This is a genomic window from Clostridium sp. AM43-3BH (assembly GCF_003479985.1).
Taxonomy (GTDB): Bacteria; Bacillota; Clostridia; order Lachnospirales; family Lachnospiraceae; genus Otoolea; species Otoolea fessa.
The window spans coordinates 1-57671 of sequence record NZ_QUIH01000002.1; the positions used below are offsets into that span (position 1 = coordinate 1).

A 57671-nucleotide genomic window follows, 5' to 3' on the forward strand; every position below is an offset into this window, starting at 1 on the left:
AGAAAAGCGGTTCCAACAATAGCAAAACCCTGCAAAAGCAGGGCTTTGTCTACAGTCTGAGAATGTGCCTTGGCACATTCTTGCGCCTTGCGCGGTCGCTTGCGACAATCTACATCTTCGCGCAAGTGCGCATCTTTGGCACGTTAGTGCCTTTTTTATGTGACAGGGAATTCTTCGGAATTTCCTGTCACATAAAAAAACCAGACCTTCTCATCGGAAAGTCTGGTAGTATAATTAGAGTAGCATCTTGTCAAGGGAAATGCAACCGACTTTGTTTAAGACGCAGGTTTCCTGTTTAAGACGCAAGTTTTTTCCTGCGGTTTTATGTTATACTAATATTGGATTATTGTGCAAAGGAGATGGCACGATGCAGATTGCGATTGTGGATGACAGAGCAGAGGACAGAGCAAAACTGTCTGCCTGCCTGGAAAATTATATGAAAAAGCATCAGCTGGACTATACGCTGACAGAATTTGAGGACGGAGAGAATTTTCTGAAAGCTGCCGCCCAGGTCAATTTTCAGCTTGTCTTTATGGACATCTATATGGAGAACATGGATGGAATAGAGGCCGCCAGAAGGCTGCGCCAGAAAAACAGGCTTTGTAAGATCGTTTTTCTGACCATTACAGAAGATTATGCCCGGATGGGGTACAGCCTGTCCGCCAGCTATTATCTGCTGAAGCCGCTTTCGCTCCATCAGGCAGATTTTGAAGAAGCGATGGAGCTGTGCCAGCTAAAACCGCCCTATGAAGTGATGACACTTTCGGTTATGGCTGACCGTCAAAAGCTGGAACTTCCCACAGAAAAGATTCTATACATAGATTATCAAAACCGTATGACACGGATTCATACGGCGGAACGCGTGATACCGGTAAGCGGAGGCTTTCAGGAGGTTACTGCCGCATTGCAGAAGGACAAGCGTTTTTTGCCCTGCTACCGGGGCATTTTAATCAACATGGATTACATCAGCCAGGTTGACAGTCAGACCTTCCGTTTGATAAACGGGGAGGAACTTCCGATTGCCCTCCGCAATGGAAAACAGCTGCGGGAAACCTACCGTCAATATGTTTTCTCTGGAATGGGGGGTATCATATGAGAATGAAGCAAATGCACAGGCGTATTCTGGAGGGCTGTCTGGCCTGTCTCCTCTGCTTCACCTGCAGTATCCCAGCATTTGCCGCCGAAACTGCAACCCCATCCAATGCCGATGAAAGAAGGGAGATTTTGCCGGATTTAGAAAGCGAAGCTCCGGGGACACTGGAGAGCAAAACCCCGGAAGCATCGGAAGAAGTATCCCTCGTCCTTGTCACAGAAATACAAAAGGAAGACGAACTGCTCTCCCTGCCAGATTTCACCCTGCCCCTTAGAACCACACCGTCTGATGATGACCTGGAGGAAATTTATCAGCTGGCCCTTCGGTATCAAACCGTCTGCGCCACTGTAACAGCAGGTGAAGAAATCCGGCAGGAAACATTTTCTGTCGCATGGGATTTTTCGGCCATTGACCAGACCACTCCAGGCGAATATACCGCAGCAGGCCGGATTGAACTGCCAGAGGGGTATGCCTTTGGTGAAGCTGTCTTGCAGGAGCTTCAGATTTCCGTCCGGGTGGAAGAAATGCCGCCTGCTGTCATTACCTCCATAGAGCAATGGTATCCTTATACGGACGCGTTTGCGGTTCAACAGGACAGCGAAACCGAAACGCTGGAAAATTTGTTTGCCTTTTCCCCTTACTATCTGGAATGCTATGCGGAAAATGGAACCAGCTACACCGCTGTGGTGGAATGGGATTTTTCTGGTATTGATCTGAATACTGTGGGACTGTACCATGCCATTGGAAAGCTGACCGCACCAGCAAATACTGCGTTTGCAAAGGGAATTGCTTTCCCTGAAATCTCAATTCCTGTTTCTGTACAGGCTCCAGGCAGACCGGACATTAACTGCTTTCTGTCCGCCAGAGGAAACCTTCATTTTCCCTGGGTCACACCGCCGGGGGAACTGGATGAGATCAGCGTATGGCTGTCCGAAAACAACGGTTCATGGAACCGCCTGGAAAGTGGCGTTTATGTGGGTCAGGAAATGCTCTCGATTGCTACCCGTCTGCTGATGCCGGGCAGCAGTTACCGCCTTCAGGTGGATTATGACGGCGGACAGACCGGCATCCTGTCCTTTACCTACGCAGATGGAATTGTCCTTGAAGGGTATCATGAAGGCGACCGGGATGGAGGGGATGCAGGCGGAAATCCTCCCGATACCATCATTCAACCGCCTCCTGAAGATACCGACGATCAGGATGACGGTTTCGCAGACAGGCCCTCCACAAAGCCTCCAAAACCGCCTGCAACAAATGGCGGCAGAGTGGATTCCAACGATTCTGAAAAAACACCACCTGTCAGTGAAGAAAATGATCCTGCGGATCATGAACCATCCCACAAGTCTTCCGAGCCATCCTGGGAGGGAAAGGATGATTCCATAGATATAGATAAAGACGATTTCCCATCGGAACAGGCAAACGGTGATACAGAGGAAGATGCGGATTCCAAAAGCCCTGATTTTTCAGAGTTCTTCGATGAAACCACCGACCGGATTTCCGGCACGCGCTTTTTGATGATGCTGCAAACAGGGGAGCAAAGAGCCGTCTTTTCCAAACAGGGAATCACTATCAACATACCAAAAGACGCCTTGCCGGAGGGCATCCAAAACGAAGATCAGATTGAAGTCATCATCCAAAAGGATACGGACGGCGGTTTTTCTTTTTCGTTTTCCATCAATGGAACTGCGCTCAGCTCCCTGCCGGATGTTTCTGTCATGCTGCCCTGTCCAAATGACCCGGCAGCCGGCACATGGTTCCTCTGTGATGAAAGCGGCGTGGAAATTCCCATAACCGGTTATGACGATGCGGCAAAAGCCGTCTCCTTTCAGATCAGCCATACAGGGGCATACACCATTGTGGGAAAGGAAGATGCCGTTTCCCTGGCACAGGCCGCCGACACAGAGCATAGCCGGTCGCCCATACTCCTTTTGATTCCGACCTGTCTGCTTCTTCTGTCTGCCGGTGTGTTTTTCCTAAGGAGGAGGCGAAAATAAGATGGTATCTTCTGCGGTAAAAAAATATGCTGCCTTATGTATGGTCTGCCTGTGCTCATCCCTGTTTTTTCTTGGCCTGTATCAGTTCAATAATAAATATAGCCAGAACACAATCCAGGCGGCAAATGGGATTCTGGCGCTTTCTGAGGAAGAACTTCAAAAGTCACCGGTGCGCTTTCTGGTATCCGGCTGGGCATTTTATCCTGACGCGCTTTTGACCCCGGAAGAAATACGGGATGAAAGCCATTATATGCGCTACCTTTCCATCGGAGAGCAGACCAATTTCTCCAGCCCTGCAAAACCTTCTCCCTATGGCTGCGGGACTTATCAGATGACATTCTTTCTGCCGGAACGGAAGGAAACATATGCGCTGGAAATCCCAGAAGTGTTTTCTGCTTACAACCTTTATCTGGATCATGACCTGATCCTGCAAATGGGGGAACCGGCACAGGGGACACCATTGGTTCAAAACCGCATGGTCACTTTTCATGGCGGAAAACCGGTCACACTCACCATAGCGGTCAGCAACTATGACCACTTTTACGGAGGAATTGTCTATCCGCCTGCTTTCGGAACGATGCTGGCGGTCAATACAACCAGAGGAATCCGGTTTGCATTCTGCCTGTTCAGCTGTACAGTTACCTTTGTCTGTGCGCTGCTGTCCTTTTATTTCAGCCGCCGGATGAAACAGAAAAATACATTCCTGTTCGGACTGATCTGCCTTGCCATGTGCGGCCTGTCATCCTATCCTGTGCTTCATATGCTGGCTGCGGTTCCCGTATTCCCCTGGTACACGATTGAACTGTTCTGTATCTATCTGGTTACCTGGCTGATCGTAGTTCTGCAAAACCGGATATGCAGACCGGGCTTCCTGCCTGCGGCCATCAGTAATGGGGTGGGCGCTGCTTTTCTGGTATATGCGTTTGTGTATGGCATGATGGCTTCCCATCTCTCCCTTGGAGCCATTCGCTTTTTCTCTGCATCGGTCTTTTGTTATAAGGCGGCATCTGCGCTCTATCTGCTTATCATCGCTGTGCTTGCCATTCACAGAGGAGAAAAACGGAGCAGGCCGATCTTCTATGCTGCGGCAGCCGCAACCTGCGCCTTTATATGGGATCGCCTTCTGCCGGTTTATGAGCCGGTTATCGGCGGTTGGTTTTTGGAATGGGGCAGCTTTTTCATAGCAGCAGCCATCGGTTATTCCCTCTGGCGCGATGTGATAGAAGGATATGGAAACAGCCTGATTTTCCAGGAAGAACGCAAGCAGGTCATCCGTCAGCTTTCTATGCAGACCGAATACAGCCGTCAGGTTTCTGAAGCAGCGGCAGAAAACAGAAGGCTGATCCACGACATCAAACACCATCTGCGCACCATAGACCGCATGGCCTCTGAACGTGGGCAGACGGAGATCTGCTCCTTCCTGTTACAGGTAGAGGAACAGGTTGCTGCATCATCGGGTCACTCCCCTGCCCAGTTCTGCAAAAATCCCGTCGTAAATGCACTGATTGAATACTACTACGGCATGGCGCAGACACAAGGGACAGAATTTCAGGTGCGGCTCGATCTTCCCGATCAGATGCCGCTTACCGATGTGGAACTGTGTACGGTGCTGGGCAATCTTTTGGACAATGCCGTTGAGGCGTGCAGCCGCCAAAAGCAAGGGGTGCGCCGCGTTTTCATTGCAGGCGAAACCAGAGGCAATATGTACTTTTTGAAGATTGAAAACACTTACGACGGTCTGACCTTGCAAGAGGGAAAAACATTCCTCTCCCGAAAGGGTACATCTGCTGATCATGGAATCGGGCTTTCCTCTGTCCGAAAAATCATTGAAAGCCATGGCGGTGATCTTGATCTTGTTCCCGGTGAGGAATCCTTTCTTGTTGGAATTACAGTGGGTTTATAAACATTGCTCATACAAAAGGACACCATTACTTACATTTGCATAAGCAATGGTGTCCTCTCTATTTTCCAAGTTCTTCTTCCATAATATTCCTAATCGCTTTAATATCCGTAAAAGTCAATTTTATTCCACGATTATACATAGCCAGTACTTCATTCAGATTTTCAACAAGTACCTTATCCAACTTTTTATGTATCGTTACAGGCTGTTCCTGAATCGTATGAACATGGTCAAAATATTTTTCAATAACAGGAAATGTATTCTGTATCAAAAAAGCATTTTCTTTCCCTGCAAATAATCCAATCACTATCGTATTGCATTTACCATATCGTTTCTTTTTCTTTTCAACGATTTCCTTGTATTTCTCAGCTTGTGAGCTAATTGGTATCATCCAATACAATTTTGGATTTTTTCTATCCTGAATTGCATAGTAATGAGGACGATAGTTCCCCTGTTCCTTATTACTCATCAAATATTTATCCTGAACCAAGTCAAAAAATTCATCCTTGATATGATACGAATATCCCTGTTGTATCTCCATAAATAACCTTTCCTATGTGATAAAATTCCCCATCAGCATTCACTGATGGGGAACATTTACAAACTATACTATTTTTATCCCACCTGTATAGCAAGTGGCTTCATTTACGAACTGAATTATTTATACCCCGCACCATCAGCAAGCGGCAAACATTTACTTCTATCTTTAGTATATACAGTTTCTCTGAATTTAGCAACCTGTTTTTTAAGTTTAGAAATATTTTTTACTATATCATGGCTCATCATTTGTCGTAACTCTGTCGTAAAATACAAATTTAAGCCTCTTAAATTGCTTGAAAACGCCCTGTTTTCGGCATTTTATTTCTCCAAACTCTTCATCGTCGGGAATTTTTTTAATTTTTCTTCATTACCCTTCGTGATGCTTCGCTGTGCTATTTCTATTAAATTGTCTTCTCTTCATTACCATTCATGATGAATCATTGTAAAATCATATCTGTTGTCAATTTGATCTCATTTGGTTATTTCTGTTGTCAGATGAAAGGGTTCATAAGCCCTTCTTAAAATACATCCATTGTTGCAGCCAAATGTTCAAATGTTTCCTGTTTTTTCTTCTCTGTCGCTTCTGCATAGATATCCACAGTGGTCTGAATATCCTTATGCCCCATGATCGACTGGATTATTTTCAGGTTCGTTTCTCTTTCACAAAGCCTTGTGCAAAATGTGTGTCTCAAGCTGTGCGCTGAAAAATCCGGCAAGAGCACCGGCTCCCGGTGCTCTTTTTTGCCTCTATTTCTTCTGTTGCGTTATAAGCAGATGAGATTCTCTTGATTGCCCGATTAACTGACTGGGCATTCATTATATTTCCATAACGGTTACAGAAAACAAAGCCTGTCATCCCATCAATCTCTGCATCTGTCCAGCCATTTTCTTTCTGCTCTTCCCAGATCATTTCAAAAGCATCTTTCACTGTATCCAACATGGGAATCGTACGCATTCCGGCTTCTGTTTTCGGCGTTGAAATGTGATTTTCCGATGCCCGGTCTTCTCCTACCGGATAATACGTTAGATTATATATCCAGACCGTCCATCTGATCTTTCATGAGCTGTGCTTCTTTTTCCCGAAGCGTTACAAGGTCTTGTGCATAAACATATTTACGTCTTCCGAGAGGATCCGTATAAGTATATACATATCTTCCGTCTGAACGTCTCTGTGATTCACCTTTTTGCATGAAAAAAGCAGCTAACCTATTTTTCATAGACTAACTGCTCGTATTTTAGTTCCATATTCAGTTTTATTCTACAAATCCGACAGTGAACTTCGGTCGTATGCGCCATTTTTCTTATCTTCCGGATGTGGTTCCAGTCCGATAATTGTAATATCTTTCTGGTCTGGTCCATAAACCCAGTACATTCTCATTGCGCCACTGGTTTTATTTTCCAGATATGATTGCCACACTTTCATTCCATAACGTCTGGATAATGGCTCTATTTCATGGGTTTGAAGACTCGGATAACCCGGATCAGCCGACAACAGCTTTAAAGCCTTTCCCCATTTTTTATACAACTGTTCTTCCTTCTTTTTTATATTACCGGAACGATATTTCTCCTGCAGATCTAACCAAAGTTCCTGCATTTCAGGAATTCCCATTCATATATTAAAATTCATCTCTTATTCCTTTTAAAAATCTGACAGGTCAATAGCCGGGGAAACATCGCCTCTCTTAAAGTTACTTACTGCACGATCCATATCTGCCAGAGTTCTGGCTGAAATGCTCTCTGGCACTGCCAGTTCCCGAGGTTCCAGAATAATGCAGCCATTTCCGTATTCTTTTACATTGTAATACTGATAAGCAGCTCCTCTGAGCGTAATTCTTTTTTTGTTATCCAGATGGGCAACATAATCTTTCATCGCTTCCATTACCAACACCTCCTACGCAAGCATTTGTGTGGGAAATCCCACCTCTTATTATTATAATACGCTTTTCTATATTATCTGTCAATCTACTTTTACTTACTCCTGATACTTGAAAGTATTCATGCACCGGCAGACGGCAGGTGGCAGATGAGTCCGACATAACTAAGCTCTTTAATAGCAAAATTAAACTTAAAATCAAATTTTTTGTACTGATTTCCTGTTTTATTAGATGTATATAGTTTCTGTTCAAATTCAGCAATATGCTCATCTAACTCACTAATTCTGTCTCTAATTTCAGAACGCTCTAACTGTCCACCTGCTTCCTGAAGGACTTCACTCATTTGGACAAAGGGGTATGAAATGCACACCCAAAATCGCTGCTTTTCAAAAAATTTTTCAAAAAATTTTTCGAAATAAAAAAAGCCGCCTGCTCCGGTTAGGAAACAGACGACAAAACACGTTCTAAATGTATTCAATTTTCAATTTCTTTTTCTTTGCTTCAAGCACCTTACATAGAACATCATCTACTGCATCGGTGTATCGTCCCTGAGCTGCTAAATTGTTCTTCAGTGCAATGAGTGATTGTATCACTGGGCTTCGTTCTTCTTCATTTAAGTATCAGGTGTAAGCGGTAAGTTCTTCTCCGACCACTCCGAAACAAGCTCCGGGTGTACTTCTGCTAAACTGTTGTTCATAGCCAAACCTCAACCTCCTTGTGCTTAGAGTATATGAAGTTTTGGCTTTATCTTGTAGTTTGCGAATATCTGTATAAATAGAAAAAGCCCTTTGAGAAAAGGATTTCTCCTCTCTCAAAGGGCAAGTTGGCAAACTGGAATTTGGTGTGTGCTTTATAAATTTTTTCCGATCCACTCAAGTTCGTTCATGGAATCCTTATTTTTTTCAAGTTCATCTCTGGCTGTTGCGTAATATGATTTTTTGAAAAGCATATCCCATGAAAGATATTTTGCCATACAGTCAAACTGCTTATCAATCAGCTCATACTGGATACTGCCTACGGGAGAACCACCTACAACAATTGTGCCAACTTTTTTGTTTTTTAACTGCAATCCACGGCAGTAGCACTTATCAATGATAAGTTTCAATTGTGCTGACATTCCCCACCAATAAACTGGTGTAGCAAAAAGAATCATATCTGCGGCAGCAATTTTATCAATTGTAGAATTTGTATCATCCTTGTCGACGCATCCCTTAGAGCATTGACAGACACCACATCCCTTGCATGGTGCAATGTTGAGTTTGTCGGGTTCAATGATTTCAATTTTATTCTTTTCTGACGCTCCTTTTATAAATGCATTGATTGCTGCCAGCGTATTTCCTTTTCTGGCACTTCCATTAATGATTACAATTTTCATGCGTGTATCCTCCAACTTCCGATTTGTATTTCTGTTTGTTTTAAAAATGGGCAACTCCGATTGGAATTGCCCACTCATTGCACTAATTATGCGATTTTTTCTTGCTTGCACCGATTTCTGCATCAATTGATGTAAGTTTGATGTAAATCGCTGTTTTTTTAGTTTTTTATCAAATGAAGTACGTCCCGTCTATTCGGTAAAACGGTACATCTTTACATCACATCGACTGGCGTCTCCATGCGTTTTTCGCCTTATGTCGGTGTTCGCAAGCGCACACCGCCGCAAGGCTCAGTTTCTCATCTTAATAGAGCTTTGCACCTGCCGGAATATGGTTATCAACCATCAGAAGATGAAGTTTTTCTTCGCCCTCTTCCTCATGGATTGCACTAAGTAACATTCCACAAGAATCAATTCCCATCATGGCTCTTGGTGGCAGATTTGTGATTGCAATCAGTGTCTTTCCAACTAACTCTTCTGGCTCATAATAAGCGTGAATACCGCTTAAAATGGTTCTGTCTGTGCCTGTTCCGTCATCAAGAGTAAACTGTAACAGCTTCTTTGACTTCGGTACTGCAACGCACTCTTTAACCTTTACTGCACGGAAATCTGACTTGCTGAATGTATCAAAATCAACCATTTCTTCAAACAATGGCTCGACTTTTACCTTAGAAAAATCAATCTTTTCAACCGGTTTTTCAGCCTCTGCCGGAGCTGCTTCGGAAGTCTTGGAAGCTTTCTTATCAGCGTCCAGTGACTTCATCGTCGGGAACAGCAGTACGTCACGGATTGCCTGGGAATCGGTCAGCAGCATAACCAGACGGTCGATACCGTATCCGATACCACCTGTCGGCGGCATACCGATCTCCAGTGCATTCAGGAAGTCTTCATCCGTATGATTTGCTTCCTCATCGCCAGCAGCAAAAGCCTCTTCCTGTGCTTTGAAACGTTCTCTCTGATCGATCGGATCATTTAACTCAGAGTATGCGTTACACATCTCGCGGCCGTAGATATACATCTCGAAGCGCTCAACCAGCTCCGGATTGGACGGTTTTCTTTTGGTCAGCGGAGATACCTCAACCGGGTGATCCATAACGAAGGTCGGCTGAATCATCTTCTCCTCGCAGAACTCCTCGAAGAACAGGTTGATGATATCACCCTTCTTATGGCGCTCCTCAAATACAACATTGTGCTCTCTTGCGATTGCCTTTGCTTCCTCGTCAGTTTTAACAGTGTTGAAGTCAACGCCGGAGTATTTCTTAACTGCATCGATCATGGTGATGCGCTCGAACGGCTTGGACATATCAATCACAGTGCCGTTATAGCTGATGACAGAACTTCCGCAGACTTTCTCAGCCAGATAGCGGAACATGCTCTCGGTCAGCTCCATCATGCCCTCATAATCGGTATATGCCTGATACAGCTCCATCAGGGTAAATTCCGGGTTGTGACGGGTATCTACACCCTCATTACGGAATACACGGCCGATCTCGTAAACACGCTCTAAGCCGCCTACGATCAGTCTCTTTAAGTAGAGTTCCAGAGAAATACGGAGTTTTACATCCTCATCCAGTGCATTGTAATGGGTCTCAAACGGACGTGCAGCCGCACCGCCGGCATTAGCTACCAACATCGGGGTCTCCACTTCCATAAATCCGCGTCCATCCAGGAAATTGCGGATCTCCTTGAGGATCTGAGAACGTTTTACAAAAGTGTCTTTTACTTCCGGATTCATGATGAGATCCACATATCTCTGACGATAACGGATATCCGTGTTGGTCAGTCCGTGAAATTTCTCCGGCAGAATCTGCAGACTCTTGGACAGCAGTACGATGGACTCTGCGTGAACGGAGATCTCTCCCATCTTGGTGCGGAATACGGTACCTTTGATTCCGACAATATCACCGATATCCATCTTCTTGAAATCTTTATAAGCCTCTTCGCCTACGCTGTCTCTGGCAACATAAGACTGGATATTGCCCTTTAAATCCTGCACATTGCAGAAAGATGCCTTACCCATCACACGTTTGGACATCATACGTCCTGCGATCGTAACCTCTTTGCCATCCATCTGCTCAAAGTTATCCTTGATCTCGCTGCTGTGTGCAGTTACATCAAATTTTGTAATCTGGAACGGATCCTTTCCGTTGTCCTGAAGGTCTTTCAGTTTCTCGCGGCGCACCTTTAATAACTGATTTAAGTCCTTCTCTTCGTTCTTATTCTGCTGATTCTGCTCTGCCACTTTCTCTTTCACTCCTTCGTCTCTTTATGATACTCGCTGGATGTCCAGGATCTTGTACTGGATAACGCCCGCCTGTGTCTCTACGTCTACGGTCTCGCCAGCTTTCTTGCCAAGCAGGGCACGACCAACCGGAGACTCGTTGGAGATCTTACCATCTAAGCTGTTTGCCTCGGTGGAACCTACGATCTTAAATTCCATCTCTTCATCCTCTTCGACATCCAGTACCTTTACCTGGCATCCGATGCTGATCTTATCCAGATCGATCTCATCCTCAACAACAACCTCTGCGTTTTTCAACAGTTTCTCAAGGTCTACGATTCTTGCCTCGATGTCTCTCTGTTCATCTTTTGCTGCATCATACTCAGCGTTCTCAGACAGGTCGCCCTGCTCTCTCGCCTCTTTGATCTTCTGTGCGATCTCCTGGCGTTTATTTACTTTCAGATCATGAAGTTCATCTTCATACTTTTTCAATCCTGTGTAAGTTAAAATGTTCTTCTTTTCTGCCATGACAGCTATCCTTCCTTCTATCGATTCATCATTGAATCCCCTAATAATTGCATCGCACTATTATACATGATTCTTGGTGTAATGTCAAGAATCACAAAGTGCCATAATGGCTTTAAAAACAAGGGAAAATCCTACATTTTCGTGCTTTTTCTGTGCCTTCCGATTTCGTCCACCCATGTAACACAACCATCGTTTTGATTCCACACATTCATCCTTCTCTTAAATTCTCTCATCCACCAGCCGTTCCAGCTCCTCCAGCGTCTCCACCTGGTTTATATCATTGCGAAGCGCCGACGAATGTGGAAATCCTGCCGTATACCATGCCACGTGCTTACGCATCTCCCGCATTGCGATCTCCTCGCCGCGAAATTCCGTCTGAAGCGTCCCATGGCGGACAATCATCCTCTTTACTTCCTCCGCAGTCGGCGGCGGCAGAAGTTCTCCGGTTTCCAGATAGTGGAGAATCCGTTTAAACAACCATGGATTTCCTTTCGCGCCGCGCGCCACCATGATGCCGTCGCAGCCGGTTTCTTCCTTCATTCTCTTGGCATCTTCCGGTGTAAATACATCACCGTTTCCCAAGACCGGGATTGAAACCGCCTCTTTGACCTGACGGATAATGTCCCAGTCCGCCTTTCCGGAATAATACTGCTCTCTCGTCCGTCCATGCACGGCTACCGCCGCCACGCCGCAGCTCTCTGCCATCTTCGCAAACTCAACCGCATTGATATTCGAATCATTAAATCCCTTGCGGAATTTGACCGTAACCGGTTTATGAAGTTTCTTTACCATCGCCGTCAAAATCTGCTCTGCCAGCTTCGGATCCTTCATCAGTGCCGAACCTTCGCCGTTATTGACAATCTTTGGCACTGGACAACCCATGTTGACGTCGATGATGGCATACGGTCCTTCCTCCAGCTGCAGCGCCATCTCGCTCATAATCTCCGGATCTGAGCCAAACAGCTGCACCGCAACCGGCTCTTCTTCCGGCCGCGTCTCTAATAACGGCTTTGTATTGCGGTTCTTATAAAGAAGCGCCTTCGCGCTGACCATCTCCGTGTACATCAAACCACATCCCTGCTCCTTACAGAGCAGACGAAACGGCAGATCCGTCACACCTGCCATCGGCGCAAGGGCGATTGCATTTTTTAATTCTACGTTTCCAATCTTCATTTTATTTCTAATCTTCCTGATACCGTTCCATCTGCTCGTCGTCTAACAGTTCGTCCGCCGGGATTCCCAGCACCTTCACCTTATAATACAGCTCCAGCGATTCCAGCAGCTCACGCTTCTCCGCCTGATACTGCTTGATTTTAAGCGCGCTTCCGATCTCGTCAAAGAGGTAATCATTCTCCTCCGCCTCAACCTTAAACTGCAGTCTGCCATCCGGCATAAACTCCAGCAAAATAATACCGCCGATGTCCTCTGTGTACATAACACACATGATCTGTAATTCCTGCTTAATTGACTCCGGCAGCCCCGAAAACTGCTCATTCAGATAATATTTTTCCACATACGAATTCGCACCGCAGAGTACGGTGGAGTCCCCATCTGTATTGGGATTCTGCATTTCTGCCATTTTCTTGCACCTCCATCTGTTTCATTTTCCATTGCCCACAAACAGGGCTGACGCACGAACGGAGAGCAGGCTCTCCCTTTATCCCTGAGAAGCCTGTTCTCCGTTCATATGCCAGCCCATCTCACAAGCAGCCATCAAATTCCTTAACGAATCAGCAGCTTACTAATCTCATACTGATCTTCCGGAATATCCTTCTTCATATTCAGCGCCTCCTGAATATCAAAATCCAGAAACTCGCCGTGCTTATACGCTACCACGCGGTTGGTCTTTCCTTTTTCCAGCAGCTCCACCGCCTTGGCGCCCATGATGGACGCATAGACGCGGTCTTTACAGGTCGGCGCGCCGCCTCGCTGCATATAACCAAGGATCGTCGCACGTGTCTCGATGCCGGTTGCCGCCTCGATTCGCTTCGCCATCGACGCGGAATGTCCGATGCCCTCGGCATTAATGATAATATGATGTCTCTTGCCGCGTTTCCGGTTATCAATGATGCGGTTGATCAGCATCTGTTCATTGCCATCGTACCGCTCCGGAAGCAGAATATCCTCGGCGCCATTAGCGATACCGCACCACAGGGCGATATATCCCGCGTGGCGTCCCATAACCTCGATGATACTGCAGCGCTCATGGGAGGTGGAAGTATCTCTTACCTTATCGATCGCCTCCATCGCCGTGTTGATCGCGGTATCAAACCCGATCGTATAATCGGTGCAGGCAATATCCAGATCGATCGTGCCCGGAAGACCTACCGTATTGATTCCCAGCGCGGATAACTTTCCGGCGCCGCGGTAGGAACCATCGCCGCCGATGACGACCAGACCGTCAATGTTGTGCTTGCGGCAGATTTCTGCGCCGCGCTTCTGACCTTCCTCGGTCATAAATTCCGGACAGCGGGCTGTGTATAAGATCGTACCGCCACGGCCAATCGTATCTGCCACGCTGGTTCCGTCCATGTCCACAATCTCTTCCTGCAAAAGTCCAGCGTAACCACGCATGATACCTTTTACCTTCATGCCCTTGTTGATCGCAGTCCGGACCACCGCACGGATCGCTGCATTCATACCCGGCGCATCGCCGCCGCTTGTCAGTACACCAATCGTTTTAACCTCTTTTGCCATCGCTTATTCCTCCGTCCTAAGGCTTTCCGCTTCACATCCCCAACCGTGAACCAGCCGTTTTATTTTCGAATCTTTTGACCTTTCTGATACCAAATTGTTCTGCACTGCGTGCTACCACAATTTTCAAACAATTTTATTGTAATTCATTTTATAGGTCATTTCAAGATTTTTTATGATATTTTTTTAACATGTCGCCAAAGCGTGTTACTGTTCACACATACGTGCCCAGTTACCAAAGCTTCCAATGTCCAATGCAACTTTTAACACTTATGAAGAAATCTTCCCCAGCGGCTTCTCCACCACCTTGACGTTCTTCTCGCCCAGCATCTCGCTGAGCGTCGTCACCAGCGCCTCGCCTGCCCGCACATTCCAGTTGCGCGGCAGAACCTTTTTCGCGCGCTCACGTCCCAGGTAAATGATCACGGTGTCATTTCCATCACTTGTTTTCAGGAGGTCGAGAAGTTCTTTCTCTCCCGCCAGATACGCTTCCTTGTCCGCATACTGAATCCACAGCTCGCGCGGCACCTGCGAAAATGGGATAATCTGCTCGCAGATCAGTTTTCCGACCGGCTCATCGCCGACCGATGCGCGCCCGCGGATAAAGACTTTTTCATCCTTTATCAGCATATCGCGCCGTTTTTCATAATCCTTCGGGAATACCAGCACTTCCACACTTCCCGCCAGATCTTCCACCGTCAGGAACGCCATCATCTTGTTATTCCGGGTCGTCTTAACCGTTTTCTCGGTGATCATTCCGCCGATCGTCACATACGCGCCGTCGTGAATCACCGCCGAACCGGTCTCCTCATCCACAACAAAATCGGAGCTCTTCGCCGTCACATTTTTCTCCCAGGTGCCGATATATTCCTCCAGCGGATGCCCGCTGACGTAGACGCCCAGCATTTCTTTCTCGTATGCCAGATATTCTTCCCTCGAATACTCTCCGACATTCGGAAATGTGATCTGAAAACTCTTCTTGTCCTCTTCCGCTGCAAAATCAAAGAGTGACATCTGCCCTTCCATCGTATTTTTCTTCTCTTTATTCTTCTGATCGACCATCGAACCGCAGACCATACTTTTCTGCTTGCGGGTTCCCGGCAGCCCGTCCATCGCACCGGATTTGATAAAGCTTTCCAATGTGCGTTTGTTGACTTCCCTGCCCGACATCCGGTCAATAAAATCTTCCAGCGAGCGGAATTTTCCATGTTCGGTCCGCTCCCGCACAATCTCATCCACCACCGACTGACCGATACTCTTGATCGCCGATAAACCATAGCGGATCGCGCCGTCCGAAACAGAGAAGCCGCCCTCGCCCTCATTGATATCCGGCGGCATGATCTTCATACCCATCTGACGGCAGCTCATGATATATTCCGATACCTTCGTAACATTATCCTTGACCGAGGTCATCAGCGCCGCCATGAATTCGACCGGATGGTAATATTTCAGATATGCTGTCTGGTAGGAGACAACCGCATACGCCGCCGCGTGCGACTTGTTGAAGGCGTATTTCGCAAAATCGATCATCTCATCGTAAATATGGTTCGCCGTCTTCTCGTCGATCCCATTCGCAATACAGCCCTTTACGCCCTCTTGTGCATTGCCGTAGACGAAATTCTGGCGTTCTTTCTCCATGACTGCCGCTTTTTTCTTTGCCATCGCACGGCGCACCAGGTCGCTTCGTCCCCAGGTATAGCCAGCCAGATCGCGCACGATCTGCATAACCTGCTCCTGATAGACGATACAGCCATAGGTCGGCGCCAGAATCGGTTCTAACTGCGGGCACTCATAGACAATCGAAACCTTGTCATTTTTGCCTTTCAGATAACGTGGAATGAAATCCATCGGACCCGGACGATACAGGGAAATACCGGCGATCAGATCCTCCAGATTTTCCGGCTTTAGCTCTTTCATGAATCCTTTCATGCCGGAACTCTCCAGCTGGAACACACCGTCATTTTTGCCGGTTCCAATCGAATCCAGCACCTTTTTATCGTTGTAATCGATCTTATCTATATCAAGCGGTTTTCCGGTCGTTTTCTCCACCAGGCGAACCGCATTCTGGATAACCGTCAGGGTTCTAAGACCCAGAAAATCCATTTTCAGAAGTCCCAGCTCTTCCAGCGTCGTCATCGTAAACTGGGTCGTGATCGAACCGTCAGATGCCCTGGACAACGGCACATACTCATCGACCGCCGCACGGCTGATGACAACCCCCGCCGCATGCATGGAGGTATGTCTCGGCAGCCCCTCCAGACGTTTACTCATGTCGATCAGATATTTGACCGAATCATCCGACTCATACGCCTCACGCAGATCCGGACTGGCTTTGAGCGCCTTGTCTAGCGTCATGCCGAGATCACCCGGAATCATTTTTGCGATCGCATCACACTGTGCATACGGCATATCGAGCGCGCGCCCCACGTCGCGGACGACACCCTTTGCCGCCAGCGTACCGAAGGTAACAATCTGCACGACGCGGTCTTTTCCGTATTTCCGCACGACATAGTCGATCACCTCCTGACGCCGTTCGAAACAGAAATCGACGTCGATATCAGGCATGGAAACTCGTTCCGGATTCAGGAAACGCTCGAAAATCAGCTGATAGCGGATCGGGTCGATGTCTGTGATCTCCAGACTGTACGCGACGATACTGCCCGCTGCCGAACCACGTCCCGGACCAACCATGATACCGTTTGATTTTGCAAAATGGATAAAATCCCACACAATCAGGAAATAATCGACATATCCCATCGAATGGATAACGTCCAGCTCATACCTCAGGCGCTCCCGCAGCGTCCCATCGTCGTTCGGGTAGCGCTTGTGAAAGCCCTCCCCGCAGAGCTTCTGCAGATATTCCCAGGACGTATATCCGTCCGGGACATCATACTGTGGCAGCTTCGTCACGCCAAACTCGATCTCGACATTGCACCTCTCGGCGATCTTGTGCGTGTTGTCAAGTGCTTCCTGTGCATACGGAAACAGCGCACGCATCTCCTCCTCGGATTTGACATAGAACTGCCCGCCCTCATAGCGCATCCGGTTCTCGTCCGTGACTTTTTTGCCCGTCTGGATACAGAGCAAAATATCGTGCGATTCCACATCTTCTTTATAAATATAGTGGCAGTCGTTCGTCGCCACCAGCGGAATCTGCAGTTCCTGGCTCATCCGCATCAAGCCCTGGTTGACCGTCCGCTGCGCCGGGATGCCGTGATCCTGCAATTCCAGAAAGAAATTGTCCGGTCCAAAGATATCGCGGTATTTCTGCGCCGACTTGCACGCTTCCTCATACATGCCTCTCGACAAATACCTCGGGATCTCGCCCGCCAGACACGCGCTGAGTGCAATAATGCCTTCATGGTAGGTTCTCAGCACCTCGTCATCTACACGCGGTTTATAATAAAAGCCCTCGACAAAGCCCTTGGAGACGATCTTCATCAGATTCTGATAGCCGGTATTATTTTCCGCCAGCAGAATCATATGATAATAGCGATCCTCGCCGCTTCCCGCCTCCCGGTCAAAACGCGATCCGGGCGCCACATAGATCTCACAGCCGATGATCGGCTTGATCCCATTTTCTCTGGCTGCCCGGTAAAAATCGATCACGCCGTACATGACGCCGTGGTCGGTAATCGCCAGACTGTCCATCCCCAGCTCCTTCGCCCGGGCGGTCAGTTCTTTTATTTTACTCGATGCGTCAAGCAGACTGTACTCTGTATGCACATGCAGATGTGTAAATGCCACCTTTTTCCTCCCATTCAGATCTTTTAAGGGACTGCCGTTTCCCGCGAAACGACACCCCCTCATCTATCAAAGCTCTTGTTTTGTGTAACTGTTACGTTCCCTGTCTCTTTCCGAAAACCGGTCAGAAATCTGGATTTCTACTGATTGCTCAGATATTTCTCAATTCCCTCGATCGCACTCTCCTCGTCGCTGCCATCAGCCGTTACCTTTACGTGCGCGCCCTCTGCCAGTCCCAGCGTCATCATGCCCATGATGCTCTTTGCATTGACGCGTTTTTCTTCACTTTCCACATAGATGCTGCTCTCATACTGGCTTGCCACCTGCACCAGCATCGCCGCCGGACGTGCCTCCAGACCTGAACTCAAACCAATTCTGATTTCCTTACTTGTCATAATATCCTCCTCATCGAGCCCCGCTCGAAAAAAACGGCAAAATCCGCTGCCACTACTGTATCGCACGGAATTTTCCATCCGGGAAATTCCTGCCTGTGAACAATAACCTAACTTTACTCGCCCCGCTCTTCGCGGAGACTTTCAGCTACTACACTTATCTTTCTGAGCCTGTGATTGACTCCCGATTTTCCAACTGGATGGCTCAGATTCTCCCCCAATTCCTTCAAGGTTGCATCCGGCATCTCCAGACGGACCTGTGCTACCTCTGAAAGAAGCTCCGGCAAGTAATCCAGCCCGACCGTATCACGGATGTATGTGATATCCGCAAGCTGCTTGACTGCCGCCGAAACAGTCTTATTGATATTGGCAGTCTCGCAGTTGACCTGACGGTTGACGCTGTTTCGCATTTCTTTCAGGATCCGGATATTTTCCAGCTCCATCAATGCCACATGCGCTTCCATCAGCCCCAGAAGTTCCACAATCTGACTGCCTTCTTTTATATATACCACATAATACTTCTTTCTGACAACTATTTTCGCATCGATGTCGAATGTCAGAATCACATTCTGAAGCTGCACCGCCTTTTCAAGCGACGCGCATACGATCTCAAAATGATAAAATTTCTCCGGATCGCTTAAGGATCCGGCTGCCAGAAAAGCGCCCCGGATAAATGCCTTCTTGCAGCACGCATTCTGAATCACCAGATTCCGCACCACCGAAAGGTTTTCCCCGACATTTCCCTGCGCATCCACCATCTTGACCGCCTCCAGCACCCGGAGTGCATTTTCGTGATCGCGCACCAGAAGCGTATAAGAACGGCTCTTTTTTAAAAATGCATTGCGCCGGATCGAAATGTCCGCCTTAATATTAAATGTATTTTTCAATAATGTAAAGTATTTTCGTGCAACCGCTACGTTTTCCGTGTGGATCCGTATGCTGAAATGATCCTCTTCATCGATATGAATCTTGCCGCAAAGGCTCAAAATCGCCGCCAGCTCTGCAATCTGGCAGTGCCTCGCCTTGCTCAGCTGATGCGATAGCTCTTCCTTTACCCGGGCTGAAAATGACAAAGTTCTCTACCTCCGTTTACCCTTTTGTCCGGTTATCCATCTCTATGTCCCGATGTTCCAGTTTAAGCCCTATTTCCGAGTGCTCCTTGAGGCGCTCATAGAGCCGGTTCGCCACCGTAACTGAACGGTGCTTTCCACCGGTACATCCGACTGCTATGACAAGCTGATTCTTTCCTTCTTTTACATAGTACGGAAACAGGAAGTCAATCATGTCATAGAGTTTATCCAAAAATACGTCTGCCGTCCCGCCGCGGCGCACAAAGTCCTGCACCGCCTTCTCATTGCCGGTATGGCTTCTTAAATTCTCATCATAATAAGGATTCGGCAGAAAACGGACGTCAAACACGAGATCCGCGTCCGACGGAATCCCATATTTAAAGCCAAAGCTTAAGATCGTCACAAAGAGGCTGGAAAAGCGCTCGCGCCCCATGAAAATCCGTTCCAGTTCCGCCTTGAGCTCCCGCGTCAGAAGCGTGCTGGTATCCAGAATATAGTCCGCCCGCTTTTTCAGGAAATCGAGTTTCAGGCGCTCTTTCGCAATACCGCGGTCCAGCCGCTCTTTTCCTGCCAGCGGATGGGAACGGCGCGTTTCCTTATATCGCTTGATCAGCACCTCATCGCTGGCATCCAGAAACAGGATCTCATACGGAAACTGGATGTTATTCCAATCATTCAGTGTTCCCTCCAGCTGTGCCAGCTCGTCGCCGCTGCGGACATCGATTCCCAACGCTGCACAGCTTACCTCCCCGCTGCTGCTCTGCACCAGCTCCGCAAATTTTCCCACCAGCGGGATCGGGAGATTGTCAACACAGTAAAATCCCATGTCCTCCAGCATTTTCAGTGCCGCCGTCTTTCCGGCTCCCGACATACCGGTTACGATCACAAGCCGCATATTGTTCCTCCCTTTTCCATACTCTATATATCTTAATATCTTAAAAGCCCAGCATCTTTACTTCCGTCTCCAGTTTCACCCCAAACTGCTCATACACGCGCTTCTGCACCGTCCCACACAGCCCCGCGATGTCCGAAGCCGTCGCATGGTCGCGGTTGATAACGAAACCACAGTGTTTCTCCGACACCTGTGCGCCGCCCTCCTGATAGCCGCGAAGTCCGGCATCTTCGATCAATTTTCCGGCGAAATAGCCCTCAGGGCGCTTAAAGGTGCTTCCGGCACTCGGATATTCCAGCGGCTGTTTTTCCCGCCGTTTGGCTGCCAGTTCATCCATCCGCACCCGGATCGCTTCCGGATCACCTTTCTCCAGACGGATCCGCGCCGATAAAACGATATATCCGCGCTCCGGGATGCAGCTGTGGCGGTAACCCAGATCCAGTTCTTCCGTTTTAAGCTCTTTTACCTCGCCGTCCGGCGTCATCACGCGCACAGATTCCAGCACATCCTTTAATTCTCCGCCGTAAGCGCCCGCATTCATGACCGCCGCGCCGCCCACGGTTCCAGGAATCCCGGCTGCAAACTCAAATCCGGTCATTCCATCCTTCTGCGCCTCCCTGGCGGCACGCGAAAGCAGCACACCGGCGCCCAGCTCATAGACGCCCGGTTCGCCCTCCGGACAGACCACCTCTGTAAACTGGCTTCCCAGAAGGATCATCACGCCCGGATAGCCCGCATCACTGACAAGCAGATTGCTTCCATTTCCTAATATGTAATACGCTTTCTCTGCCTCCCGGCACGCCGCCAGCACTGCCGCCAGCTCTTTTTCGCCCTCCGGGGTCACAAAATAGCGGGCTGGTCCACCAGCCCGAAAGGTCGTATGTGCGCTCATCGGCTCCTGCTCCCGCACGGAAGCAGCGCCGATGGCATCACAAAGTTTCTGATAAAAATTAGACATATCTATTTTCCTTTATTCATTTCATAACGGCTCCATCCCTTGCAAGTCAGGATTTCCGCACTAAATCACACGAATCAGACTGCGTGAAGCGTTCCATCAATCTCTTCTTGCCAGGTTCGCCTGTACCCGCTTGTACAGTTCTTTCGCCGCATTATATCCCATCTTCTTGGTACGATAGTTGACTGCCGCCGACTCTACGATGATTGCCAGGTTACGTCCCGGACGGATCGGGATTGAATGGCATACAATCTTGTTGCCAAGGAACTCGGTATACTGATCTTCCATGCCAAGGCGGTCATACTCCTTGTCCTTATCCCACTCCTCCAGCTTGATTACCATGTCAATCGACTGTGTATCCTTTACGCTCTCTACACCGAACAGCGTCTTGACATCGATAATGCCAATACCGCGAAGCTCGATGAAATGACGGGTAATATCCGGTGCCGAACCGATCAGGGTTTCATCGCTGACGCGGCGGATCTCGACCACATCATCGCTGACGAGACGGTGACCGCGCTTAATCAGTTCCAGCGCTGCCTCACTCTTGCCGATACCGCTCTCGCCCATAATCAGGACACCCTCGCCAAATACATCGACCAGTACGCCGTGAATGCTGATCATCGGCGCCATCTTGACGTTCAGCCAGCGGATGATCTCCGCCATCAGATCCGAAGTCGTCTTCTCCGATACCATGCACGGAACCCCATAATGGTTACACAGCTCCAGCACTTCCTCCTCCGGTGCCATGCCGCGGCTATATACCAGACATGGTATACCCGAAGACAGCAGTTTGTCAAACATTTCCCGGCGGCGCTGAGGAGTCAGGGTCGAGATGTACGCATTTTCCACATAACCGATGATCTGCACACGGTCCTTGTCAAAATGGTCGAAAAATCCAGTCAGCTGCAATGCCGGACGGTTCACATCCGCATGCACCAGCATAACATTGTCCGTCTCCAGCTCCGGCGTCATATTGCGAAGCCCCATCTTATCGATCAGTTCTGTTATCGTCACTCCACCCATACTTTTGTCTCCTTTTATTTTTACTATTGTCTACATCCTATCACATCTTCCCCTGCTTGTCATCACGGAAAAATATATAGACTGCCTCGGCAGCTGCCCGGTTCATCTGTGGCGCAGCTTCCAGCTCCTCCACGCTCGCCTCCCGGACTGCTTCGATCGTCTTGAACGTCCGCATCAGAGACTTACGGCGCGCTGGTCCGATGCCCTTGATATCATCCAGCACGGAGCGCACCTGCTCCTTGCCCCGGAGACTCCGGTGGTACTCGATCGCGAACCGGTGCGCCTCGTCCTGAATCCGGGTGATCAGCTGAAATCCTTCCGAATGGCGATCGATTGGAATTTCCACATTCTGATAATATAATCCCCTCGTCCGGTGGTTATCATCCTTTACCATGCCACAGACCGGGATTTCCAGCTGAAGCTCTCTTAATACCTCCAGCGCGATATTAACCTGTCCGCGTCCGCCATCCATCATCAGCAGATCTGGAAAACGCGTAAAACTTCCCATCGCCAGATCGCCGCCCTCGGCTTGCAGTTTCTTCGTCTCCTCCAGGCCATGGGAAAACCGCCGCAGCAGCACCTCGCGCATTGAAGCGTAATCGTTCGGTCCCTGCACCGTCCGGATGCGAAATTTGCGGTAATCATTGCGTTTCGGACGTCCATTTTCGTAGACAATCATCGAACCGACCGACTCAAAACCGCTGATATTGGAAATATCGTAGGCTTCTACCCGCTTGATTCCCGAAAGTCCGATCCACGATCCAATCTGGTTCATCGCCCCGATCGTCCGAAGTTCCTCGCGCTTGATCTTCTCCTTATCCTGGGAGAGCACCATCTTCGCATTCTTCTCCGCCAGCTCGACCAGCCGCTCTTTCTCGCCCATCTTTGGCACGACAAAGCGCACCTTCTGTCCCCGGCGCGCCGTCAGGAAGCTGGCGATAACCTCCGCGTCCTCTAACTCCTCCTGCACCCAGATCTCATGCGGCACAAACGGCGTTCCCGCGTAAAACTGTTTGACGAAGCTGTTTAAAATTTCTGCCTTGCTCTCCGAGCCGGTCAGATTCATATGGAAATGTTCCCGCCCAATAAGCTTGCCATCGCGCACGAAAAACACCTGCACAACCGCATCGCGCTCATCCTTCGCCATCGCGATAATATCCCGATCTTCCATGCTCTGGCTCGTAATCTTCTGCTTCTGCGCCACCTTTCTGACACTTTCAAGCAGATCCCGGTACTCAATCGCCTTCTCAAACTCCATCGTCTCGGACGCCGTCCTCATCTTTTCTTCCAGATATTTCATGACCGGCTCATACTGTCCATTTAAAAAACCGACCGCCTGCTTCACCGATTTCTGATAATCTGCCTGTGAAATATACCCCTGACATGGCGCGTCGCACTGGTGAATATGGTAATAAAGGCACGGACGGTCCTTTCCCATATCCTGCGGCAGCTTCCGGCTGCACGCCCGGATCCGGTATATCTTCCGAATCAGCTCGATTGTGTCTTTGACTGCTCCCGCGCTCGTAAAAGGACCAAAATACTTATTTTTATCCTTTTTCATCTGGCGTGAAAACAAGATCCGCGGGTACTCCTCCGAAGCCGTCACCTTGATGTACGGGTACGTCTTGTCATCCTTGAGCATCGTATTGTAGCGTGGGCGGTGCTCTTTGATCAGGTTGCACTCCAGCACCAGCGCTTCCAGCTCCGAATCCGTCACGATATACTCAAAACGTGCTATCTTCGAGACCATCTGCTTGATCTTCGCCGTCTTATCCCGGCTGCTCTGGAAATATTGACGGACTCGGTTTTTCAGGCTGATCGCCTTGCCGACATAGATGATCGCGTCCTTCGCATCGTGCATAATATAAACACCCGGCTGCCCCGGCAGTTTTTTCAGTTCTTCTTCTATTTGAAACATCTCAAACCATCCTGTTTTCTAATCTGCTGCCACCACGTTTTCTTACGGCACTTTCGGTTCCAAAAGTGCCTACCCGTGAACAGTTACCCAGACTCTTCTGCCAGACAGCCGCTCACTTTCCATACCGCAGGCGTGGTGCATCGTACCTCTGCTGCATCCGGATGCACTGACGGATCGCGTCCAGCTCTTCCTCCACGCTTCCACCGACCGGATTCATATCCAGACAGAAGCAGAGACTGTCGAGATCCCGCTTGTCCACCTTGCCGCTCATTCTCTGGAGCACTTCCAGCCTGCCCTCGGTCGTTTCCTGATCCAGAAATTCTGCCACAAGCGGATGCAGCTCCGGTTCCTCCTGCGGTATGTCCCAGGAATGAGTGGCTGCGTCAGACATTTTCGAACGGCGAACACCTTCATTTACGACATGAGTCGTTCTGGTTGTCCTTATTTCCTGCTGTTTCGAATTTTCCCACGGACCCGCCGCAATCCGCTCAAACCGGTATCTCTGCGCCGCCTCCGGATATTTTACCCGATCTACCTCTTCCATAAACATAGAAAGCGGTCTAACCCAGACGCCATATTCTCCATAGAGCGCCTGATAGACAACCATCTTTTCCCCCGTTTCCGAGTGGGTCGCCACCGCCAGAATCTGATATTCTTTATTTTTAAAATGCCGGTACCGCTCGCCCGGCTTTGGAATTTCCCGCATGAATGCTGATACCTCCTTAAAACATCTCGCTAAGTGTTCACATTATATCACGATTCGCCGTTCGCCTTAAATCTGCAAGCAGCTTTCTGGCTCACTTGCGCTCATTATATCATAAGAACGTATTCTCACCCGTCCACTCACGAACCCGCGCTATCGCGCTCCACCGCCCTGCTTCGCATGGCTGTTCGTTCGTTAATGGCGCAAGAAAAGAATATGTCTGCTTCGCAGCCGCATTCTTTTCTTCTGCGCTCATTATATCACATTTTGTATGCCCTTTTCTGTTTTTTATCAATTTACATCCAGATTTTCTTTCCTCCATCCCCATCGCCTGTACACAAAAATTTTCGCCAGAAAATATTACATTTCCGAAAACCAAATCCGTCATTTTTCCGATTTTAAAATTTTTTTATTTTTCCTCTACTCAAATAGACTTTTTTGTAGGATAATAGTACTAATTGTGATTCTTTGCGGTCTGCTGTGCTGCGTTCATTTCACACAAAGAGCATCGACATAAACAACTGCGAATGGCAGTCTATGCCGGACATGGACTGTGACCTGGCGGCGCAATCATCCATACAAACATATGATTTTCATCCCACCAGATGGAAACCGGCATCTGCCCCCACCGCGATACCGGTATTCTGTGCGGGACGAAACTAAGAACGGAGGATTAGATGAAAATCGGTTTTGACAACAACAAATACCTGAAAATGCAGTCGGAACATATCCGTGAGCGTATCAACCAGTTCGGTGATAAGCTCTACCTCGAATTTGGCGGAAAACTGTTCGATGACTACCACGCATCCCGGGTTCTTCCGGGCTTTGCACCTGACAGCAAGCTGCGGATGCTTCTGCAGTTAGCGGATCAGGCGGAGATCGTCATCGTCATCAGTGCTGCGGATATCGAGAAAAACAAAGTACGTTCCGACCTCGGCATTACTTACGACGTAGACGTACTCCGTCTGATTCAATCCTTTACCGACAAGGGACTCTATGTTGGAAGCGTTGTAATCACCCACTATTCCGGGCAGAACACTGCGGATGTCTTCAAACACAAGCTCGAATCCATGGGCATCAAGGTTTACCGCCACTACACCATCGACGGTTATCCGGGCAATGTTCCGCTGATCGTCAGCGATGAAGGTTATGGTAAAAATGATTACATTGAAACCAAACGTCCACTCGTTGTTGTCACCGCGCCGGGACCGGGAAGCGGAAAAATGGCAACCTGCCTTTCCCAGCTCTACCACGAGAACAAACGCGGCGTCAAGGCTGGATATGCCAAATTTGAGACCTTCCCGATCTGGAATATCCCGTTAAAGCACCCGGTCAACCTGGCATACGAGGCAGCGACCGCTGACTTAAACGATGTCAACATGATCGATCCGTTCCATCTGGAGGCTTATGGTGTAACAACGGTCAACTACAACCGTGACATCGAGATTTTCCCGGTTCTGAGCGCTATTTTCGAGGGAATCTACGGCGAGAACCCGTACAAATCCCCGACTGATATGGGCGTCAACATGGCAGGAAACTGCATCATTGACGACGAAGCCTGCTGCGAAGCATCCCGTCAGGAAATCCTGCGCCGCTACTATCAGGCATTAAACCGCGTTGTCAAAGAGGATGTCGGCAAAGAGGAAGTTTATAAGATCGAACTTCTGATGAAGCAGGCAAAACTGACCACCGATATGCGCAAGGTTGTTCCGGCTGCCCTGAAACGCGCCGAAGAAACCGGTGCTCCGGCTGCTGCCATCGAACTTCCGGACGGAACCATCGCTACCGGAAAGACAACCAACCTGCTCGGCGCTTCCGCTGCCCTGCTTCTAAATGCTGTCAAGGTACTTGGCAATATTCCGCACGATGAGCACCTGATCTCCCCGATCGCGATCGAGCCGATCCAGAAGCTGAAAGTCGAGTACCTCGGAAGCCGCAACCCACGTCTCCACACCGATGAAGTTCTGATCGCGCTGTCCATGTGCGCCGCTACCAACAAACACGCGCAGATCGCCCTGGAACAGCTTGAAAAGCTGCGTGGCTGCCAGGTTCACACTTCCGTCATGCTGTCGGAGGTTGATATCAAGACCTTCAAACGTCTCGGCATCGAACTGACCTCCGAGCCGGTATATGAGCATAACCGCCTGTACCAATAATTGAAATAATCCCATATAAAAAAGAATGTGCCGCGGAGCGCTTTTTTGTCATAGGACGAAGTTTCCTATGGCAAAATAAATAACGGCTGTATCTCAGCAATGTGTACTCATAGATTTTTCAATATATGAATTCACATTGCTGAAATACAGCCGTTCTATTTACTGTATAAATATTTCTTTTATGCTATACATCACTTTTATTTCCGGTCGAACGAGCTTCCACCGCGCATCTCATCCTCATTTGGACTCTCTGCTGCTACAGCTTCTGCCGATTCCGGTGCTTCATCCGCCAGTTTTGCTTCCAGATTCTGCTGGTTCTGTGGGTCTTCCGCGTTCGTTTCTTCCGCAGTCTTTATCGGCTGAACCTCATCGCCTGTCTTCGCAGCCTCCGGCATCTCAATCCGGCTCTCGCCTTCCTGTTTCTTTTCCTCCAGCTCCGGGATTCCCTTTACCTCATGGAAAATCTTCATGAACTCTTTACCGGTGATCGTCTCTTTCTCAATCAGGAACGCCGCAATCTTATCAAGCGCCTCGCGGTTTTCACTCAGCAGGCGTTTCGCCTCCTCATAAGAAACCTTCAAAATATGCATGACTTCCTTGTCAATCTCTGCCGCCGTCATATCACTGCAATTCAGGACAGTTCTCCCGTTCAGGTACTGATTTTCCTGGCTTTCCAGCCCCATCAGACCGAACTTCTTGGACATACCGTACTGGGTTACCATCGCACGCGCGATCCGGGTTGCTTTTTCAATATCATTTGACGCACCTGTCGTTACCGTATCAAAAACGATCTCCTCAGCCGCACGTCCGCCTAAAAATCCGACCAGCATCGCGCGGATTTCCTTCTCGGTATTTAAGTACTTCTCTTCCTCCGGCACCTGCATGACATAGCCAAGCGCCCCCATGGTACGCGGCACAATCGTGATCTTCTGTACCGGCTCCGAGTCCTTCTGCAGGGCGCTGACCAGCGCATGACCCACCTCATGATACGAAACAATCTGGCGCTCTTCCTGGCTCAAGATGCGGTCTTTCTTCTCTTTGCCGACCAGAACCAGCTCAACTGCCTCAAATAAATCCTTCTGGGAAACGGCTTTCCTGCCATTCTTAACGGCTGTGATCGCCGCCTCGTTCATCATATTGGCTAGATCCGCACCTACAGCGCCAGATGTCGCCAGCGCGATCTCCTCGAAATCAACCGTCTCATCCAGTTTTACATCCTTGGAATGTACCTTTAAAATCTGCACACGCCCCTTTAAATCCGGCTTATCCACGATAATCCGGCGGTCAAAACGTCCCGGACGAAGCAGCGCCGGATCCAGAATCTCCGGGCGGTTCGTCGCCGCCATGACTAAAAGACCCTTGGAGGAATCAAATCCATCCATCTCCGAAAGGAGCTGGTTTAACGTCTGCTCACGTTCATCGTTGCCGCCCAGACGGGAATCACGACTTTTACCGATCGCATCCACCTCATCGATGAAAATGATACACGGAGCCGACTGCTGCGCCTGCTTGAACAGGTCACGCACACGGGATGCGCCGACGCCGACAAACATTTCCACAAAATCTGAACCGGACAGAGAGAAAAACGGAACCTTCGCCTCTCCAGCTACTGCCTTGGCAAGAAGTGTTTTACCGGTTCCTGGCGGTCCGACTAACAACGCACCCTTCGGCAGTTTCGCACCAATCTTCGTATATTTTCCCGGGTTATGCAGGAAATCAACAATCTCCGTCAGAGACTCCTTCGCCTCATCCTCGCCTGCCACATCCTTGAACGTAACACCGGTCTCTTTCTGTACATATACTTTGGCATTGCTCTTGCCGACACCCATTATGCCGCCTCCGCCGCCCATGCGCTTCATCATCATATTGAAAATGACGAACATCGCTGCAATCGGAAGCACCCACTCAAGCAGAAGCATGATAATACTGCCTGTCGCGTCCACTTCTGCCTGTTCATAGGTCGTAACACCAGCTTCATCCAGCTTCTTCTCCAAATCCGGATCGTTGATCGGAATCGTGTAGTACTCCATTCCTACCAGATTTCCGTATTTGCCCTGGCTGCCGCCATATTTCTTCGAATCTTCCTTCGGCGTGATCTGAATCTTTCCATTGCCAATCACAACCGATTCTACCTCGTGATCCTTAAGCATCTGATTAAACTCGCTGTACGGCATCTTGTGCGTGCGGCTGCCCTGCCAGAGGTTGTGCATCATCGCCACGCAGAGAAGCGTAAACAGCATCGTCATGATCAGCACTGCATAATTCTGACCGCGGGGATTTTTTCCATTTTTATTCTGGTTTCCCTTATTATCCATACACTTTCTCCATTCTGTGTCACTGTACATCCGGAATCTGCCACATCAGGTTACTCAAAAGCTCCTCTAAATCTGCCGCATCTGCTTCTCATCCGGCTTCATGCCCGCTTTTCTTCCCCGTCAGCGCACAAATTTCTGCGTACTCTTATCCATTATAGTGGCAGATTGCCTATAAATCAAGAAGTGAAAATATTAAAAACTTGTGAACTCCTTATAAAATATAGGTGTTTTCTCTGCATATATGAAATGCCATCAAAATCATCCGCTGTGTAGCTCTTCCCGATACAGTTACCTCGTCACAGTTATTCGAAAAATTGCTTTTTCAAAAGTCCCTATTTACATTTGTGTGTCTGATGTATCAACAGTATAATGATACATTTCACGAATTGCGTATGCAATTAGAAAATCAAGTAGTCCAAATTCCATAAAATGAAATTTTAGGGCAAATTACAGACATTGGCTTGGCTGTAGTATTTTTAAACAACGTGTGTTAGACTACTGTTATACAAATCGGGATTGACCGAACTCTTTGAGAAAAATAGGAGGAAGCAGCTTTTTATGTTGTACTTAAAATCAGCTAATTTGGAAGATATTGAAAAGGAATACGAATTTATTACTAATACCCCTTCCAATGAAAATGGATTTACGAATTTTGCGTCTGGATGTTCAAGAAAGGAATTTGAAATAAAAATATTACCTGGTTATATTAATGCTGAAAAGGGAATTGATCTGGCTGATGGATGGGTTCCAGAAACGGATTTTTTCTTATGGGATGATGAGAAAATAGTAGGATTATTTCGCGTGCGTCATTACCTTACTCCTGCACTTGCAAACGGAGGAGGCCATATAGGATATGGAATAAAGAAAGAATTCAGAGGCAAGGGATACGCCTCGGAAGGGTTGAGATTGACAATCGAAAAAGCCTGGCACATTATTAAAGAAGACGAAATATATATGTCTGTTCATAGGGATAATATGGCATCTTTGCGTGTGCAGATTAAAAATGGGGCCTATATTCATCACCAAGATGAAAAAGAGTTTTATACCAGAATAAAACGATAAATTCCCGTTTATTGGGAAGTCACAGAGAACGAAAAATCGGAATTTGGAGGTGATTTAAATGGAAAACAAAATTGTAGGTGCTATTTTCTGTTTCATGTCAGCAGTTTTAATTTCTGCACGATATATTTCTGCTGCGATATTTATGAGTGGAGTAGCTTCGTGGAATGCCACTTTATTTGCAGCAGGTCTTGAATATGTAGGTCCTTTTTTAGCAATAGCGGCTGGTATTGCGTTTATTATTGGAATCCTGTTTCTGGGATATGGGCTGTATCAGGATATTAAAAAGATAAAGAAGTAGAACAATTCCAGTTTGTCAATTACAGGTGACATTGAAAGAGTCAGCCCATTCAAGGTGCCGGCTCTTTCAAAAATTCCATTCTAAATAAATTGCATGATAACTTAGAGTAAAAATGAATACCCATTAGCCGGAAATGAATAGAAAACGAATAAAAGTGTGGTGTTTCGTATAATTATGAGTTAGTATGCATCAGACACACTTTTGTAAAAAGGGAGTTTCAAAAAAACATTCTATCATTTTTGATCTATGATATAATGTGAACACTTGACGAGGTATTTTCGAGTCTAGTGAGAACATATGCCTGACCACTTAATGAGGTGTTTCACGAATTTAGTGGTCATGGTATAATGAGCCCAGAAGAAAAGAATGCGGCTGCGAAGCAGACATATTCTTTTCTTGCGCCATTACCGAACAAACAGCCATGCGAAGCAGGGCGGTAGCGCGCGATAGCGCGGGTTCGTGAGTATCATGTCCATGCACCAAATGAAGCCAGATCAAAGTCGAAAATTGATTTCGTATTTATTATAATTGACAACAATAATCCGCAAAAAGGAGGTTCCACCATGCCATCCCACATCATCCACCCAATCCCGCCTGTTTTTGACGCCGACTCCCGCATCCTGATCCTCGGTTCCTTTCCGTCGGTCAAATCCCGAGAAAGCTGTTTTTTCTACGGGCACCCACAGAATCGTTTCTGGAAGCTCTTAGCGCGCCTGCGAAAGGAAGACGTTCCATCCTCCATCGAGGAAAAGAAGGAATTTCTGCTGCGGAACCACATCGCCGTCTGGGACACCATCCATAGCTGTTCCATCGAAGGATCCAGCGACAGTTCCATCCGCGATGTTGTTCCAAACGACCTCGCCTCTATCCTGGATCACGCTTCCATCCAGGCGATTTACACAAACGGCGGGCTGTCCGGAAAAATGTACGACCGCTTCTGCCGTAAACAGACTGGCATTGAGGCAATCAAACTGCCGTCCACCAGCCCTGCCAACGCTGCCTGGAACCTCGACCGGCTGACAGATGCCTGGAAATGTATCAACCAGATCCTGGGGAAACCCGGATCTGAAACAAAAAACACTGCTTCCGATGGCAACGCACGCGAGGCAAAAACACGCATCATCTAAACAAACACCATCTGCACCAGAATCATATAAAATACAGTCCCTGCCGGCCAATGGCGCTTCTGTCCGATCCACTGTTCCGTAAAAATCATTACAAACAGTGCCGTCAGTGCAAAGTCCAGCCCTTTCGTATTAAATGTAATCACATTTGACACTGCTTATCTTTCTTAGTAGAATAAATACATTATAACGATCGATTTTTCAGATTCAACACAGATTTGAACTATGTAAAAAAACTTTGAAGGAATTACCTTTACAAAAAATCTTATAAAAAAAGGAAGCAAAACCTATGAACACATATATTCCCCTCCCTAATTCAAGTGCCGGCTCGCCTGTCCAGTTCTCTGAACCAGCCGCCTATTCCTACGAAAGCTGCCATTGCTGTCCGCGAAATTGTCAGATCAACCGCACAAAAAAGCAGGGCTGGTGTCACAGCCCTGCCGGTATCCGGGCGGCACGCGCGGCGCTTCATCCGTGGGAGGAACCGTGTATCAGCGGTCTTCACGGAAGCGGTACCATCTTTTTTTCCAGCTGCACGCTGCGCTGCTGTTTCTGCCAGAACTACCAGATCAGCAGCGAAGGCTTTGGAAAAGATATTTCCGAAACGCGTCTGGAGGAAATTTTTCTGGAACTGCAGGCACAGGGCGCGCACAATATCAATCTGGTGACGCCGACGCAGTACCTTCCGTCGCTACTGCCCGTCTTAAAACGGGTCAAACCGCAGCTTTCCATCCCTATCGTCTACAACTGCGGCGGTTATGAGACACTGGAGGCGGTTGACGCGCTGGCTCCCTATATCGATATCTGGCTGCCGGATTTAAAATATTACTCTTCTGAGCTGTCCGCCCGCTACTCCGCCGCCCCGGACTATTTTCCGGTCGCCTCCGCAGCAGTCAAACGGATGATCGCGCACACCGGTCCGCTGGTATTGGAAGATTTCTCTGAAAATGGTCAGACCTGCCAGCTCATGAAGCGCGGCGTGATCCTGCGACATATGGTTCTTCCGAAACACAAAGACGATTCCATCCGCCTGCTCCACTGGATTCACGACAACCTCCCGGAGGGGCATTTTCTGGTAAGCCTTATGAGCCAGTACACCCCCTTCTACCAGAGCAGCAAATATCCGGAAATCAACCGCCGCATCACAAGCTACGAATACCAGAAAGTCGTCGATGCTGCGATTGAGCTGGGGCTCACGCACGGCTTTATGCAGGAAAAAAGCAGCGCGAAAGAAGAATACACGCCGCCGTTTGAGTTACAGGGGATTTGATCTTTATATAAGAAAAGATCCTTCTTGATGCCTTTCCATGAACCAGAAAAAGGGTATCGATAAATTGACATTTTATCGATACCCTTTAAACTATCTCGTCCATTGGATGATACCTCTTTCTTTGAACTTTTCCTTTATTCAATTTTGATTCCTTTTTCAACAATTTCTGAATCGTTCAATCTTATTTTTTTCTTTTTTCACTTATCTATCTCTCTTTTAAAAAACGCTTCTTTTTAATGATACTTTCTCGTCATATCACTAAACCGAATCCTGTTTCTAAATATGTATGATAGATGATTGACTGATTTTTACTTGTTGATTTTGGTTTTCCTTTGTTCAATTTTTTTATTAAAAAATTGAACCAGTTTTATGTTTTCGGTGGAATCAGCTCCCTTCTTTTTTTGTTTTATTTCTTGTTTCTTTTGATGGTTTTATTCTAATACATATGTCGCATTTTGTCAATACTAATTTTGTATTTTCTTGTTATTTTTCAGTTTTATTTCCACCATGAGTGCCAGCTATTAGTTTTCATCTCGCAGTCGCGCCATCTTATCTCTTTATTTACCATCGTTCACACATTATGAGCGTCATGCAAACTGTTACTGGGAACGTATGCGTGAACTGCAACAAATCCGCAACCAGAACTTCACTTTTCCCCTGTTATTTTTCTTGCCAATCTTCCCATTTTCCAGTATAATCATGATATCGGTGCATTTGGCACCTGCTTCTTTATATGCAGGCAATTTTTTCACATCTTACTGGTTCCTGCGATTCTCATGTTCAGTTTTTTCGATGATTTCCATGACCATTTTCATACTTACGCACTCAAAAGGTAAACGCTAAAACTCTGAACTTTTTATTTATTTTTTAATCACTAAGCAATCTTTCTTCACATCTCAAACTTCATGACTGCTTCTTGATTTGATTCCTTAAAACTTATTCACACGGGGAAACTGTTTCTCATTTTGCTGAAATTCATAACCTACATGAGCAAGCGGGCATCCCCTATCTGCAATTTTATTTCAGGAGGTACTCTATGGTCTATGAAACTTTTTTGAAAACAATCCAGTCGATGGTGCAGACGCGCCTCAATAAAAAAGCCAACGTCTCCCTGCGGCGGGTTCTGAAAAATAATGGACTGATGCTCGACGGGCTGAGCTTTACGAAACCCGGCTCACGGTTATCACCGACTGTCTATCTGAACGCCTACTATAATGAAGCGGAGGAAGGGATGCCGCTCTCCATTATTACCGATCAGATCCTGATGGTGTATGAGACAAATCCAGGATTTTCGGAGGATATCTGCGAGGAACTGCGTGATTTTGATGCCGTACGCGGCCGGATTGCCTACAAATTGATCCACGCCGCTAAAAATAAGGTGCTTCTCTCCCACATCCCACATATTCCGTATCTCGATCTGGCGATCGTTTTCTATCTGATCCTCACTGACAATGAGGAGGGACAGATGACGACCCTGGTACACAGCGACCATCTTGCCCTGTGGGATATTTCTCTGGAAGAGATCGGCATACTGGCGGAAGAAAATACACCTCGCATACTGCCGTACCACATCAGCTCCATCGAATCCACCCTCAATCAGCTCGAAATGGAGGACATCGTTGAAACGGAAGCTCTTCCATCGGTCGCTCTCTACGTTCTGACAAATTCGCGCGGCATCAACGGCGCTGCCTGCATGCTCTATCCCCGCGTCTTAAAAGAGTTTGCCGAAAGCCTGGGCGAAGATCTGATTATCCTTCCGTCCAGCATCCATGAAGTGCTTCTCACTCCCAGCAACGTCTCTCTTCCGCCGGAAGAACTCAATGAAATGGTTCAGGCGATCAATCAGTCGGATGTGCCCGCTGAAGACCGCCTGTCAGATCATATTTATTATTTTAGCAGGATTCAGGGCTGTCTCTACCTGCCGCCCAGTTCCACTACGACGCTTTATTCCGGAGCAGACGGAACAGTGAATCCACAATAAAGATGGCAACCGCCATCGCCCCCGCTATCTGGATCGTCTGGATCAGATAAAAATTGTACCATTTTGTCTGTCCCTGTATCAGAAAATAGACGCTCCGGTAGATCGATGCGCCCGGCACCGTCGGCAGGATTCCTGCCACCAGAAAGATCGTGACGGGCGCTTTTAACACGCGTGCAAATACCTGGCTCAGCAGAGCCGCTGCCAGACTGGAAAAAAATGCCGCCGCCACCTGCGAGGTTCCCACCTGCATCGATACCAGGTACGCCAGCCATCCGGCACCTCCGGTAATGCCCGCATAAACCAGATATTTCCGCGGCATATCGACCAGCAGGGAAAAACCAAAAACCGCCAGAAATGCCCCCACGCTCTGGATCATCAATTCTCTTATCATCTCTGTCATACCGATCCTCCCGCCAGCCGGACTGCCACGATCGCCAGACCGACGCCCGACGCAACCGCCAGCGCCACCACGACTGCCTCCGCCATCCGCGCGACTCCCGAACTGTAATCTCCATTCAGCGTATCGCGGATTGCCGCCGTAAATGTGACCCCAGGCACCAGCGGCATGATTGCGCTGATAATCACTACATCCAGGCTCATTCCCAGAAATGCCCCACGGCGCAGCAGATACGCCGCAACCGCCAGTGCAAACGAGCCAAGTGCATTTTGACAGAAATCATTCAGCATAAGGTTGGACGCCGCCCGCAGGACAAACGCAAGAACGACTCCCACGACAGCCGCCACCAGGCATTCGCCCGGACCGCCTCCAAACATCACCGCAAAAAATCCCGTCGTTGCCGCATAGCCAATGCATTTCTTCCAGAATCCGTATAATGTCGTATTAGCAATCCGATCCAGTCGTTCCTGCGCCTCCCCGACGGACAATTTTCCGCTGCAAAATTCCCTTGAAACATTGTTTACCTGATAAATGCGGTTCAAATTCGTTGCCCGGTTTTCCACCCTTTTTACCAAGGTAAGCGGCGGAAGTGATGCATCCGCAATCGTCGCCACGATCCCCGTCGTCACGACAAACACATCTGCCCGTGCAATCCCTGAATGCTTTAAAATACGGTGAATCGTGTCCTCCACACGGTAGACCTCCGCTCCGCTCGCCAGCATGATCTCCCCCGCCCGGACCGCCATCTCCATCAGCGCGCCATATTCCATACCAACCACCCTCTGATTTATGAATTTTCGTAACTGTGAAAGTATTGAACAGTTACGAATTTTCCAAATCCAGCAACATTTTCTTGACCTCTACCATACGGTCACGCAGCACGACCGCTTCCTCGAAATTCAGCTCGGCTGCCGCCTGATTCATCTTCTTCGTCAGTTCCTTTACGAGTTTTTCTAATTCTTGGCGATCCATCGATTCCAGATCCTTTGTTACCTTATTCGTAACTGGTTCGGCTGCCTGCGAGATCGTGATCAGATCCCGGACAGCTTTCTTGATCGTCGTCGGCGTAATGTGATGTTCCTCATTGTACGCCTGCTGAATCGCGCGTCTCCGCTCCGTCTCCTCGATCGCCGCCCGCATCGAATCCGTGATCGAATCTGCATACATGATAACATGCCCCTCGGAATTTCGCGCTGCTCGGCCAATCGTCTGAATCAGGGACGTTTCCGAACGCAGGAATCCCTCTTTATCCGCATCCAGAATCGCCACCAGCGCAATCTCCGGGATATCCAGACCCTCACGAAGCAGATTGATGCCGACCAGCACATCGAAGACATTCAGACGCATATCCCGGATAATCTGGGCGCGTTCCAACGTGTCAATATCCGAATGCAGATATTTGACGCGGATTCCCGCATCGCGCATATAGTCGGTCAGGTCTTCTGCCATCCGCTTTGTCAGCGTCGTAACAAGCACCTTAAACCCTCGATCCACCTCCCGGTTGACCTCCGAAATCAGATCGTCGATCTGTCCCTCGACCGGTCTCACCTCAATCGGCGGATCAAGAAGTCCCGTTGGACGGATCACCTGCTCTGCCCGCAGAAGCTCATGATCTGCCTCATACTCGCCCGGTGTTGCTGAAACGCAGAGAATCTGATCCAGTTTGCTCTCAAATTCTTCAAAATTTAACGGTCGGTTATCCAGCGCCGATGGCAGGCGGAAGCCATATTCCACCAGCGTTTTCTTGCGCGACTGGTCGCCCGCGTACATACCGCGCACCTGCGGCAGCGTGATGTGCGACTCGTCCACAATCACCAGAAATTCATCCGGGAAATAATCCATCAGCGTACACGGCGGTTCTCCCGGTTTCGAACCAATCAGATGACGCGAATAATTCTCGATACCGGAACAGAAGCCTGTTTCCCGCATCATTTCCACATCAAAATTCGTCCGCTCCGCGATTCTCTGTGCCTCCAGAAGCTTATCCTCACTCTTAAAGTAAGCGACCTGCTCCTTCATTTCCTCTAAAATATTGTTTGCCGCAATCTCCATCCGCTCTTTCGGGATGACATAATGCGATGCCGGGAAAATCGCGATATGTCCTAACTGCGCCTTGATCTCGCCCGTCAGCGTGTCAATCTCTGTGATCCGGTCTACCTCATCCCCGAAAAACTCAATCCGGTACGCATCGCCGCCCGAATACGCCGGGTATACCTCCAGCACATCGCCGCGCACCCGGAACGAACCTCGCTTGAAATCCATGTCATTCCGGCTGTACTGAATGTCGATCAGCTTGTGAATGACCTCGTCGCGGTCCTTCTCCATGCCCGGACGCAGGGAAATAACCATGTTTTTGTAATCGATCGGGCTTCCCAGACCATAGATACAGGAAACCGATGCCACAATAATCACATCCTGCCGCTCCGACAGCGCCGCCGTCGCTGAATGCCGCAGCTTATCGATCTCGTCGTTGATGGAGGAATCCTTCTCGATGTATGTGTCCGTGGACGGGACGTAAGCCTCCGGCTGGTAGTAGTCATAGTAGCTGACAAAGTATTCCACCGCATTATTGGGAAAAAATTCCTTCATTTCCGAATAAAGCTGGGCTGCCAGCGTCTTATTATGTGCAATAATTAACGTCGGCTTATTCAGCTTCTGAATCACATTTGCCATCGTAAACGTCTTGCCAGAGCCCGTTACACCCAGTAATGTCTGGAACTGATTTCCTTCCTTGAAGCCCTCCACCAGCTTTTCAATCGCCTGCGGCTGGTCGCCGGTCGGGCTGTATTCTGATACCAACTCAAAATGATCCATTGCTTTCTCCTGATTTGATATAATTCACAAATAAAGAATGTGCCTTTTTGTGTAATAGGGGATTCCAAGGAATTTCCTAGTACACAAAAAATCCCATTAAGTATTTCTATTATACCAAATCCACTCATGAATGTATACATAAAAGCAGAACAAATCAGTACAAACGTTCGATTTCAGATAACTGTTCACAGGTAGGAATTTTCTGAATTTTCTAAACTGAAGATTCCGTACGATACAGTTCTGGTTGCAGATTTTGCCGTCATTCCTATTATTGGTTTACTGTATTATTTCTTTCTTCCCGTGACTACTATCAGAACGATTCCTAATACTCCCATCATCCCCGCATACCCCACAAACGGCACGCTCACGCCCTCACTGAATCTTCCCATCCATTTCAGCACAAACGGCGAACACGCCGCTCCCAGATTGCAGCCGACCAGCACGATTGATGTGGCTGTATTGATAGAAGACTGCGGAATCTGCTCGGAAATCTGGTGGAAGGAATAGGTAACCAGAACGGTATAGAAAAATCCAACGATACTAATGCCAATTCCAATCAGCGGCAGATTGCCCGCATATGCGGTCAGAAGCATCCCCGCTCCAAGCATCAGGCATCCAACCCCCGGCAATTTTTCCTTCCACCACATCGTCAGTTTTCCAAAATAAACACCGGCAGCTATTCCCATCAGCATCATGAGCGTGAGAATGATGCTGGCTTCCGACTCCGTTCCAAGTTTCTTCTCCAAAATCAGCATCGGGACACGCAGGGAATTGGAACAGTAGATGCAGATGACAAATCCCGCAAACAGTGCATAAGCAATGGGCAGGACTTCTTTTTTCCAGCATTCTCTTTTTCCATCTGCCTCCGCTTCCAGACTTTCTTTCTCTGCCCCTGCACTCTGTGAGCCCGCACTCTGTCCCATCTCCATATTCCCCGGAACCCATACAAGATACAGAAGTACAATCACAAATCCGAGCGCATACACCCAAAATGCCAGATTCCACCGGATCAACACCAATTTTCCAGCAACCAGCGTCATAACCGCGCTTCCCAGCACCTCCGCCGATCCGCGGTATCCGAGCAGCGCCGCTTTTTCCCTGCCTTCATAATATTCACTGAAAATGCTGATTGCTTTCGCATTAATGAGCCCAATCCCGATCCCCAGGAAAATCCTGGACGCGAACATCACCGGATATTCCTGTACAAACACCGGTACCATGCCGCTGACCGATAAAAGAAGCAGACCGCCCACAATCATTGGACGGTCTTTCATATAACGCGACAGCCATGCATTCAGCACGATCATGACAGTGATCGCAAACGACGGTGCTGAGATCAACATCTCCACCTGTGCGGTTGTATATTCACTGAAATGCTGCAGCAGCGATGGCAGCACGATCGAAACAGAATACGCCGATGTCAGTATCAATGACAGCGATAGCAGCGCTATTTTCTTCATTTGTTCTTTCATATTGGTTTCTCCCCGAATGTTAGTTTTATACTAGAATTTTGATTGCTTCTGTCCTATCCATTCACAATCGCAGGCAACACAATCCATGTATCGTTTCTTAAAACAATACTCCATATCTTCTATCATAAATGAAATTCATTCAGAAAGAAATACTTAAATTATTTTTTATTCTAAGATAGATGTCTGTTACTGTTCACGCATACGGGATTTTCAGTTCAGAAAATTCCCACCTGTGAGCAGTTACGTTTCTTCGTTACCTATCCCCGCGCAAACCAGTCCTTCATGCACTGAAGCACCTGCACCAGCTCTTCTTCCTTGATAATATACGGAACCATCGCGTACAGATAATTTAAGAACGGACGGCTGAACACGCCGCGTTTGTACGCATATTCCTGATATCCTTTCAGGACTGCCGGATCATATACCTCGACGCAGACGCATCCGCCCATCATGCGGACCTCCTTGATTCTCGGATCGGTAAATCCCTCCATCTCCCGGCGGGTGATGGCTTCGATCTTCTGAATCTTTTCCATGTAGTTCTGCGTTTCAAACAGCTCGATCGAGGCAAGCGCTGCACTGCACGCGAGGGCATTCCCCATGAAGGTCGGTCCGTGCATCAGCGCATGTTCCGGGTTATCATCGAAAAATCCATCAAATACCTTTTTATTTGCCACAGTCGCCGCATGACCAATGTAACCGCCGGTCAATGCCTTTCCGAGAACCAGAATATCCGGTAGCACCCGATCTGCCACAAAGCGGTTTCCGGTTCTGCCAAATCCGGTTGCCACCTCATCAAAAACCAACAGCACGCCGTACTTATCACAGAGTTCCCTTGCCTTCTCCAAAAATGAAATGTCGTACATCCGCATTCCGCCAGCACCCTGTAAAAGCGGTTCCACCAGCACGCAGTTCAACTTGTCATGATACTGTTCAAATGCTTTCTCCAGCGCCGGGATCTCCGTCGGAATGTGAACCACATACGGGCTTGCACCATAGGCTTTCAGCACAAAATGGTAGTCCTCATCATCGCCTGCCTCCATCGTCTTAAAGGTATCGCCGTGGTACGCGTGTTCCAGCGCCAGAATCATCGTCCGCTTCTCATCGCCGCGGTTCATATAATACTGCAGCGCCATTTTCAGCGCTACCTCAACCGCCACGCTGCCGGAATCTGAAAAAAAGCAGTAGTCCAGATCGCCCGGCAGCCAGGATGCCAATTTTTCTGAAAGCCTGCGCGCCGGCTCATGCGTCAGCCCGCCCAGCATCACATGAGAAAATTTTTCCACCTGTGAAATAATTGCCTGATTGATCACCGGATGTTTATATCCATGAATCACGCTCCACCAGGATGAAACCGAATCAATCAGCTTCTGATCCTTCGTGTAAAGATATACCCCGTTCGCATCCACGATCTCATAAGGTGCTTTCATTGTTTTTAACTGTTCATATGGATACCAGATCATTTTTCTTCTCCTTTATCTTCTGTCTTACGCATACAGCCCTTTCAGCGTCTCCGCATCCATGGAAAGCTCCGTATCCCCATCCGCCACACAGGCAACAACCGGAATGCCCGTGTAATATTCACACATTTTCCGGTTATCCTCATGAAGCAGATTCCCCGTCTCATAATGGTTGAAAATAATTCCTTTCAGGGCAATTCCCTGTTGTTTCAGATAATAGGCAGTAAGCCCCACGCCATTGATCGTCCCAAGCCCCGCATCTGCAATCAGCAGGCAGCCAAGCCCGCACGCTTTTACTACTTCTGGAAGACGGATATCCGCTTCGTCTATGCAGAGTGGACAGAGAATTCCGCCGCTTCCTTCCATCGTCACATACTCATATTCTTCACAGACTTTGTGAAAATCTTCCAGCACCCGATCCATCTGGACCGGGTTGCCCTCCAGACGGGATGCCAGATGCGGCGATACCGCCGTCTCGTACACATACGGACACATTTCCTCAAGCGGCTGCCCGATTCCCGACATTGTTTTTACCTGCAGGGCATCTCCTGGAATCAGGCTTCCATCCACACGCCGCTCATTGCCGCTCATTGCCGCTTTATAATACGCCGCATCCGCGCCGCTCTCCCGCAGTTTTTTCACAATCAAGCCTGTCACATACGTTTTTCCAATATCCGTTCCCGTACCTGTTATAAAAATCCCCTTGCTCATCTTTTATCCAAGTCTCCCTCCCTGAATCAGCGGAATCATCCGTTTTCCTATGATGGCAGCCACAATACAGAGCACGATATCGCCCGGAACTGCCAGAACAAAGCAATATAAAAACAGCGCTCCTACGCCGATCGGCGAATTCAGATAGAAATTACTGATCACGTAGTAATAAATCATTCCAAATGCATAGACAATAAAAAGTCCCAGAAAATTAGCTCCCAGCAGGCGCCGGTAACTCGGATGCGTCTTGGCATTGGCAATCTTACCATTCACATACGCCGCAACCGCAAATCCGATGATATATCCAAAACTCGGCTGGAAAATATATCCCGGTCCGCCGCCCTGTGCGAAAATCGGAAGTCCAATTAAACCTAATACGATATAAACCACAACCGCCAGCGCCCCGTTGACCGGACCTAAAAGCAGACCTGCCAACATCGTAAATAAAAACTGCAATGTAAACGGAACCACCGGAACCGGTATCTTGATAAATGCTCCCACTGCAATCAGTGCGACAAACATCGCACACAAAACTAAATCTTTTGTCTTCATGTGTTTCAAACCTTTTTCCTCCTTGGTTATCTGAATGATTTCAGGCATCCGAAGCCATTCTATTCTCGCACATGTACATAAATTTCTCTCCGCAACCCCTGTTCCAACCATCTAAAACAGCAGCGGCCGTTCCAGATCCCGGGTAGTCGAAACAGATGCAGAACTGATTGCAAGCATAACATAGCCTTTTTCTATTGTCAACCTATTATTTTTATATAGTTAACAATTAGTTTTTTATCTGTTTTTATCTCTTTCCTTCCCATAATCTTGTTTCTTATATCCCTTGATATACATACGTTTCCCGTCCGTCCACACATTCACTGCCCCTGAATCCGCCGTTCTCCAGATCTCCGTTCCCGTCTGTTCCAGACGTTCCACCGCCTCCGGTGCCGGATGCCCGTAAGTATTTCCCTCTCCATAAGAGAGCACCGTGAAAGCTGGGGAAAAGCACTCCAAAAACTCCTCTGAGGAGGAACCGTTCGAACCATGGTGTGCAGCTTTTAACAGTGTCACTTTTTCCCCCTTTTTGTCCTCTTCCATTCCCAGAATATCTCTTTCTTCCTCCACTCCAATATCTCCAGTCAGAAGCATACGAAACTTTCCATACGTGACATCAAACACCAGTGAATGACTATTTCGCTCCTCGACCGGCTTTTCCCCCGCCTCCGGGTACAGGCACCGAAGCGCCAGGCTTTTCGCCCGCACCGTTTCTCCCCGATGCAGATAATAGACTTCCGCACCCCGTTTTCTGGCAAGAGTTTCCAGTTTTTTATATGCCTCCTGCCCTTTTCCCGCCGCCGGAAGTGCCAGATTCCGCACCCGGATATCTGCCTCCTCCTTCAAAAGCCACTCGATCCCGTTCGTGTGATCCGCATCCGCATGGCTGACCAGAATCCAGTCCAGCGTGCGGATTCCCTGACTTTTCAAAAATGGTCCCAGCACATTTTTCCCGATTTTTTTATCCTGGCTGCTGCCACAGTCCGAAAGAATTGCCTCATCCCGCGTCCGCAGAAAGACGCCGTCGCCCTGTCCTACATCGAGGAACCAGCTCTGAAAGCCATGAACAGGCTTAACCACTAAAAAGACTACCGCCACAGCAATAAATACACTATTTTTTCCCTGTGCATTCCAGTCTTTTGGAAACCGAAAAATCCCTTTTCTCCCTAAATTCTCTCTTGCTTCTCCCACACTCCACACATATCGAATCCCCAGCGCCACATAAAACACCCCTATTTTCCACATTTCCGGGCGTCCTGCCACGATGGAATGAAACGGCACGCGTTCCACCTGGATGCAAAGCCATTCATACAACTGAAAAATATAATGCCCCGGACCCGTACATGCACTTGCCGCTATTCTGAATATTTCTGGTATTTCTGATATTCCTGATGCTGCACCCCCAAAAGCCGAAAGCACTCCCGCAATGCTACTGCCTCCGCCCATTTCCCCCATTTTTCCTCCCACAAACGCTATACTGTAAATTCCAAGCGCCAGCAGACCGCTTCCGGCTGCATACGTGAGAAGCGGTATCACGATCAGATTCAGAAAAATTCCCCACATTGGAAATGTAAAATAGTGATACAGCTGAATCGGCATCGTATAAAGCTGAATTGCCGAGCTAAGCATGAATGTTTCATATCCTTTCTTTTTTTCTTTCTCTTGTTCCTCCTCTTCCCGCTCTTTTCTCTTTTTTCCCACTTTCCGCAGCCGCTCCGTCTCCAGCCCAATCGCGGCAACCGCGCCATAGGAAAGCTGCAATCCCGCCGAAAAGAGCAGATACGGCGACTGCCACGCCTGCAAAATCAAAGACAGTGACAGCGCACTCAGCAGATCGTAACTCCGCCCCAGATATGCCGCCAGACAGGACACCTCTACCATAAATACCGCCCGGAATACCGATGCTCCAAATCCGGTTACAAAACCATAAAAGGTAAGAAGCGCTGAAGCACCCAGTCCCGCCCATCCATACGATATGCCCCCCAAACGCAGGGCGCTGTAAACGCTCATGCCAATCAAAGAGACATGAAGTCCGCTGACCGCCAGAATATGTGCAATCCCATTATCCTGAAACCGTTCGCGCAGCTCTTCCGATAACCCGGATTTATCCCCCAGCAAAATTGCCTGGAAAATCCCTGCATCTTCTGGAACACAGATTTCCTGAAAAACAGCCGTCGCGTACGCCCGGAAGCATTCTGCCTGACTTCGGAGAGGGGAACTTTTTCCTTCTGAAATAAAAATCCGATCCGCCGTCACCCGGTTTCTGATTCCTAGTCCCCGATAATACATCCGATACGAAAACTGCCCCGGATTGCGCGCTTCTTCCAGAAACTCAGCAGTTCCCGTCAGATGAATCTGACTTCCGCAGGGTGGCAGAATTTTCTCTTCACACATATCCAGTAAATCGCTTTTACACGATATCAGTACCTTTTTTACACTTTCATCCTCTACCTCCACCCCCGTCAAAATCATCGTACACCACCCATTTTTTTCCGAAACAGAATCCAGTGTTCCAGATACCGCCACCTCTGTCGAACCGCCCTTCTGCGTTACCATCCGTTCCAGCGCATCCGGGCGCATTTCCACCGTCATCCGTCCCCATCCTGCCAGGAAACAGAAAAACAGCAGAAAGACACGGCACATCATCGGATCTTTCCAATTCCAGACGCGTTCTGCGTCTGTCTGAAAGTCCGAATCTACCCGTCCTTCTGCTGTTTTTATGACTGCAGGTGAAAAAGAATGTGCCTTGTGTTTCATAGGACACAATTTCCTATGAAACAAAAAAAGCGCTGCTGCAATTATAAACCACACCGTCATGCCCATCTGGTACGCTGCGACCTCTCCAAGTACGAAAGCCACCATCATCCACATTACCGGTCGTTTGATATTCAATTCCTCTTTTCCTGTATTCTACAAAACATCAACAAAATCCCATTGCTGCTCTCTTCCAAATATGGCATATACATTCTGTCTGACAGTTACTTCACAATATACTTCTCCTCTCTCTCCAGAGGCTGCACCAGCGAAATCACATTCCGGTACGTCACATCTGCCGAGCCATTGACCGTGATCTGTACTTTATTTACCGTCTGAAGCTCTGTCAGCGAATCGACGATCGCGTAAATCGGAATATACTCCGCCACATCGATATCCCCGGAAATAAAACCGCTATCCAGGTTGACATAGCAGGTATTATCTGTCAGTGATACGTTTAATACCTTTGTATTTTTCGGCATCACTGAAAGCCCGCCATTCTGGGAACCTGCCAGCAGCTGTTCCACTACCAGGCGTTCCAGCGACGTGTTCATACTGTGAAATACTTCCCGTTTTTCTGCCACCAGACCATCTTTTTCTTCATTGGCAAAATACAGGGTCAGCTCTACTTTTTCATAGGAATTGACATCCGAAATACTGTCTACAAAATCACTTCCTGCGATCGCGCCCACCGGGTTTCCATGTGTGTCCAGAAGCGGCTGTCCCTCGCAATTAATGCTGATATAATCGACTCCCTTAACCTGTGTAAAGGTCTTTGCCAGCGCCGCCCGGCACAGAATCTCCCTCGACGCTTTCATATTCATATATTCCTGATTAAAATTCAGCGTCAGCACGTTATTGTCCCGGTTAATATCCAGGAATTCAACCTTATCGCTTAAAACTGCCTGATACTCCGGGTTTTCCGGCGCCGCAAGGATCTGCCCCGCCAGCTCCCCGATCAGGATCTCAGCGTCCGTCGTCTCCGTCTGATAGGAAACACTCGCCAGCCCCGTGCGCGTCGAATTGAGATAATAAATCTGATAGACTCCGTCCTCGCCCGCCGTCGGATGCACCTCTTCTTTTTTTCGGCATCCGCCCAGAAGAAGCAGACATGCCAGGCAAAGGATCAGCCGCAAACTTACACTTCCTGCCCGTTTTCCAGAGCTTTTTTTTCTTATTTTCTCCATTTATTATTTCCTGTTGTTATTTTGCAATCTATCTCACAATAGACATTTCCCTGACCTCTCATTCGAACACTGCAACACTCAAATACTGCAACATTCAAACACTGAAACATTCGAACACGGCAGCATTCAAACACCGAAACATTCGAACACCGCAGCACCAGCAACCCTCTCGAACCTCTAAACCGCCCAGAACCACGCTGTCTACGGAATATAATTCAACGGAATCCGCACCGTAAAGGTTGCTCCCTTGCCTTCTTCACTCTTCAGGCGGATCGCGCCCTGGTGAAGAAGAATAATATTCTTTGTGATCGCAAGCCCCAGCCCGGTACCGCCTGTCTCGCGTGAGCGCGCCTTATCTACACGGTAAAAACGCTCAAATACGCGCTCTTGGAATTCTTTCGGGATTCCCACGCCATTATCCTCTACCTTCACATAAAAGAACTTGTGGTCAGCATCCAGCGTCACCCAGACTTTTCCCTCTTCGCGGTTATACTTGATGGCATTTTCCACCAGGTTCGAAAGTGCCAGGCTCAACTTTACCTCGTCCACATCTGCCGATACTTCCCGCTTGCTCTCATACGTGATCTCAATGTTCCGCCGCTTCGCGATCGGGGTCAGACGTTTTAAAATCTGTTCCAGAAGACCATTGATCGAAGTCTGGGCAATATTCAAATCCGGCGATGATTTATCCATTTTGACTAACGTCAGCAGATCATCGATAATCTTGCCCTCGCGGTCAATCTCCGCCGAAATATCCTGCATAAACTCCTGATATAGCTCCGCCGGGGCGTTCTCCATCCCCATCAGAGAATCCGCCAGCACTCTTATCGAAGTCAGCGGTGTTTTCAGCTCATGCGACACGTTGGAAACAAACTCCTGACGCGACTGATCCAGGTTTTTCAGTTTCCGGATGGTCTGCATGACTGCCTCCGAAATGTCCCGCGTCTCCCGGTACGTTTTTACATCAATATCCTGATCCAGATTTCCCTCTGCCACCATATCGAGCTGCTGCTGCAGGCGGCGGAATGGTTTCAGCAGGCAAGCCGCCGCCAATAAATCTGCGATCAGAATAAAACAGAACATAACGAGCTGCAAAAATCCCGTCTTATGCACAATTTTCTCCTGCAAAAGCGCCGAATTTTCCGTGGACGCCATCAGAAGAAGGACTCCCTGCACGCCTGCCGTATTTTTCCCATTTCCGGCTGCCACATCCGAATCGATCGGCGCTGCATCCGTGCTTTTTGCCTGAATCGGCTGCGCTACATAGAAATACTTTTTCTTCTGGTTCAGATAGCTGGAAGTTTCCCCGTCAAATGCCTTTAACACATCCGATACAACCAGCGTTTTCCCTCTGGAAAGACCAAATGTGTCTTTCAAAATCTTAAAGCTGTCGTCCACCAGCACGATTCTTCCGTTCATCAGATCCGCCGTTGTACTAAGTTCCGCATCCAGCGCCAGATTTGGATTTCCCGACAGCAGTACATTGATATAATCACTGCTGCGTATCTTGTTTGCTAAAATCAGACACCGGTTCTGCGCTTCCGCCATCCGTTCTTCCACGTGGCTCTGGTAAAAATACCCCGATGTAAAACGAACCTGTACCAGAAGCGGAACCAGCGTCAGGATCAGAAAGGCAAGGAACAGCGGGATTCGCATCCCAATCGTGTGCTCCATCGCTTTCCATATCTTTCTTTTATGTTCTGCTATTCTTCTCATGTTCCTGTCCTGAACGATTACAGTTCACACGCTCTTTGCGTTGCTTAACTTACTGACATTGGCTGTGAACTTTAACCCCGAAATGCTGCTCCGTAACTGCGTTTCTCACAACAACGATCCGATTTCAAGCTTCTTCGTTGCCGCAATCGCCAGCGCTCCCGGTCCGATATGGCAGGCTACACTTAAGGACAGCGGCTCTACACGGACTTCCGTCTCCGGGAAAAGTTCCCGAAGCTCGGCTGCCAGCTCCTGCGCCATCTCATCATTGTCGGTATGCGCTACATCAATATACGTTTTTTCTCCCGTCATATCATCAAACCGATTTTCCAGATCGCGGGTGATCGCCGTGATCATCATGGAACGCGCCTGTTTCATCGTCCGCGCCTTCGCAAATGCGTCCAGCTTCTCGCCCTGTATCGTCAGAACCGGTTTTAAACGGAGAAGTGTTCCGAGCGCTGCTGCCGCTGGTGTGATTCTACCGCCCTTTTTCAGGTATTTTAATGTGTCAACCGTGACATAAATAGTTGAATCCAAACCTGTCTCTTCCAGCTTTTTGCAAATCGCCTCCGCGTCCATGCCGGCTGCCGCCATGTCAAGCGCATCCTGCACCGAACGGCGCTGTGTCACGGAAATCCTGTGATTATCCGCCACCTGCACTTTTCCGTCGAAATCATCTGCCAGCATCTTTGCCGTCTGGCAGGAACTCGAAAGCCCGCTGGACATCGGGATGTGCACAACTGCATCGTATTCCTCCAAAAGTTTTTCCCAGAGATTTAAGATCGTCTCCGGGGACGGCTGGGATGTGCTCACATCGTGATCCCCGCTCAGATGCTCATAAAATTCCTTCTGTGTCAAATTTATATCTTCCAGATACTCGGTTCCATCAATCATAAACGGCATCGGCAGGACATATACGCCCATCTCTTTCGCCTGTGCCTGTGTAATTCCGCTGTTGCTGTCTGTAACAACCGCTACCTTCATGCTTGTTTCCTCCTGTTTTCCCTGTGAATCTGCTGCCATCCTATTTTCCTTTCCGCATAACACTTTCTTTTCTAAAAATGTCTGCCCTGGAACAGCCTCCGAGCGGTTCACATAGATGATTTTATTTTATCCTATTTTCTTATGAAATGGAAGAGAGAAGTAACGGGATTTTCACGGGATTTTCAGTTCAGAAAATTCCTACCTGTGAACAAAAAACTGCCACAAAACAAGCCCCGACCATTTCTCTGTTCATGATCTTTTCTTGCTTTATGGCAGTTTTCCCGATTCTTATTGACGGTTATATTTATACTTTCCTAATATATTCGAAAATTCTCCCTATTTCACCAACAGCGACTCTCCCGTCATCTCCTTCGGCTTCTCAAGTCCCATCAGTTCGATCAGCGTCGGCACAATATCGCAGAGGCGTCCGCCCTCGCGCAGCTTGTACGCCGGGTCAGCGCCGACCAGGATAAACGGTACCTGATTGGTCGTATGAGCGGTCCACGGCTCGCCGGTTGCCTCATCGACCATCACCTCTGCATTACCGTGATCGGCGCAGATAAAGAGAACGCCTCCGGCTGCCTTGATGGCTTCAACTGCACGTCCTACGCAGGCATCGACGGTCTCAATCGCCTTGATCGCAGCCGACTCCACGCCCGTGTGACCTACCATATCCGGGTTTGCAAAATTGATGATGATGACATCATATTTGCCGGACTCGATCGCCTCCACCAGCTTATCGCACACGATCGGTGCGCTCATCTCCGGTTTCAGGTCGTAGGTCGGAACCTCCTTCGGAGACGGAACCAAAATGCGGTCCTCGCCCTCGTTCGGCTCTTCCACGCCGCCGTTGAAGAAAAATGTTACGTGTGCATATTTCTCGGTCTCGGCGATACGTGCCTGCGTCATATGGTGCGCCGCCAGGAACTCTCCAAATGTGTTCTTAATCTCTTCCTTCTTGAACGCAATCAGCTTGTTCCCGATCGTCTCATCGTAATCGGTAAAGCATACAAACGTCAGGTCAAGCTTCTTCTCTCTCGCAAATCCGGTAAATCCCTCATCGCAGAATGCGCGAGTGATCTCTCTTGCACGGTCCGGACGGAAATTGAAGAAAATGACGGAATCGCCATCCTGAATCGTGGCAACCGGCTTTCCGTCCTTCTCTACATAGAACGGTACGACGAACTCATCGTTTACCTCTTTATCATAGGATGCCTGAATGCCTGCACACGCGCTTTCTGCCTTCTCGCCCTCTGCCTTTGTCAGCACATCGTAAGCTTTCTGGACACGATCCCAGTTTTTATCACGGTCCATCGCATAGTAGCGTCCCATCACGGAAGCCACCTCGCCGATGCCAAGCTGCTGCATCTTCTTCTCTAATTCTGCTACGAACTCCTTGCCGGAGGTCGGCGGTGTATCACGTCCGTCCAGGAAGCAGTGCACATACACTTTTTTAAGTCCCTGACGTTTTGCGAACTCCAGAAGTCCGAATAAATGAGTCAGATGGCTGTGAACGCCGCCGTCTGATACCAGTCCGAACAGATGCAGGGCGGAATCATTTTTCTTGCAGGTGTCTGCGGCTGCCAGAAATTCCGGATTCTCAAAGAAATCGCCATCCTCGATTGATTTCGTGATACGGGTCAGCTCCTGGTATACGATACGTCCGGCACCCATATTTAAATGTCCAACCTCCGAGTTACCCATCTGTCCGTCCGGCAGACCGACCGCCAGACCGCTGGCATTGCCGCGCACAAACGGGCACTGGCTCATCAGCTGATCCATGATCGGTGTCTTCGCCTCACACACGGCATTGTGCTCACAGGTATCTCTCATGCCATATCCATCGAGAATCATTAATACGGTTGGCTTTTTTTTCATCTCTTTCTTCTTCCTTTCCTTCCATGAAATGAACCGTTTTTTCTGAAACAACCGGATGAACCAACAATTTTGATTGTTTCAGTTCAAAACCTTCACCTTCTTTTTTTACTGGCAAAAAGGGGACTGCCACGCCTCACACGTGCGACAGCCCCCTTTTGCTCATCTCTTATTTATAATTTACAATCTTTCCAAAATCTGCCTTTAAGGATGCGCCGCCTACCAGACCGCCATCGATATCCGGCTGTGCAAACAGCTCCGGAGCCGATGCTGCAGATACGGAACCGCCGTACTGAATGCGGATCGCCTCTGCGGTCGCCTCATCGTACACTTCCTTGATGCACGCACGGATCGCGCCGCACACTTCCTCAGCCTGCTCGGTGGTCGCTACCTTGCCGGTACCGATCGCCCAGATTGGCTCGTATGCGATCACAGCTGTCTTTGCCTGCTCTGCGGTCACATTCTGGAATGCGATCTTGATCTGCTGGCGGATCCAGTCAAGCGTGATGCCCTGCTCTCTCTGGGTCAGAGTCTCGCCGCAGCAAATGATCGGGGTCAGACCGTGCTCAAATGCTTTCAGTACCTTCTTATTGACCGTCTCATCGGTCTCTGCAAAATATTCTCTGCGCTCGGAATGTCCGATAATCACGTATTTAACGCCTGCATCGGTCAGCATATTCGGGGAAATCTCGCCGGTGTAAGCACCTTTCTCCTCGAAATACATATTTTCAGCGCCAACTGCGATGTTGGTTCCCTCGCACGCTTTTACAACCGGGATAATATCAATCGCCGGTACGCAGAATACAACGTCTACATCTTCCGAAACAACGAGCGGCTTCAGAAGCTCTACCAGAGCTACTGCCTCCGACGGCGTCATGTTCATTTTCCAGTTGCCTGCTACGATCTTTCTTCTAGCCATGACTATTCTATTCCTCTTTTCTGTTTGTTTATTTGTTACTGTTCACGCATACGTGCCCAGTAACGGAATTTGCCGTGGCTTCGCATTTAAATACGGCAAATTCCTGCTGCCACCACGTTTTCTTACGGCACTTTCGGTTCCAAAAGTGCCTACCTGTAAACAGTAACATTTATTTATTATTCGCTGCCGCTACACCCGGAAGCTCCTTTCCCTCTAAGAATTCCAGGGAAGCGCCGCCGCCGGTGGAAATATGGGTCATCTTGTCGCCAAATCCAAGCTGGTTGACCGCTGCTGCAGAATCGCCGCCGCCGATGATCGTGGTTGCTTCGGTGTCTGCCAGTGCTTTTGCAACTGCGATTGTACCCTGTGCCAGAGTCGGGTTCTCAAATACACCCATCGGTCCGTTCCATACAACTGTCTTAGCAGATTTTACGGTGTCTGCATACAGCTTTGCAGTTTCCGGTCCTATGTCAAGTCCCATCGTATCAGCCGGGATAGCGTCAACCGATACATTCTGTACCTCGATCGGTGCATCGATCGGATCCGGGAAGGATGCTGCTACAGCTGCATCAACCGGAAGGAGCAGTTTCTTGCCAAGCTTCGCCGCCTTCTCTACCATCTCACGACAATAATCTAACTTTGTATCATCGACTAAGGATTTACCAATCTCCTTGCCCTGTGCTTTTAAGAAGGTAAATGCCATGCCGCCGCCGATGATCAGCGTGTCGCACTTCTCCAGCAGGTTGGAGATAACGTTTAATTTATCGGCTACCTTCGCGCCGCCTAAAATGGCAACGAACGGGCGAACCGGGTTATCCACTGCATTTCCAAGGAAATCGATCTCTTTCTGCATCAGGTAACCAACTACTGCGGTGTCCACATACTGGGTCACGCCTACGTTTGAGCAGTGTGCGCGGTGTGCAGTACCAAATGCATCGTCCACATAGACATCACACAGGGATGCCAGATCCTTGCTGAACGCCTCACCGTTCTTGGTTTCCTCGGCACGGTAACGGGTGTTCTCAAGCAGAACAACCTCGCCATCCTTCATCGCCTCAACGGCTGCCCTTGCGTTCGCTCCAACCACTTCCGGATCGGCTGCAAATTTCACTTCCTGTCCCAGAAGTTCAGACAGACGAACGGCTACCGGTGCCAGAGACAGCTCCGGCTTCGGCTCTCCCTTCGGTTTGCCAAGGTGGGAGCAGAGAATTACCTTTCCGCCGTCCGCAATCAGTTTTTTGATCGTCGGAAGCGCTGCCACCAGACGGTTTTCATCGGTGATCTTTCCTTCTTTTAACGGTACGTTGAAATCACAGCGTACCAGAACGCGTTTGCCCTTTACATTGATATCATCCACGGATTTTTTATTCAGCATATCCTGTCTCCTTTACATTATAAAAGAATAAAAAACAGGTCCGGTCCCGACCGAGGACCGGACCCATCTTGAATCCTTATGATTTTCTATCGAATCGATAAAATTATGCCAGCTCTGCGAAGTATTTGATTGTACGAACCATCTGGCTTGTGTAGGAGTTCTCGTTGTCATACCAGGAAACAACCTGTACCTGATATAAGTCATCACCGATCGGAGATACCATAGTCTGTGTAGAATCAAACAGGGAACCATAGCGGATACCTACGATATCGGAAGAAACGATCTCATCCTCGTTGTAGCCGAAGGACTCAGTCTGAGCTGCCTTCATAGCCTCGTTGATAGCTTCCTTGGTAACGTCAGCTTTCTTAACAACGGCTGTCAGAATAGTAGTGGAACCAGTCGGAACCGGAACACGCTGTGCGGAACCGATGAGCTTGCCGTTTAATTCCGGAATAACCAGACCAATCGCTTTTGCAGCACCGGTGGAGTTCGGAACGATGTTGACAGCGCCTGCTCTTGCTCTTCTTAAATCGCCTTTTCTGTGCGGTCCGTCCAGAATCATCTGATCGCCTGTGTAAGCGTGGATGGTGGACATGATACCGGACTGAATCGGAGCATAATCGTTTAATGCCTTAGCCATCGGAGCCAGGCAGTTAGTTGTACAGGATGCTGCGGAGATAATCTTATCTTCTGGTTTCAGTGTCTTGTGGTTTACATTGTATACGATAGTCGGAAGGTCATTGCCTGCCGGTGCGGAGATAACGACTTTCTTAGCGCCTGCATCGATATGTGCCTGTGCTTTTGCCTTGGATGTATAGAATCCGGTACACTCCAGAACTACGTCTACACCAATCTCGCCCCACGGAAGTTCAGCAGCGTTTGCCTTTGCGTAGATAGTAATCTTCTTGCCATCTACTACAATATAATCTTCGCCAGCTTCTACCGTATGTCCATCGTATCTGCCCTGAGCAGAATCATACTTTAACAGGTGAGCTAACATTTTCGGATTTGTCAGATCGTTGATAGCTACGACTTCGTAACCCTCAGCGCCAAACATCTGTCTGAAAGCCAGACGACCAATACGACCAAAACCATTAATTGCAACTTTTACTGCCATGATCTCATTCCTCCTAGAAATTCATCTTCATGATTGTTAAATATTAATCAACCCTGCTTGTATTGTACCCAACTTTTCCTAAAATAGCAAGTGGTTTTTTGTAAATTTTACAGCAAATATTCAGTATTTTCTCTCTTGCTGCGCACAACTTCGACGGATTGTCATATCTTAAATGGAATTTTGTGCTGACAGCCTTAATTTTGCATAATTTTTTAACCAAATGCTCTAATTCGAACTATTTTCATTTTAATCGATCTCTTCTTGTTTTTCAACCTTTTTCCGTGGCTTCGCATTTGAATACGGCAAATTCCTGCTGCCACCACGTTTTCTTACGGCACTTTCGGTTCCAAAAGTGCCTACCCGTGAACAATAACCCGGCCACTTTGCAATTCGCCATCCAGCGCCTTGTAAACCTCCACACTTTCTTGCAGATCGTTTCTTTTTTTACTATAATAACTTTAATCATCGTTTTGGTTTACACATTTTGCAGACCGGATCAAATCATTTCCTAAAATAAATTCCGGAGGTTTTATATATGAAGATAAAGGAAGGAAAATCAGCGCTGGAACAGAATCTATACCGATCCTTTCTGCTCCTTTCCGCTACTCTGGTGCTCATCTCACTTGGTTTTACTCTGTTTTTTGATATTTCCAGGCAGCGAAAGGATATGGACAAGCTGATCAGCGGCACTGCTTCTTATATTGCTGCAATTCCGGATGTCGCCGCCATGCTGGAAAACGGCTATCCTGATTCCACCGTGACCCGCGACCTGGATTCTCTTTCTTCGAATATACCAGATATCAATGTCATCGTCATCAGTGATAAAAACGGACTGCGCTTTTACCACACGAACCGTCTGAAAACCGGCGATTCCTACGTGGCAGGTGACGAGGACGCTATTCTGGCAGGAAGCGATCCATATATCACAACCGGCTACGGCACGCACGGCATGCAGCGGCGCGCCTTTCACGCAGTAAAAAACAGCGGCGGAGAGATCGTCGGTTTTGTGATGGTTTCCCTGTTCACCGCTACCCTGTCCGCCCAGCACCGCAGTCTGCTGTTCTTTTATATAATTATATTCCTGATCATGATGATCGTCAGCATTTCCCTGACGCACACAATGTTCTCCCTGCTGCGCGACTCCCTGTTGGGATATGACCCGGAAGAACTCGTCAATATTTATACCCGCCAGGATGAGGTCATGAATATGATCGACGAGGGACTTGCCGCAACCGATCTGGACGGCAGAATTCTCTTTGCCAACCAGAAAGTTTCCACGATACTCGGTCGTCCTGCAAACGATCCTCCGCTCACCCACTTAACGATTCAGGAATTGTTTCCACAGACCGCTTTCGATCAGGTTATAAAAACCGGCGAAAGTGTAACGCACGAGAGCATCAGCTTCGCCGGACGCCAGCTCATCGTCAAGGAGGTGCCGATCCATGGACGCGGCAAACAGGCGCGCCGGGGTGTCCTGATCGTTTTATTTGACCGCACCGACCTCCTGCGTCTCTCCGACGAGCTTTCCGGCGCCCACAATATGTTGGACACGCTGCGCGCGTTCAACCATGAATTTTTAAATAAGCTGCACATCATTCTCGGCTACCTACAGACCGGGGAGATTCAGCAGGCGATGAATTTTATCACCAACAGCAGCCTTGTCTCCAGCCAGTCCGTCCGTGAGACAGCCAACTGCATCCGCGTTCCGAAAATCTGTGCGCTTGTGATCGGGAAAATGATGCACGCCGCTGAGCTTGGCATCCGCCTGCAGGTCAGCGCCGACAGCACCTGCCGCGACCATGATCTGCTGATCCCGGTGGAAGGATTTGTCACCATTCTCGGCAATCTGATGGAAAATGCCATTGAAGAGCTAAGCCACGATCACACCGCCAGTCCGGATGTCATTAACGCATCTGAAAGCCCGCGCGAGATCCACATCGGCATCTACTGCCGCCCAGACGTCAACATCATCACCTGCGAGGACACCGGGCACGGCATACAGCCACAGCTGCTCGATCATATTTTCGAAAAAGGTGTTTCCTCCAAGGGCGAGAACCGCGGAACCGGGCTTTTCCTGGTTCATGAGCTGATGGAGGAGTACGGCGGAACCATCGATATCGACACAGAGCCTGGCGAGGGCACCTGCTTCACCCTGACATTTACCCGAAAGGAGACAGAATCTAATGTATAAAGTCATTATTATAGAAGATGATCCGATGGTTGCATCCATCAATAAACAGTATGTCGAGCTGACCTCCTCTTTTCACGTGGAGGCAACTTTCAAAAACGGCATCCTTGCCCTGCAGTATCTGCAGAACTGCACGGTTGACCTGATTATTCTCGACTACTACACGCCTCAGATGAACGGTGACGAATTTATCGACCAGCTCCACGCGGCTGGCATGACCCCTGCGATCATCATGGTAACCTCTGCCAACGACGCAGAGACCGTCCGCCGGCTTATTTCCCGCGGCGTCACCGATTATCTCGTCAAACCATTTGAATATGACCGTTTCAAAGCTGCCCTGGAACGATTTGCGAAACGTCAGGAGGAATTGAAAACATCGGCGTCCGCTTCTGACCTGGGACAGGCGGAGATCGACCGCCTCTTCTCCGTCCCGGATGTCTCCTCCCAGAGCGCTCCGCTGACAAAGGGCCTAAATGAACGCACCCTTGGACTGATCCGTCTCTTTCTCTCCGAACATCCGGAGGAGGTCTGGTCCAGCGAACAGATTTCGGAACAGGTTCATTTGTCCCGTATTACAGTCCGGCGGTACTTAAATTACCTGGTTGAAACCAACGAACTGGTCAGCATGATCGATTACCAGACCGGTGGACGCCCTTCTATTAAATATAGATATTCCGGAAAATAAGAGCCACTTCGTTTTCCAGCAATATACAGGTTTTTCCTGCCTTTTCGCGGCTACAGCTGTACAGATTCATCATAGAACCGTATCTATACTGCAGTCGCTTTCTTATAGTCATTTTTATTTACAATACTTACAAAACTGTATTTAAAATTACATAAATTGACTTCCCTTTTTCAATCTTATAAACTGCTTATAAAAGAAATAAACAAATTCTTAAAAAAGAATGGAGGGAAGTTCTATGTTAGAACACATTATGGGGTACTTTGGAACTTACACACCGGCAGCGGACGGTGCGATTGCTACATTCCAGTTCGAGTATCTGACCACACTTGGTTTCGCAGCCATCGTTATCTTC

Annotated in this window: 48 protein-coding genes and 1 pseudogene (1 of these 49 running past the window's edge); 12 read left to right on the plus strand and 37 right to left on the minus strand. The window is 48.4% G+C overall.

All coding sequences use genetic code 11. The annotated features are described in order from the left end of the window. Positions 1 to 367 precede the first annotated feature (367 nt). From DW931_RS03450 to DW931_RS03460, 3 genes are read left to right on the plus strand one after another with little or no spacing between them, the layout of a single operon-like run. Positions 368 to 1096, plus strand: coding sequence for a LytTR family DNA-binding domain-containing protein (locus DW931_RS03450; protein ID WP_182429157.1), 729 nt, complete (start codon positions 368 to 370; stop codon positions 1094 to 1096). Beyond that, complete coding sequence (locus tag DW931_RS03455) at positions 1093 to 3087, plus strand: hypothetical protein (RefSeq protein WP_118482269.1); 1995 nt, start codon at positions 1093 to 1095, stop codon at positions 3085 to 3087. Before DW931_RS03450 ends, DW931_RS03455 begins: the two co-directional genes overlap by 4 nt. 1 nt (position 3088) lies before the next feature. Further along, positions 3089 to 4990 (plus strand): GHKL domain-containing protein, encoded by a 1902-nt coding sequence (locus DW931_RS03460; RefSeq protein ID WP_118482268.1) that lies wholly within the window; start codon positions 3089 to 3091, stop codon positions 4988 to 4990. A gap of 58 nt (positions 4991 to 5048) precedes the next feature. Here DW931_RS03460 and DW931_RS03465 read toward each other — a convergent pair whose 3' ends face one another. The 20 genes and pseudogenes from DW931_RS03465 to DW931_RS03560 all read right to left on the minus strand — a co-directional run bounded on the left by DW931_RS03465 (position 5049) and on the right by DW931_RS03560 (position 24919). Then, a complete protein-coding gene (locus tag DW931_RS03465; protein ID WP_118482267.1) occupies positions 5049 to 5528 on the minus strand; it encodes a hypothetical protein in 480 nt (159 codons plus the stop codon). A 116-nt stretch (positions 5529 to 5644) separates the two neighbouring features. Next, on the minus strand, positions 5645 to 5800 hold the full coding sequence (locus DW931_RS15850; RefSeq protein ID WP_182426611.1) for a hypothetical protein: 156 nt from the start codon (positions 5798 to 5800) through the stop codon (positions 5645 to 5647). Between the two features lie 245 nt (positions 5801 to 6045). After that, a pseudogene (locus DW931_RS03470) lies at positions 6046 to 6744 on the minus strand (site-specific integrase). 41 nt (positions 6745 to 6785) lie between these two features. Then, positions 6786 to 7136, minus strand: coding sequence for a hypothetical protein (locus tag DW931_RS03475; RefSeq protein WP_118471998.1), 351 nt, complete (start codon positions 7134 to 7136; stop codon positions 6786 to 6788). A gap of 30 nt (positions 7137 to 7166) precedes the next feature. Continuing rightward, positions 7167 to 7406, minus strand: a complete 240-nt coding sequence (locus tag DW931_RS03480; protein WP_005609451.1) for a hypothetical protein — start codon at positions 7404 to 7406, stop codon at positions 7167 to 7169. A 116-nt stretch (positions 7407 to 7522) separates the two neighbouring features. After that, positions 7523 to 7879 (minus strand): winged helix-turn-helix domain-containing protein, encoded by a 357-nt coding sequence (locus DW931_RS16175; RefSeq protein ID WP_243015324.1) that lies wholly within the window; start codon positions 7877 to 7879, stop codon positions 7523 to 7525. A 372-nt stretch (positions 7880 to 8251) separates the two neighbouring features. Continuing rightward, the gene (locus DW931_RS03495) at positions 8252 to 8776 is read right to left on the minus strand and encodes a flavodoxin family protein (RefSeq protein ID WP_055176454.1); all 525 of its coding nucleotides are present in this window, start codon (positions 8774 to 8776) and stop codon (positions 8252 to 8254) included. A gap of 301 nt (positions 8777 to 9077) precedes the next feature. Continuing rightward, complete coding sequence (gene lysS, locus DW931_RS03500) at positions 9078 to 11015, minus strand: lysine--tRNA ligase (protein ID WP_118482271.1); 1938 nt, start codon at positions 11013 to 11015, stop codon at positions 9078 to 9080. Positions 11016 to 11039: 24 nt separating this feature from the next. Beyond that, a complete protein-coding gene (greA, locus tag DW931_RS03505; RefSeq protein ID WP_107001044.1) occupies positions 11040 to 11522 on the minus strand; it encodes a transcription elongation factor GreA in 483 nt (160 codons plus the stop codon). 219 nt (positions 11523 to 11741) lie between these two features. Beyond that, complete coding sequence (dusB, locus tag DW931_RS03510) at positions 11742 to 12695, minus strand: tRNA dihydrouridine synthase DusB (protein WP_118482265.1); 954 nt, start codon at positions 12693 to 12695, stop codon at positions 11742 to 11744. A 7-nt stretch (positions 12696 to 12702) separates the two neighbouring features. Next, entirely contained in the window at positions 12703 to 13101 is a 399-nt protein-coding gene (locus tag DW931_RS03515) for a DUF6145 family protein (protein WP_022359305.1), read from the minus strand. A gap of 143 nt (positions 13102 to 13244) precedes the next feature. Continuing rightward, positions 13245 to 14219: a 6-phosphofructokinase gene (pfkA, locus tag DW931_RS03520; RefSeq protein WP_022359304.1), complete on the minus strand. Its 975-nt coding sequence runs from the start codon at positions 14217 to 14219 to the stop codon at positions 13245 to 13247. Positions 14220 to 14486: 267 nt separating this feature from the next. Then, positions 14487 to 17963, minus strand: coding sequence for a DNA polymerase III subunit alpha (locus tag DW931_RS03525; RefSeq protein WP_118482264.1), 3477 nt, complete (start codon positions 17961 to 17963; stop codon positions 14487 to 14489). 137 nt (positions 17964 to 18100) lie between these two features. After that, complete coding sequence (locus tag DW931_RS03530) at positions 18101 to 18355, minus strand: HPr family phosphocarrier protein (RefSeq protein ID WP_107001048.1); 255 nt, start codon at positions 18353 to 18355, stop codon at positions 18101 to 18103. Positions 18356 to 18468: 113 nt separating this feature from the next. After that, on the minus strand, positions 18469 to 19425 hold the full coding sequence (whiA, locus tag DW931_RS03535; protein WP_118482263.1) for a DNA-binding protein WhiA: 957 nt from the start codon (positions 19423 to 19425) through the stop codon (positions 18469 to 18471). A gap of 16 nt (positions 19426 to 19441) precedes the next feature. Continuing rightward, entirely contained in the window at positions 19442 to 20317 is an 876-nt protein-coding gene (gene rapZ / locus DW931_RS03540; RefSeq protein WP_022359300.1) for an RNase adapter RapZ, read from the minus strand. Between the two features lie 40 nt (positions 20318 to 20357). Further along, positions 20358 to 21272, minus strand: a complete 915-nt coding sequence (gene murB / locus DW931_RS03545) for a UDP-N-acetylmuramate dehydrogenase (RefSeq protein WP_118467291.1) — start codon at positions 21270 to 21272, stop codon at positions 20358 to 20360. 96 nt (positions 21273 to 21368) lie between these two features. After that, positions 21369 to 22295, minus strand: a complete 927-nt coding sequence (gene hprK, locus DW931_RS03550) for an HPr(Ser) kinase/phosphatase (RefSeq protein ID WP_022359298.1) — start codon at positions 22293 to 22295, stop codon at positions 21369 to 21371. A gap of 40 nt (positions 22296 to 22335) precedes the next feature. After that, on the minus strand, positions 22336 to 24213 hold the full coding sequence (uvrC, locus tag DW931_RS03555) for an excinuclease ABC subunit UvrC (RefSeq protein WP_118467289.1): 1878 nt from the start codon (positions 24211 to 24213) through the stop codon (positions 22336 to 22338). 112 nt (positions 24214 to 24325) lie between these two features. Next, complete coding sequence (locus tag DW931_RS03560; RefSeq protein WP_022359296.1) at positions 24326 to 24919, minus strand: DUF1653 domain-containing protein; 594 nt, start codon at positions 24917 to 24919, stop codon at positions 24326 to 24328. 674 nt (positions 24920 to 25593) lie between these two features. On the opposite strand from DW931_RS03560, the gene DW931_RS03570 reads away from it, so the two are divergent. Continuing rightward, positions 25594 to 27072 (plus strand): DUF1846 domain-containing protein, encoded by a 1479-nt coding sequence (locus DW931_RS03570; RefSeq protein WP_022359314.1) that lies wholly within the window; start codon positions 25594 to 25596, stop codon positions 27070 to 27072. Positions 27073 to 27269: 197 nt separating this feature from the next. Here the strand turns inward: DW931_RS03570 and ftsH are convergent, their stop codons facing one another. Continuing rightward, positions 27270 to 29387: an ATP-dependent zinc metalloprotease FtsH gene (ftsH, locus tag DW931_RS03575; RefSeq protein ID WP_118467287.1), complete on the minus strand. Its 2118-nt coding sequence runs from the start codon at positions 29385 to 29387 to the stop codon at positions 27270 to 27272. A gap of 558 nt (positions 29388 to 29945) precedes the next feature. On the opposite strand from ftsH, the gene DW931_RS03580 reads away from it, so the two are divergent. From DW931_RS03580 to DW931_RS03590, 3 genes are all read left to right on the plus strand, one after another. Beyond that, positions 29946 to 30449 carry a GNAT family N-acetyltransferase gene (locus DW931_RS03580; protein ID WP_107001054.1) on the plus strand — a complete coding sequence of 168 codons (504 nt, stop codon included), beginning with the start codon at positions 29946 to 29948 and terminating at the stop codon, positions 30447 to 30449. Positions 30450 to 30507: 58 nt separating this feature from the next. Beyond that, on the plus strand, positions 30508 to 30747 hold the full coding sequence (locus DW931_RS03585; RefSeq protein WP_107001055.1) for a hypothetical protein: 240 nt from the start codon (positions 30508 to 30510) through the stop codon (positions 30745 to 30747). 563 nt (positions 30748 to 31310) lie between these two features. Further along, a complete protein-coding gene (locus DW931_RS03590) occupies positions 31311 to 31874 on the plus strand; it encodes a DNA-deoxyinosine glycosylase (protein WP_118467285.1) in 564 nt (187 codons plus the stop codon). Here DW931_RS03590 and DW931_RS03595 read toward each other — a convergent pair. Then, positions 31871 to 32017 carry a hypothetical protein gene (locus DW931_RS03595; RefSeq protein ID WP_243017769.1) on the minus strand — a complete coding sequence of 49 codons (147 nt, stop codon included), beginning with the start codon at positions 32015 to 32017 and terminating at the stop codon, positions 31871 to 31873. The genes DW931_RS03590 and DW931_RS03595 overlap by 4 nt on opposite strands. Positions 32018 to 32160: 143 nt before the next feature. Here DW931_RS03595 and DW931_RS03600 point away from each other — a divergent pair, with 143 nt between their 5' ends. Then, positions 32161 to 33141 carry a radical SAM protein gene (locus DW931_RS03600; RefSeq protein WP_118467283.1) on the plus strand — a complete coding sequence of 327 codons (981 nt, stop codon included), beginning with the start codon at positions 32161 to 32163 and terminating at the stop codon, positions 33139 to 33141. A gap of 1036 nt (positions 33142 to 34177) precedes the next feature. Beyond that, positions 34178 to 35122 carry a DUF5688 family protein gene (locus DW931_RS03605; protein WP_117795870.1) on the plus strand — a complete coding sequence of 315 codons (945 nt, stop codon included), beginning with the start codon at positions 34178 to 34180 and terminating at the stop codon, positions 35120 to 35122. Here DW931_RS03605 and DW931_RS03610 read toward each other — a convergent pair. From DW931_RS03610 to gap, 15 genes are all read right to left on the minus strand, one after another. Next, entirely contained in the window at positions 35076 to 35522 is a 447-nt protein-coding gene (locus DW931_RS03610; RefSeq protein ID WP_227589434.1) for a threonine/serine exporter family protein, read from the minus strand. The genes DW931_RS03605 and DW931_RS03610 overlap by 47 nt on opposite strands. Next, positions 35519 to 36289 (minus strand): threonine/serine exporter family protein, encoded by a 771-nt coding sequence (locus tag DW931_RS03615; RefSeq protein ID WP_107001060.1) that lies wholly within the window; start codon positions 36287 to 36289, stop codon positions 35519 to 35521. The genes DW931_RS03610 and DW931_RS03615 overlap by 4 nt, the downstream gene beginning before the upstream one ends. Before the next feature lie 52 nt (positions 36290 to 36341). After that, positions 36342 to 38333 carry an excinuclease ABC subunit UvrB gene (uvrB, locus tag DW931_RS03620; protein WP_118467275.1) on the minus strand — a complete coding sequence of 664 codons (1992 nt, stop codon included), beginning with the start codon at positions 38331 to 38333 and terminating at the stop codon, positions 36342 to 36344. A 284-nt stretch (positions 38334 to 38617) separates the two neighbouring features. Continuing rightward, positions 38618 to 39805, minus strand: a complete 1188-nt coding sequence (locus tag DW931_RS03625; RefSeq protein ID WP_118467273.1) for an MFS transporter — start codon at positions 39803 to 39805, stop codon at positions 38618 to 38620. Positions 39806 to 40062: 257 nt separating this feature from the next. Continuing rightward, positions 40063 to 41265 (minus strand): adenosylmethionine--8-amino-7-oxononanoate transaminase, encoded by a 1203-nt coding sequence (gene bioA / locus DW931_RS03630; protein ID WP_118467272.1) that lies wholly within the window; start codon positions 41263 to 41265, stop codon positions 40063 to 40065. A 24-nt stretch (positions 41266 to 41289) separates the two neighbouring features. Continuing rightward, positions 41290 to 41973 carry a dethiobiotin synthase gene (bioD, locus tag DW931_RS03635; protein WP_118467270.1) on the minus strand — a complete coding sequence of 228 codons (684 nt, stop codon included), beginning with the start codon at positions 41971 to 41973 and terminating at the stop codon, positions 41290 to 41292. Between the two features lie 3 nt (positions 41974 to 41976). Next, complete coding sequence (locus tag DW931_RS03640; protein WP_227589440.1) at positions 41977 to 42525, minus strand: biotin transporter BioY; 549 nt, start codon at positions 42523 to 42525, stop codon at positions 41977 to 41979. Between the two features lie 234 nt (positions 42526 to 42759). Further along, entirely contained in the window at positions 42760 to 45279 is a 2520-nt protein-coding gene (locus DW931_RS03645) for a ComEC/Rec2 family competence protein (RefSeq protein ID WP_243015323.1), read from the minus strand. 221 nt (positions 45280 to 45500) lie between these two features. After that, positions 45501 to 46463 (minus strand): GerMN domain-containing protein, encoded by a 963-nt coding sequence (locus DW931_RS03650; protein WP_118467265.1) that lies wholly within the window; start codon positions 46461 to 46463, stop codon positions 45501 to 45503. Between the two features lie 201 nt (positions 46464 to 46664). Further along, entirely contained in the window at positions 46665 to 48179 is a 1515-nt protein-coding gene (locus tag DW931_RS03655) for an ATP-binding protein (RefSeq protein ID WP_118467263.1), read from the minus strand. Positions 48180 to 48284: 105 nt separating this feature from the next. Next, the gene (locus DW931_RS03660) at positions 48285 to 49160 is read right to left on the minus strand and encodes a DegV family protein (RefSeq protein WP_107001290.1); all 876 of its coding nucleotides are present in this window, start codon (positions 49158 to 49160) and stop codon (positions 48285 to 48287) included. Positions 49161 to 49496: 336 nt separating this feature from the next. After that, positions 49497 to 51038 (minus strand): 2,3-bisphosphoglycerate-independent phosphoglycerate mutase, encoded by a 1542-nt coding sequence (gene gpmI, locus DW931_RS03665; RefSeq protein WP_118467261.1) that lies wholly within the window; start codon positions 51036 to 51038, stop codon positions 49497 to 49499. 166 nt (positions 51039 to 51204) lie between these two features. Then, a complete protein-coding gene (tpiA, locus tag DW931_RS03670; protein WP_022359187.1) occupies positions 51205 to 51954 on the minus strand; it encodes a triose-phosphate isomerase in 750 nt (249 codons plus the stop codon). 169 nt (positions 51955 to 52123) lie between these two features. Next, the gene (locus DW931_RS03675) at positions 52124 to 53329 is read right to left on the minus strand and encodes a phosphoglycerate kinase (protein ID WP_118467259.1); all 1206 of its coding nucleotides are present in this window, start codon (positions 53327 to 53329) and stop codon (positions 52124 to 52126) included. 103 nt (positions 53330 to 53432) lie between these two features. After that, complete coding sequence (gap, locus tag DW931_RS03680) at positions 53433 to 54446, minus strand: type I glyceraldehyde-3-phosphate dehydrogenase (protein ID WP_022359484.1); 1014 nt, start codon at positions 54444 to 54446, stop codon at positions 53433 to 53435. 535 nt (positions 54447 to 54981) lie between these two features. Between gap and DW931_RS03685 the strand changes: the two genes are divergently transcribed. The 3 genes from DW931_RS03685 to DW931_RS03695 all read left to right on the plus strand — a co-directional run. After that, the gene (locus DW931_RS03685; protein WP_118467257.1) at positions 54982 to 56637 is read left to right on the plus strand and encodes an ATP-binding protein; all 1656 of its coding nucleotides are present in this window, start codon (positions 54982 to 54984) and stop codon (positions 56635 to 56637) included. Continuing rightward, complete coding sequence (locus DW931_RS03690; protein WP_117795944.1) at positions 56630 to 57319, plus strand: response regulator; 690 nt, start codon at positions 56630 to 56632, stop codon at positions 57317 to 57319. Before DW931_RS03685 ends, DW931_RS03690 begins: the two co-directional genes overlap by 8 nt. Positions 57320 to 57554: 235 nt before the next feature. Beyond that, positions 57555 to 57671: the beginning of a sodium/glutamate symporter gene (locus tag DW931_RS03695; RefSeq protein WP_107001073.1), read on the plus strand. 1137 nt of this gene lie beyond the right edge of the window; the window shows 117 of its 1254 coding nt (coding positions 1–117); the start codon lies at positions 57555 to 57557; its stop codon lies beyond the right edge, outside the window.

What these genes read in the sequence shown, in the direction of transcription:
- DW931_RS03655 (WP_118467263.1), bottom strand. Translation starts at nt 48,179, where the DNA reads ATGAGAAGAATAGCAGAACATAAAAGAAAGATATGGAAAGCGATGGAG.
- pfkA (WP_022359304.1), bottom strand. Translation starts at nt 14,219, where the DNA reads ATGGCAAAAGAGGTTAAAACGATTGGTGTACTGACAAGCGGCGGCGAT.
- DW931_RS03580 (WP_107001054.1), top strand. Translation starts at nt 29,946, where the DNA reads ATGTTGTACTTAAAATCAGCTAATTTGGAAGATATTGAAAAGGAATAC.
- DW931_RS03515 (WP_022359305.1), bottom strand. Translation starts at nt 13,101, where the DNA reads ATGGCAGAAATGCAGAATCCCAATACAGATGGGGACTCCACCGTACTC.
- uvrC (WP_118467289.1), bottom strand. Translation starts at nt 24,213, where the DNA reads ATGTTTCAAATAGAAGAAGAACTGAAAAAACTGCCGGGGCAGCCGGGT.
- DW931_RS03685 (WP_118467257.1), top strand. Translation starts at nt 54,982, where the DNA reads ATGAAGATAAAGGAAGGAAAATCAGCGCTGGAACAGAATCTATACCGA.
- DW931_RS03610 (WP_227589434.1), bottom strand. Translation starts at nt 35,522, where the DNA reads ATGACAGAGATGATAAGAGAATTGATGATCCAGAGCGTGGGGGCATTT.
- ftsH (WP_118467287.1), bottom strand. Translation starts at nt 29,387, where the DNA reads ATGGATAATAAGGGAAACCAGAATAAAAATGGAAAAAATCCCCGCGGT.
- tpiA (WP_022359187.1), bottom strand. Translation starts at nt 51,954, where the DNA reads ATGGCTAGAAGAAAGATCGTAGCAGGCAACTGGAAAATGAACATGACG.
- DW931_RS03675 (WP_118467259.1), bottom strand. Translation starts at nt 53,329, where the DNA reads ATGCTGAATAAAAAATCCGTGGATGATATCAATGTAAAGGGCAAACGC.
- DW931_RS03570 (WP_022359314.1), top strand. Translation starts at nt 25,594, where the DNA reads ATGAAAATCGGTTTTGACAACAACAAATACCTGAAAATGCAGTCGGAA.
- murB (WP_118467291.1), bottom strand. Translation starts at nt 21,272, where the DNA reads ATGTCTAATTTTTATCAGAAACTTTGTGATGCCATCGGCGCTGCTTCC.
- rapZ (WP_022359300.1), bottom strand. Translation starts at nt 20,317, where the DNA reads ATGCGGCTTGTGATCGTAACCGGTATGTCGGGAGCCGGAAAGACGGCG.
- DW931_RS03605 (WP_117795870.1), top strand. Translation starts at nt 34,178, where the DNA reads ATGGTCTATGAAACTTTTTTGAAAACAATCCAGTCGATGGTGCAGACG.
- DW931_RS03450 (WP_182429157.1), top strand. Translation starts at nt 368, where the DNA reads ATGCAGATTGCGATTGTGGATGACAGAGCAGAGGACAGAGCAAAACTG.
- uvrB (WP_118467275.1), bottom strand. Translation starts at nt 38,333, where the DNA reads ATGGATCATTTTGAGTTGGTATCAGAATACAGCCCGACCGGCGACCAG.
- DW931_RS03455 (WP_118482269.1), top strand. Translation starts at nt 1,093, where the DNA reads ATGAGAATGAAGCAAATGCACAGGCGTATTCTGGAGGGCTGTCTGGCC.
- DW931_RS03530 (WP_107001048.1), bottom strand. Translation starts at nt 18,355, where the DNA reads ATGACAAGTAAGGAAATCAGAATTGGTTTGAGTTCAGGTCTGGAGGCA.
- DW931_RS03560 (WP_022359296.1), bottom strand. Translation starts at nt 24,919, where the DNA reads ATGCGGGAAATTCCAAAGCCGGGCGAGCGGTACCGGCATTTTAAAAAT.
- DW931_RS03600 (WP_118467283.1), top strand. Translation starts at nt 32,161, where the DNA reads ATGAACACATATATTCCCCTCCCTAATTCAAGTGCCGGCTCGCCTGTC.
- DW931_RS03475 (WP_118471998.1), bottom strand. Translation starts at nt 7,136, where the DNA reads ATGGGAATTCCTGAAATGCAGGAACTTTGGTTAGATCTGCAGGAGAAA.
- greA (WP_107001044.1), bottom strand. Translation starts at nt 11,522, where the DNA reads ATGGCAGAAAAGAAGAACATTTTAACTTACACAGGATTGAAAAAGTAT.
- bioD (WP_118467270.1), bottom strand. Translation starts at nt 41,973, where the DNA reads ATGAGCAAGGGGATTTTTATAACAGGTACGGGAACGGATATTGGAAAA.
- DW931_RS03690 (WP_117795944.1), top strand. Translation starts at nt 56,630, where the DNA reads ATGTATAAAGTCATTATTATAGAAGATGATCCGATGGTTGCATCCATC.
- bioA (WP_118467272.1), bottom strand. Translation starts at nt 41,265, where the DNA reads ATGATCTGGTATCCATATGAACAGTTAAAAACAATGAAAGCACCTTAT.
- DW931_RS03640 (WP_227589440.1), bottom strand. Translation starts at nt 42,525, where the DNA reads ATGAAGACAAAAGATTTAGTTTTGTGTGCGATGTTTGTCGCACTGATT.
- gap (WP_022359484.1), bottom strand. Translation starts at nt 54,446, where the DNA reads ATGGCAGTAAAAGTTGCAATTAATGGTTTTGGTCGTATTGGTCGTCTG.
- DW931_RS03460 (WP_118482268.1), top strand. Translation starts at nt 3,089, where the DNA reads ATGGTATCTTCTGCGGTAAAAAAATATGCTGCCTTATGTATGGTCTGC.
- DW931_RS03590 (WP_118467285.1), top strand. Translation starts at nt 31,311, where the DNA reads ATGCCATCCCACATCATCCACCCAATCCCGCCTGTTTTTGACGCCGAC.
- DW931_RS03495 (WP_055176454.1), bottom strand. Translation starts at nt 8,776, where the DNA reads ATGAAAATTGTAATCATTAATGGAAGTGCCAGAAAAGGAAATACGCTG.
- gpmI (WP_118467261.1), bottom strand. Translation starts at nt 51,038, where the DNA reads ATGAAAAAAAAGCCAACCGTATTAATGATTCTCGATGGATATGGCATG.
- DW931_RS03660 (WP_107001290.1), bottom strand. Translation starts at nt 49,160, where the DNA reads ATGAAGGTAGCGGTTGTTACAGACAGCAACAGCGGAATTACACAGGCA.
- DW931_RS03465 (WP_118482267.1), bottom strand. Translation starts at nt 5,528, where the DNA reads ATGGAGATACAACAGGGATATTCGTATCATATCAAGGATGAATTTTTT.
- DW931_RS03645 (WP_243015323.1), bottom strand. Translation starts at nt 45,279, where the DNA reads ATGAAACACAAGGCACATTCTTTTTCACCTGCAGTCATAAAAACAGCA.
- DW931_RS03480 (WP_005609451.1), bottom strand. Translation starts at nt 7,406, where the DNA reads ATGGAAGCGATGAAAGATTATGTTGCCCATCTGGATAACAAAAAAAGA.
- hprK (WP_022359298.1), bottom strand. Translation starts at nt 22,295, where the DNA reads ATGGGTGGAGTGACGATAACAGAACTGATCGATAAGATGGGGCTTCGC.
- DW931_RS03625 (WP_118467273.1), bottom strand. Translation starts at nt 39,805, where the DNA reads ATGAAAGAACAAATGAAGAAAATAGCGCTGCTATCGCTGTCATTGATA.
- DW931_RS03650 (WP_118467265.1), bottom strand. Translation starts at nt 46,463, where the DNA reads ATGGAGAAAATAAGAAAAAAAAGCTCTGGAAAACGGGCAGGAAGTGTA.
- DW931_RS03585 (WP_107001055.1), top strand. Translation starts at nt 30,508, where the DNA reads ATGGAAAACAAAATTGTAGGTGCTATTTTCTGTTTCATGTCAGCAGTT.
- DW931_RS03615 (WP_107001060.1), bottom strand. Translation starts at nt 36,289, where the DNA reads ATGGAATATGGCGCGCTGATGGAGATGGCGGTCCGGGCGGGGGAGATC.
- dusB (WP_118482265.1), bottom strand. Translation starts at nt 12,695, where the DNA reads ATGAAGATTGGAAACGTAGAATTAAAAAATGCAATCGCCCTTGCGCCG.